The 57,671-nt window shown below is 53.1% G+C and carries 49 protein-coding genes (1 of these 49 cut by a window edge); 25 read left to right on the top strand and 24 right to left on the bottom strand.

Annotation, left to right across the window (positions count from 1 at the left end):
• The 6 genes from KGB03_RS30690 to KGB03_RS30715 form a co-directional block, all read right to left on the bottom strand.
• Positions 1 to 150 carry the beginning of an ABC transporter ATP-binding protein gene (locus KGB03_RS30690; protein WP_223530889.1) on the bottom strand. 615 nt of this gene lie to the left of the window's left edge, so 150 of the gene's 765 nt are visible here — the first part of the coding sequence; it begins with the start codon at positions 148 to 150; its stop codon lies beyond the left edge, outside the window.
• A gap of 18 nt (positions 151 to 168) precedes the next feature.
• Positions 169 to 1,281, bottom strand: a complete 1,113-nt coding sequence (locus KGB03_RS30695) for a succinylglutamate desuccinylase/aspartoacylase family protein (RefSeq protein ID WP_223530892.1) — start codon at positions 1,279 to 1,281, stop codon at positions 169 to 171.
• A gap of 9 nt (positions 1,282 to 1,290) precedes the next feature.
• Positions 1,291 to 1,989, bottom strand: coding sequence for an ABC transporter permease (locus tag KGB03_RS30700; protein WP_111451647.1), 699 nt, complete (start codon positions 1,987 to 1,989; stop codon positions 1,291 to 1,293).
• Between the two features lie 14 nt (positions 1,990 to 2,003).
• A complete protein-coding gene (locus tag KGB03_RS30705; RefSeq protein ID WP_192409382.1) occupies positions 2,004 to 2,693 on the bottom strand; it encodes an ABC transporter permease in 690 nt (229 codons plus the stop codon).
• Between the two features lie 91 nt (positions 2,694 to 2,784).
• On the bottom strand, positions 2,785 to 3,561 hold the full coding sequence (locus tag KGB03_RS30710; protein ID WP_046047038.1) for an ABC transporter substrate-binding protein: 777 nt from the start codon (positions 3,559 to 3,561) through the stop codon (positions 2,785 to 2,787).
• 214 nt (positions 3,562 to 3,775) lie between these two features.
• Positions 3,776 to 6,163 (bottom strand): DUF3772 domain-containing protein, encoded by a 2,388-nt coding sequence (locus tag KGB03_RS30715; protein WP_218534721.1) that lies wholly within the window; start codon positions 6,161 to 6,163, stop codon positions 3,776 to 3,778.
• Between the two features lie 228 nt (positions 6,164 to 6,391).
• Here KGB03_RS30715 and KGB03_RS30720 point away from each other — a divergent pair, with 228 nt between their 5' ends.
• Positions 6,392 to 6,847, top strand: coding sequence for a YMGG-like glycine zipper-containing protein (locus KGB03_RS30720; RefSeq protein ID WP_111451651.1), 456 nt, complete (start codon positions 6,392 to 6,394; stop codon positions 6,845 to 6,847).
• Here the strand turns inward: KGB03_RS30720 and KGB03_RS30725 are convergent.
• The 3 genes from KGB03_RS30725 to KGB03_RS30735 are packed head-to-tail and all read right to left on the bottom strand — an operon-like array spanning position 6,832 to position 10,551.
• Positions 6,832 to 7,857, bottom strand: coding sequence for a DUF2955 domain-containing protein (locus tag KGB03_RS30725; RefSeq protein ID WP_411740398.1), 1,026 nt, complete (start codon positions 7,855 to 7,857; stop codon positions 6,832 to 6,834). The two genes, KGB03_RS30720 and KGB03_RS30725, sit on opposite strands and share 16 nt — an antisense overlap.
• A 4-nt stretch (positions 7,858 to 7,861) precedes the next feature.
• A complete protein-coding gene (locus KGB03_RS30730) occupies positions 7,862 to 9,001 on the bottom strand; it encodes an HlyD family secretion protein (protein ID WP_218534722.1) in 1,140 nt (379 codons plus the stop codon).
• Entirely contained in the window at positions 8,998 to 10,551 is a 1,554-nt protein-coding gene (locus tag KGB03_RS30735) for an efflux transporter outer membrane subunit (protein ID WP_223530897.1), read from the bottom strand. Before KGB03_RS30735 ends, KGB03_RS30730 begins: the two co-directional genes overlap by 4 nt.
• A gap of 320 nt (positions 10,552 to 10,871) precedes the next feature.
• Between KGB03_RS30735 and KGB03_RS30740 the strand changes: the two genes are divergently transcribed.
• From KGB03_RS30740 to KGB03_RS30765, 6 genes are all read left to right on the top strand, one after another.
• Positions 10,872 to 11,396 (top strand): cupin domain-containing protein, encoded by a 525-nt coding sequence (locus KGB03_RS30740; protein WP_223530899.1) that lies wholly within the window; start codon positions 10,872 to 10,874, stop codon positions 11,394 to 11,396.
• Positions 11,397 to 12,059: 663 nt separating this feature from the next.
• The gene (locus KGB03_RS30745) at positions 12,060 to 13,964 is read left to right on the top strand and encodes a transposase family protein (protein WP_223530901.1); all 1,905 of its coding nucleotides are present in this window, start codon (positions 12,060 to 12,062) and stop codon (positions 13,962 to 13,964) included.
• 210 nt (positions 13,965 to 14,174) lie between these two features.
• A complete protein-coding gene (locus KGB03_RS30750; RefSeq protein WP_223530903.1) occupies positions 14,175 to 15,077 on the top strand; it encodes a TniB family NTP-binding protein in 903 nt (300 codons plus the stop codon).
• Complete coding sequence (locus KGB03_RS30755; RefSeq protein WP_223530906.1) at positions 15,078 to 15,890, top strand: ATP-binding protein; 813 nt, start codon at positions 15,078 to 15,080, stop codon at positions 15,888 to 15,890.
• On the top strand, positions 15,880 to 16,902 hold the full coding sequence (locus KGB03_RS30760) for a TniQ family protein (protein ID WP_223530909.1): 1,023 nt from the start codon (positions 15,880 to 15,882) through the stop codon (positions 16,900 to 16,902). The genes KGB03_RS30755 and KGB03_RS30760 overlap by 11 nt, the downstream gene beginning before the upstream one ends.
• A complete protein-coding gene (locus KGB03_RS30765) occupies positions 16,895 to 17,425 on the top strand; it encodes a hypothetical protein (protein ID WP_223530911.1) in 531 nt (176 codons plus the stop codon). The genes KGB03_RS30760 and KGB03_RS30765 overlap by 8 nt, the downstream gene beginning before the upstream one ends.
• A gap of 291 nt (positions 17,426 to 17,716) precedes the next feature.
• Here the strand turns inward: KGB03_RS30765 and KGB03_RS30770 are convergent, their stop codons facing one another.
• Positions 17,717 to 18,196: an XRE family transcriptional regulator gene (locus KGB03_RS30770; protein WP_223530913.1), complete on the bottom strand. Its 480-nt coding sequence runs from the start codon at positions 18,194 to 18,196 to the stop codon at positions 17,717 to 17,719.
• A 247-nt stretch (positions 18,197 to 18,443) separates the two neighbouring features.
• Here KGB03_RS30770 and KGB03_RS30775 point away from each other — a divergent pair, with 247 nt between their 5' ends.
• From KGB03_RS30775 to KGB03_RS30800, 5 genes are all read left to right on the top strand, one after another.
• Positions 18,444 to 18,851 carry a DUF6957 family protein gene (locus KGB03_RS30775; RefSeq protein WP_223530915.1) on the top strand — a complete coding sequence of 136 codons (408 nt, stop codon included), beginning with the start codon at positions 18,444 to 18,446 and terminating at the stop codon, positions 18,849 to 18,851.
• 41 nt (positions 18,852 to 18,892) lie between these two features.
• Positions 18,893 to 19,315 carry a hypothetical protein gene (locus tag KGB03_RS30780; RefSeq protein ID WP_218534731.1) on the top strand — a complete coding sequence of 141 codons (423 nt, stop codon included), beginning with the start codon at positions 18,893 to 18,895 and terminating at the stop codon, positions 19,313 to 19,315.
• Positions 19,316 to 20,133: 818 nt separating this feature from the next.
• Positions 20,134 to 20,631: a 3'-5' exoribonuclease gene (locus tag KGB03_RS30790; protein ID WP_218534732.1), complete on the top strand. Its 498-nt coding sequence runs from the start codon at positions 20,134 to 20,136 to the stop codon at positions 20,629 to 20,631.
• Positions 20,632 to 20,652: 21 nt separating this feature from the next.
• The gene (locus KGB03_RS30795; protein WP_218534733.1) at positions 20,653 to 20,865 is read left to right on the top strand and encodes a hypothetical protein; all 213 of its coding nucleotides are present in this window, start codon (positions 20,653 to 20,655) and stop codon (positions 20,863 to 20,865) included.
• 382 nt (positions 20,866 to 21,247) lie between these two features.
• Positions 21,248 to 21,976: a metallophosphoesterase family protein gene (locus KGB03_RS30800; protein ID WP_223530919.1), complete on the top strand. Its 729-nt coding sequence runs from the start codon at positions 21,248 to 21,250 to the stop codon at positions 21,974 to 21,976.
• A gap of 120 nt (positions 21,977 to 22,096) precedes the next feature.
• Here KGB03_RS30800 and KGB03_RS30805 read toward each other — a convergent pair whose 3' ends face one another.
• The 3 genes from KGB03_RS30805 to KGB03_RS30815 all read right to left on the bottom strand — a co-directional run bounded on the left by KGB03_RS30805 (position 22,097) and on the right by KGB03_RS30815 (position 25,247).
• Complete coding sequence (locus tag KGB03_RS30805) at positions 22,097 to 22,801, bottom strand: hypothetical protein (RefSeq protein WP_218534735.1); 705 nt, start codon at positions 22,799 to 22,801, stop codon at positions 22,097 to 22,099.
• Between the two features lie 399 nt (positions 22,802 to 23,200).
• A complete protein-coding gene (locus KGB03_RS30810; protein WP_218534736.1) occupies positions 23,201 to 24,379 on the bottom strand; it encodes a phospholipase D family protein in 1,179 nt (392 codons plus the stop codon).
• A gap of 103 nt (positions 24,380 to 24,482) precedes the next feature.
• The gene (locus tag KGB03_RS30815) at positions 24,483 to 25,247 is read right to left on the bottom strand and encodes a HEPN domain-containing protein (RefSeq protein ID WP_218534737.1); all 765 of its coding nucleotides are present in this window, start codon (positions 25,245 to 25,247) and stop codon (positions 24,483 to 24,485) included.
• A 156-nt stretch (positions 25,248 to 25,403) separates the two neighbouring features.
• Between KGB03_RS30815 and KGB03_RS30820 the strand changes: the two genes are divergently transcribed.
• Positions 25,404 to 26,648 (top strand): RES family NAD+ phosphorylase, encoded by a 1,245-nt coding sequence (locus tag KGB03_RS30820; protein WP_223530921.1) that lies wholly within the window; start codon positions 25,404 to 25,406, stop codon positions 26,646 to 26,648.
• Between the two features lie 130 nt (positions 26,649 to 26,778).
• Here KGB03_RS30820 and KGB03_RS30825 read toward each other — a convergent pair whose 3' ends face one another.
• Both KGB03_RS30825 and KGB03_RS30830 read right to left on the bottom strand, forming a co-directional pair.
• Positions 26,779 to 27,570 carry a hypothetical protein gene (locus KGB03_RS30825; protein ID WP_218534739.1) on the bottom strand — a complete coding sequence of 264 codons (792 nt, stop codon included), beginning with the start codon at positions 27,568 to 27,570 and terminating at the stop codon, positions 26,779 to 26,781.
• A gap of 125 nt (positions 27,571 to 27,695) precedes the next feature.
• Complete coding sequence (locus KGB03_RS30830; RefSeq protein WP_218534744.1) at positions 27,696 to 28,505, bottom strand: phosphodiester glycosidase family protein; 810 nt, start codon at positions 28,503 to 28,505, stop codon at positions 27,696 to 27,698.
• 463 nt (positions 28,506 to 28,968) lie between these two features.
• Between KGB03_RS30830 and KGB03_RS30835 the strand changes: the two genes are divergently transcribed.
• The 3 genes from KGB03_RS30835 (at position 28,969) to KGB03_RS30845 (ending at position 37,282) form a co-directional block, all read left to right on the top strand.
• A complete protein-coding gene (locus KGB03_RS30835; protein WP_218534746.1) occupies positions 28,969 to 29,973 on the top strand; it encodes a hypothetical protein in 1,005 nt (334 codons plus the stop codon).
• Positions 29,974 to 30,140: 167 nt separating this feature from the next.
• Positions 30,141 to 36,779 carry a DUF3320 domain-containing protein gene (locus KGB03_RS30840; protein WP_223530924.1) on the top strand — a complete coding sequence of 2,213 codons (6,639 nt, stop codon included), beginning with the start codon at positions 30,141 to 30,143 and terminating at the stop codon, positions 36,777 to 36,779.
• 137 nt (positions 36,780 to 36,916) lie between these two features.
• Entirely contained in the window at positions 36,917 to 37,282 is a 366-nt protein-coding gene (locus KGB03_RS30845; protein WP_218534752.1) for a histone-like nucleoid-structuring protein, MvaT/MvaU family, read from the top strand.
• A 93-nt stretch (positions 37,283 to 37,375) separates the two neighbouring features.
• Here the strand turns inward: KGB03_RS30845 and KGB03_RS30850 are convergent, their stop codons facing one another.
• The 4 genes from KGB03_RS30850 to KGB03_RS30865 all read right to left on the bottom strand — a co-directional run bounded on the left by KGB03_RS30850 (position 37,376) and on the right by KGB03_RS30865 (position 40,353).
• Positions 37,376 to 37,933: an NADPH-dependent FMN reductase gene (locus KGB03_RS30850; RefSeq protein ID WP_218534754.1), complete on the bottom strand. Its 558-nt coding sequence runs from the start codon at positions 37,931 to 37,933 to the stop codon at positions 37,376 to 37,378.
• Positions 37,934 to 37,966: 33 nt separating this feature from the next.
• On the bottom strand, positions 37,967 to 38,407 hold the full coding sequence (locus KGB03_RS30855; protein WP_223530927.1) for a cupin domain-containing protein: 441 nt from the start codon (positions 38,405 to 38,407) through the stop codon (positions 37,967 to 37,969).
• 179 nt (positions 38,408 to 38,586) lie between these two features.
• On the bottom strand, positions 38,587 to 39,702 hold the full coding sequence (locus KGB03_RS30860; RefSeq protein WP_218534759.1) for an alcohol dehydrogenase catalytic domain-containing protein: 1,116 nt from the start codon (positions 39,700 to 39,702) through the stop codon (positions 38,587 to 38,589).
• 69 nt (positions 39,703 to 39,771) lie between these two features.
• The gene (locus KGB03_RS30865; protein WP_218534761.1) at positions 39,772 to 40,353 is read right to left on the bottom strand and encodes an amino acid synthesis family protein; all 582 of its coding nucleotides are present in this window, start codon (positions 40,351 to 40,353) and stop codon (positions 39,772 to 39,774) included.
• A gap of 125 nt (positions 40,354 to 40,478) precedes the next feature.
• On the opposite strand from KGB03_RS30865, the gene KGB03_RS30870 reads away from it, so the two are divergent.
• The 3 genes from KGB03_RS30870 to KGB03_RS30880 all read left to right on the top strand — a co-directional run bounded on the left by KGB03_RS30870 (position 40,479) and on the right by KGB03_RS30880 (position 43,703).
• Entirely contained in the window at positions 40,479 to 41,330 is an 852-nt protein-coding gene (locus KGB03_RS30870) for a fumarylacetoacetate hydrolase family protein (RefSeq protein WP_218534762.1), read from the top strand.
• Positions 41,331 to 41,370: 40 nt separating this feature from the next.
• The gene (locus KGB03_RS30875; protein ID WP_218534764.1) at positions 41,371 to 41,931 is read left to right on the top strand and encodes a VOC family protein; all 561 of its coding nucleotides are present in this window, start codon (positions 41,371 to 41,373) and stop codon (positions 41,929 to 41,931) included.
• A gap of 125 nt (positions 41,932 to 42,056) precedes the next feature.
• A complete protein-coding gene (locus KGB03_RS30880; protein ID WP_223530928.1) occupies positions 42,057 to 43,703 on the top strand; it encodes a bifunctional 3-(3-hydroxy-phenyl)propionate/3-hydroxycinnamic acid hydroxylase in 1,647 nt (548 codons plus the stop codon).
• A gap of 146 nt (positions 43,704 to 43,849) precedes the next feature.
• On the opposite strand, the gene KGB03_RS30885 is transcribed toward KGB03_RS30880, so the two are convergent.
• A complete protein-coding gene (locus tag KGB03_RS30885) occupies positions 43,850 to 44,533 on the bottom strand; it encodes a GntR family transcriptional regulator (protein WP_218534767.1) in 684 nt (227 codons plus the stop codon).
• A gap of 332 nt (positions 44,534 to 44,865) precedes the next feature.
• Between KGB03_RS30885 and KGB03_RS30890 the strand changes: the two genes are divergently transcribed.
• From KGB03_RS30890 to KGB03_RS30915, 6 genes are all read left to right on the top strand, one after another.
• Positions 44,866 to 45,375: a GlcG/HbpS family heme-binding protein gene (locus tag KGB03_RS30890; protein WP_218534768.1), complete on the top strand. Its 510-nt coding sequence runs from the start codon at positions 44,866 to 44,868 to the stop codon at positions 45,373 to 45,375.
• Positions 45,376 to 45,483: 108 nt separating this feature from the next.
• Positions 45,484 to 47,136: a DUF1302 domain-containing protein gene (locus tag KGB03_RS30895; RefSeq protein WP_223530929.1), complete on the top strand. Its 1,653-nt coding sequence runs from the start codon at positions 45,484 to 45,486 to the stop codon at positions 47,134 to 47,136.
• A gap of 24 nt (positions 47,137 to 47,160) precedes the next feature.
• On the top strand, positions 47,161 to 48,513 hold the full coding sequence (locus KGB03_RS30900; RefSeq protein ID WP_223530931.1) for a DUF1329 domain-containing protein: 1,353 nt from the start codon (positions 47,161 to 47,163) through the stop codon (positions 48,511 to 48,513).
• 88 nt (positions 48,514 to 48,601) lie between these two features.
• A complete protein-coding gene (locus tag KGB03_RS30905) occupies positions 48,602 to 49,726 on the top strand; it encodes a WD40/YVTN/BNR-like repeat-containing protein (protein WP_218534771.1) in 1,125 nt (374 codons plus the stop codon).
• On the top strand, positions 49,723 to 52,125 hold the full coding sequence (locus KGB03_RS30910) for an efflux RND transporter permease subunit (RefSeq protein WP_218534778.1): 2,403 nt from the start codon (positions 49,723 to 49,725) through the stop codon (positions 52,123 to 52,125). The genes KGB03_RS30905 and KGB03_RS30910 overlap by 4 nt, the downstream gene beginning before the upstream one ends.
• An 80-nt stretch (positions 52,126 to 52,205) precedes the next feature.
• Positions 52,206 to 52,967: a hydroxypyruvate isomerase family protein gene (locus tag KGB03_RS30915; RefSeq protein ID WP_218534781.1), complete on the top strand. Its 762-nt coding sequence runs from the start codon at positions 52,206 to 52,208 to the stop codon at positions 52,965 to 52,967.
• 140 nt (positions 52,968 to 53,107) lie between these two features.
• Here the strand turns inward: KGB03_RS30915 and KGB03_RS30920 are convergent, their stop codons facing one another.
• The 4 genes from KGB03_RS30920 to KGB03_RS30935 form a co-directional block, all read right to left on the bottom strand.
• A complete protein-coding gene (locus KGB03_RS30920) occupies positions 53,108 to 53,317 on the bottom strand; it encodes a hypothetical protein (RefSeq protein ID WP_223530933.1) in 210 nt (69 codons plus the stop codon).
• A gap of 517 nt (positions 53,318 to 53,834) precedes the next feature.
• Positions 53,835 to 54,770: a DNA-binding transcriptional regulator DsdC gene (gene dsdC, locus KGB03_RS30925; RefSeq protein WP_218534782.1), complete on the bottom strand. Its 936-nt coding sequence runs from the start codon at positions 54,768 to 54,770 to the stop codon at positions 53,835 to 53,837.
• Positions 54,771 to 54,818: 48 nt separating this feature from the next.
• Positions 54,819 to 56,171, bottom strand: coding sequence for a D-serine ammonia-lyase (locus KGB03_RS30930; RefSeq protein WP_223530935.1), 1,353 nt, complete (start codon positions 56,169 to 56,171; stop codon positions 54,819 to 54,821).
• Positions 56,172 to 56,215: 44 nt separating this feature from the next.
• Positions 56,216 to 57,559 (bottom strand): gluconate:H+ symporter, encoded by a 1,344-nt coding sequence (locus KGB03_RS30935; protein WP_223530937.1) that lies wholly within the window; start codon positions 57,557 to 57,559, stop codon positions 56,216 to 56,218.
• Positions 57,560 to 57,671: the final 112 nt, after the last annotated feature.

Genomic DNA, 57,671 nt, shown 5'->3' on the forward strand with positions numbered 1-57,671 from the left:
GTTGATGCAGCGCAAGAAGGTGCTTTTGCCCGAGCCGCTGGAGCCGATGAGGCTGATCACATCACCGGCCTTCGCTTCCAGGGACACGCCCTTGAGCACGTGGTGGCTGCCATAGCTTTTGTGTAGATCCTGAACTTCTAGTTTGTACATGGTTTTTATTCTCTGGAATCAGTCGCTGAGCAAGCGACCCTGGCGAATAAGACGGGTGCCGGCGACTTTGGCCAGCCACAAACCGGGCTGGGCAAAGCGCAGGCGTTCTCGGGCATAGAGGGTGCCGTCGGTGCTGGCGCGCACGATACTGTGGCGATCGGTCAGCGGATCCAGCACTTCGAACAGCGGATCGCCCACCCTGACCCGGGCACCCAGCGGTTGCAGAAAACTCACCACCCCCGGGTGCGGCGCATAGGCGTACTGCGCGCCGGCGAATGGCGTCGCTTCACAACAGGTCAGTGGCGCTGCTGGCCAGTCACCACTGATCAGGTCTTGTTCGGCGAGATAGCCAAGAATGGCCTCGGCGCTATCGACACATTGTTCGCGTTCGGTGTCGGCCATGCCGCGCAACTCGATGGTGGTGGCCACGCAGGCCAGCGGAATATCGGCTTCAGGAAACAGCTCAGCCAAGCGCAACCAAGGGATCGCACAGGCCTCATCGAAGGCACTGCCGCCCGCACCCTCGGCCAGCAGCGCGGCGCCGGCACCGAGTCGAGCGGCCAACGAACGCAATCGCGGCCAATTTTGCGGCATGGCGTAAAGCAGCATGATCGACTCGAAATCGCAGTGCAGGTCCAGCACTACATCGGCGTCACAGGCATGTTGCAGCAACAGGCGGCGCAAGCCATCGAGTTCCGACATCGGTGGTGGCATGTCGGCGAGGACATCGGCCATGGCCCGACGGATCTGTGCAGTGTTGACGTCGGCATTGTCGCCCAGGTGGTCTTTCACCTGCGCCGCCACGGCTTCGGTCAGCTCCGGGAAATCCCGATTGAAATTCTTCCCGCTGGAAAACTCGAAGCGCCCCTGATGGGTCGCCTGGAACATCTGGGCGATGCCAATCGGATTGGCCATCGGCACTAACTCGATCACGCCGTTCAGGCGACCTTGTTCTTCCAGCACCCGCAGACGTCGTTTGAGTTCAACCGCCACGCGCATCCCCGGCAACTCGTCGGCATGCAGGGACGCCTGAATGTAGGCCTTGCGCGATCCGCTGCCAAAACGAAACAGCGACAGTTTCCGTTCAGTGCCCGAAGCACTCCACGGCAACAGGTATTCAATGTGCTCCATAACAGCTCCTTAGTGCTTGCGCGGTGCCAGGTACGCCAGCCAGCGACGCTCGGCCAGCTTGAACAGGCGAACCAGAATGAAGGTCAGGGCCAGGTAAATGAGGCCGGCCGTGATGAACGCCTCGAACGGCAGATAGAACCGCGCACTGACCGTACGCGCGGCCCCGGTGATGTCCACCAGGGTGACAATCGATGCCAGGCTGGTGGTTTGCAGCATCATCAGCACTTCGTTGCTGTACTGCGGCAACGCCCGGCGCAAGGCCGAGGGCAGCAGAATGCGGCGGTACAGGGTCAAGCGCGACATGCCCATGGCCTTGGCGGCTTCGATCTCACCGTGGGCCGTGGCCTTCAAACTGCCGGCCAGCAGTTCCGCGCTATAGGCACTGGTGTTGATCGCAAAGGCCAGGCAGGCACAAAAGGTTGCGCTGGACAGGTACGGCCAGAGCGCGCTTTCACGTACCGCTGCGAACTGCGCCAGGCCGTAATAGATCAGGAACAATTGCACCAGCATCGGCGTGCCGCGAATCACGTAGGTGTAGAGCCAGGCCGGGACGTTGATCAGGGGCGATCGGGACACCCGCATCAATGCCAACGGAATCGCCAGCACCAGGCCGAAGGCCAGGGAAATCAGCAGGACTTTGAGGGTCAACAAGGCGCCATTGAAATACAGCGGCAGGTTTTCCCAGATCAGGTTGTAGTCGAGAATCATGGGGTTGCTCCCAATCACAATTCGGCGGCTTTGATGCCGACCGAGTAGTGTTTTTCCAGGTAACGCAGCACCAGCAATGACACGCTGGTCAGCATCAAATAAAGCGCCGCCACCGCGAGGAAAAACGTAAACGGCTCATGGGTGGCGTCCGCCGCGTTCTTGGCTTTGAACATCATGTCCTGCAAGCCGATCACCGAAATCAGCGCGGTGGATTTGGTCAGCACCAACCAATTGTTGGTGAACCCCGGGATGGCGAACCGAATCATCTGCGGCACCAGAATCCGCCAGAACACCTGACCACCACTCATGCCATACGCCACAGCGGCCTCGGCCTGACCTTTAGGAATCGCCATGAACGCGCCGCGAAAGGTTTCCGAGAGATAGGCACCAAAAATGAAACCCATGGTGCAGACGCCAGCGATAAAGGGGTTGATGTCGATGTAGTGGGTGTAACCGAGCGCCAGGGCGATGCGGTTCACCAGATCCTGGCCGCCGTAGAAGATCAGCAGGATCAACACCAGGTCAGGAATACCGCGAATCAGAGTGGTATACCCTTCGCCCAGCATCGCCAGCCATTTGAGCGGCGACAACCGAAAGGCCGCGCCGATCAGACCCAAAGCAATCGCCATGCTCATGGAGGTCAAGGCCAGGTTAATGGTCAGCCAGGCGCCATCGAGAATGCTCGATCCGTAGCCGTGAAGCATGATGAAAGTCCTCAAACGTGCGCCAAAATGCGCGCGAGACAAGCCCAAAAGCGCCCGCAAGAGGCCGGCGCCACAGGGTTACAGGTAAGGCTTATTCGCCGTAGATATCGAACGCGAAGTACTTGGCCATCACTTGCTGGTACTTGCCGTTGGCGCGGATGGCGTCGATCGCTGTACTCAGACGTGCAACGTTCACGCTGTCGCCTTTACGCACCGCAATCCCGGCGCCTCGGCCGAAATATTTCGGGTCGCTGATGTCCGGACCCACCAGCGCGAAGCCTTTGCCCGCCGGCGTTTTGATGAAGCTCTCGTCGGTGTTGACGATGTCGGCGAGCGTCGCGTCCAGTCGACCCGACGCCAGATCGAGGAAGGCTTCATTTTGTGAGCCGTAGCGCACCACTTCGACCCCGGCTTTTTCAAGCTGCTCGGTAGCAAAACGGTCGTAGGTCGATGAGCGTTGCACCCCGACTTTTTTGCCCTTGAGATCAACCAGCGGGTCGTTGATCACGTTGCCGGCCTTCATCGCGAACTTGCCCGGCGTGTGGTAGTACTTTTTGCTGAAGTCGACCGACTTCATGCGGTCTTCAGTGATCGACATCGACGACAGCACGGCATCGATCTTGCGCACTTTCAGCGATGGGATCATGCCGTCGAATTCCTGGATGACCCACTCGCATTTGACCTTCATTTCTTCGCACAGGGCGTTGCCGATGTCGTAATCGAAACCACTGACGTTGCCCTCCGGCGTCTTGAAAGAGAAGGGTGGGTAGGCGGCTTCGATACCGATGCGCAGGCTGTCTTCGTCGGCGTGAGCCAGCAAGCTTGCGGCGCACAGTGCCAGAGCACCTAGAAGTTCTGTCTTGTTCATATTGTTGACTCCTTGGAGGGGCGTTGGGGTTGTACAGGCCATCCGATCTGGCACGGTGGATCAGTCCTGATGATTTTGTGTGGCTATAAATGACATGTTTTATTTCATAATGCAACACGGTGAAAATAAACGTATCACTCGAAGGCGCACAAATTCACAACGCTCCCGCGTGATCACGAGCACGTTCAGGCGCCAGGCAGGCTATTGATGGGTATTACGCAGGAGGAACAGGCTTGGCTAATTCAATGCCGGCCGCACCCAATCGCTTCAGGATTTCAAAGAGCAGATCGCTCTTGGTCGTACTGACAATCCTTGGGCTGCTGACATAGCCGGTGATGGTCAATGTGATGCCTTCAGGGCTCAGATTGCTGAATCGAACAACGGGGGAGGGTTTGTCGAGGATGGTTTCATGTTCGCAATAGGTGGTGTACAGCAGGGTTTTGACTTGCTCGGGGTCAATATCCAGAGGGAACACCAGTTCGAGTGTGGCCACCCCTTGGGCGCTGCCGCCCATGGTTATATTGCGCAGGTTCTGGGAAATAAGCTGCGAGTTGGGCACGATCACGATCGAGCGATCACTGAGCTGTATCTCCGTGGCCCTGACATTGATTCGCCGAATATCGCCTTCGACCCCACTGATGCTGATCAGGTCGCCGACCTTGACTGGACGCTCGGTGAGCAGGATTAACCCGGATACGAAGTTCTTGACGATCTCCTGCAAACCGAAGCCGATCCCCACTGACAACGCACTGACGATCCAGGCCAGATTGGTCCATTTGACGCCCAATGAAGACAACGCCATCAGAATGACCAATACGTACCCGATATTACTGAACAGGGTGCTCAGCGACGCTCCCATGCCGGGGTCCATATCGGTTTTCGGCAGGAACTCGTTATCCAGCCATCTGCGCAGCGATCGAATCAGGTAAATGCCGATCAACAGCGCGAGGACCGCATTCAAGAGATTGCCCGGAATGATGTTCAGCTTGCGCAAGCCATCGCCACCGAGGATCGCTGAAACCCTGTCAGTCAGTTGGCCAAAGGTCGCTCCAATCCCCCCCACAAACGTTGTAATCACAGCAATTAACAGTAAGGCCGCTCTGCCAATACCCGCCACAACAACCTCGATTTGTTCAAGCCGAACGTCGCCGATACCCAGCAGCTGTTTGATCGCTTTGCCGCTTGGTTGTTTTGGCGAAAACAGGTAATCACACAAGTCTCTGAACAACTGCGTCAGCAAATAGAAGCTGGCAATAACGATATAGAGCCAGACAACTTCGTAAGTGATGAACCGGGCCAGGGAGATGTAACCGACCAGCAGGCCAAAAATCGAGATCAACACGGCGATACTGAGGCCGGTATAAATCACCCCCGCCAGCGTAGTACCTGACTCAGGGTGTCCCCCGGCAATGACCATCGCTCGGCGGGTTCTACTGACGCGTAGCAATAGCGCACCAATAATCAGGATGACGACGAGTGACACCACGCCCCGGCTGAAAAGTACCATTTGCGTACTCATACCCGTCGCATTGGTGACTTGTATCAGCGAGATGAGTATCAGCATTGATCCGGCCAGCAGCGCCGGAAAAGGGTTTATTGCAAGTGCTACTTCATCGGCGATGCCAGGTAACCGCCATGAGGGATTGCGTTTAGACAACAGGGCCCGACTCAGACCGATAATCAGGGCGCAGGCGTAAGCGACTTTCTCGACATCGTCGAAGTAACCTTGCAGGGGCTGCGGCAATGGTTCAAGGCGGGTAGTCGCCGCGGAGATGAGCTGTATTACACAACCTGCGCTCAACATCGTGGCAACTACCGTCGCTATCGCCAATGAACTTCTGCGCAGGCGACCTTCCGGTACTCGATGGATACAGATCCATGTCAAACCACGTTCAGCCAGTCTTCGCCCCGGCGTCCAGAAGGCCAGGGCCAATAATAACAACGTGACGGTCGCGGTACGCCGGCCGGGTTGCCAGACGGACTGGATGACATTGTTGGACTGGTCAATCAAAAACCTCAGACGGTTTTTATCCTCCTCCAGTGGAGAAAACACCGGCAACCAGAACCGGGGGTTGAGGAAGCTGGCGGTGCGCTGGGCCAGTTCGGTTTCAAGTTGGGTACGCCGAATGCTGGCAATCTGAGTGATGAGGTTAGCAGCACCTTCTTTGATGGCCTGCAGTATGTTGAGATCGTTATCCACCTTGTCTTTTTGTGCGCTGAGATAGGACCTCTGTTTCACCAGATCGGACTTTTCCATGGTAACGCTGGTGGCGGATGACGTCCCGAGCACACTGAGTTGCGCTTGCAATTGCGTTTGCTCGGGAAGTAACACCGCCGCCAACTTGTCCACATCACTGAAGAGCAACTGTACGTTGTCCTGAAAGCCTATCAACTGGGTGTAGTTACTGGTCAGTGACACCTGCTGTTTAAGGTTGTCCAGCCTCAATTGCAGTGCTTCCAGATCGCTTTTTGACACGGTAGAGGTGGCGCTGGCCTCACCGTTTCTAGACGTGTTGGGTAGTTCATCCGCCGACAGCTCGCCGATGTTCGCCCCCATCAGCGCGAACACAACGAATAAGAGTAATTTCAATGCAGGACGCATAGGCATGCCTCCAGCGGCTGTAGCCATTCAGGTTAGGTCATGGCGTGTGCAGGCGCGAAAAATAGTTCTGCGAGGCGGGCCACGAATAGGGAAGGGGGGCGGTTGAGAAGGGGTGATCTACAATCTTTTATGCTGAACCACGCTCAGGATCACGAGGTGTGACGTATTGAGCGATCTGTCTACCGACCCAGTGTGCTTGCAAAGTGCCGGGCCCTGTCGGAGGTCATCATGAAAAGGCTGTCATTCATTAGCCTGTGCATCGCACTGTCGGTTTCCTGGACCCAGGGATGGGCCGAAACGGTCGTGCCGATGAAAGGGCAGAGTTCGCAACAAACCCAGGCGGATATCACCGATTGCCACAATATCGCGGCCAGTCAGAGCACTTCGACTGCACCGCCTCCTTCCGGTGGAAGATTGAAGGGGGCCGCCGCGGGCGCTGCCGCAGGGGCTGCGGGGGCGCAGGTGCGGGGACGTCAACATGACGAGTTTTATGATCAGGTCGATGAAGACCGCAAGCAGGACTATCGTCAGAATCGCGCCAAGGAAACCGCCGCCGCAGGAGCGGTCGTCGGAGGTTCGCGTCAGCGTCAGGAACGCCGGGCGCAAGAGAAAACCAGTGCGGCGACCAGTTCAACGGCCTATACCAGTTGCCTGCAAGGGAAGGGGTATCAGGTTAATCCTTGAGCGTTTTCCTGCCGTTGTTCGAGCAGATGAACCATCAGGCAGGCATACAACGTCACGAGGATGAACAAACCCATGCGGATGGCGAACGCTGTGTAAACGTCCTTGCCTGCTGCGCTGTCCTGTACCGACTGACCCAACAGGATGATCAGCGTGATCAGGGTATTGAGCCAAAACCCCGGGGTAAACCGCGTCGGGCTCAGGGCATACAGCTTGCGCGCCAGCACCAGGCCGAACAGCAACATCCACAGAAAGAACATCCACAGATGCACAAACAGACTGAGGGCGCTCCAGAAGAGGATCGCCAACAGGCCTGCGAGCAAGGTCGAGCCGAGCAGTTCGCGACCGGCGATGCGGGCGTTTGTCGTGGAGCTTTGCTGGCCCAGGCTGACGGCCTTCAAGATGATCGGCAAATAACCGGCCGGGTCGATCAACGCCAGCAGGAATGCCGGTAATACGATCAGGGTTGCACGCAGCGCAACCCGACTGACCTCTTCTGCCGGCAGGGGTGGGGCAGGCGGCGGAGAAGGGGCGTTGGGTGGATCCGGGAATAACCCATGACTGAACGCCACGACAACAACGGCGAGCAGCAAACCCTTGGCAAGTGCGTCGATGACCATCGCCGCCAGATCGAATTCGGCGATACCGGCCGAGGAAATCATGGTCAGGCCAATCACCAGGAAGGTCATGATCAAGGTGTTGCCGCCGCGTAGGCCAAAGCGGAAGGCCAGGAACAGACCGACGCTGATCAATAGCACGCCGCTGATGGGGTAATAACGCAGGACCGGGATCAATAGCAGGCCGATGCCGGTGGTCAACAGGGCGGCCAGTGCGAGAACCAGTCCGGCCTTGAACGGCAGCGGGCGATTGACCGAAGCCAGCAACAGCAGGCAAAGCACCGGCGCCAGAAAGGGAATCGGCAAGCCCAGGCCGAAACTGGCGGTGAGGCACAACGCTGTACCGGTGGCCAGGCGCAGTGCGCGTTGATCCCGCGGCGTGCGCCGAGTAGACATGCCCTTAATAGGCATAGCTCAGCCAGCTCATGAACCCCACAAACACGCGGCCGAGCGGGTTCAGCGGATTGCCCTCGGAGGGGAAGGCCATGACTTCGGCCTGCCCGCCGGCACGGATCGCCCGACTGTCACGCAACGTGTTCAATGAGTCTGGCGAAAACTCGATAATGACTGGGAAACGCTGGGCCGGACGCAACCAGTCGCGGCTGTTCTGCACGCTGGGCAAGGTGCCAGGCGCGGGTGTCTGCCCCACGCTGACACCGTAACCGACGCTGCGCACGCGCCCCTCGAAGACCTCGCCCGGCAGAGCATCCAGAACAATCGACACCGGTGTGTCGAGCTTCACCAGACCGAGGTTGTTCTCGGTCATGTCCGCACTGATCCACACATCATGAATGGCGATCAGGGTCATGACCGGGCTACCGGCAGCGGCGAATTGCCCGGCGTCAGTACGCAGATCCGTAATCAGTCCGGCCGAGCGAGCACGAATCTGCGTGTTGGACAGATCCAGTTCAGCTTTGGACAACGCCGTGGCGGCGCTGCGCAGCAAAGCGTTGTCTTCCTCGCTGCCACCTTCCTGCTCACGCGCGCGCTGCACTTCGGCGCGGGCAGCGGCCACTTGGCTGACCGCCTGTTCGCGGTTGGCGCGAGACACTTCGAGCAGTCGTACGGAAATAGTGCCGGGGTCTTCGCGATACAAACCTTCAAGACGCTGATTGTCCTGACGCGCCTTGAGTTCATTGGCCTGGGCTGCGCGCAGATTGGCTTGCGCCGAGGCAATGCCGGCGGTGCTTGCGCCGATCTGTCGGCGGGTCGATTCAAGGTCGGCGCGCGCACGGTCGACGGCAATCTGGTACGGCTGAGGGTCCACCTCGAAAAGGATTTCGCCGGCCTTGACGTCCTGGTTATTGCGCACGTTCACCCGGGTCACGCGGCCCGCCACTTCCGAGGCAACCGGAATCACAAAGGCACCCACCCGGGCCTGTTGTGTATAGGGTGTGAAACGATCCGCCAACAGGTACCAGGTCAGGCTCAGGAGGATCAGTAACAGGACCCATTTGATGCCTTTTTTCGCCGGGTCGGCAGTCGGCGCCGGTGCTTGGGCGACTGGGGGCTCGGACGAGGAAGGGGCGGTTTCACTCATTGGTCTTTTACCTTGTAAGACATTGGAATGGCAGGCTGTGCAGTGGCGGGTTCTTTCAGCAGATCGCCCCAGTCGGTGCGTTTTTCCATCTGTTGGCGGGTGGTCGGATCAACCCTCGGCTGGGCGCTGTACCAGCCACCGCCCATGGCCCTGTACAAGGCGATGACATTACTGACGGCATTGCTGCGGGCGACCAGGTAATTGTCCTGTTGTTCGAGCAAGGCACGTTGTGCATCCAGCACCCGCTGGAAGTCCGAATAACCTTCGCGATATTGCACGCTGGCCAGCACCAGCGAACGCTTGGCCGCCACTCCGGCCTCACGCAGGATGCGTTCGCGCTCCAGGGATTTGATCAGGCCATAGGCCGCATCGTCTGCCTCGCGTGCTGCCTGGCGAACCTTGTCGCGGTAAGCCTCGATCAGCTGCTGCAACCGCGCATCCTGCACGCGCACGTTGTTGCTGATCCGGCCGTGATCGAACAGATTCCAGCGCAGACTGGGGCCGCCAATTAAATCCAGATTCCGGGGTGTGCCACTGAGCGTGTCGGTTGACCAGACGATGCTGCCCAGCAAGGTCAGCGACGGATAGAAGTCGCTCTCGGCCACGCCAATCAGCGCTGACTGGGCGGCGACGTTAAGCTCGGCGGCGCGCACGTCGGGCCGACGCAGGAGCAGGTTGGCCGGTACATCTTGCAACACGGCACGATCGACCAGCGGGATCAATCCTTCGTACTCGACCAGTTGTGGCAGTGCACCGGGCGGCTGACCAATCAGCACCGCCAACGCATTGCGGGTTCGTTGCAACTGGTCTTCGAAATTGGGGATGGTGCTCAACGTGCCCAGGTACTGGGTTCTGGCTTGTTGCAGGTCGAGTTCGGCAGTCTGGCCACTGTTGAAGAGCTTTTCGGTGATCTCGAAGTTGCGTTTTTGCTGTTTGGCGTTTTCCCGGGCGACACGCAAGCGAGCTTCGGTGGTGCGCAGCGAAAAATAAGTATCGGCCACTTGCGCGCGCAGCAGTACGAGTACGTCTTCATAGTTGGCTTGGGCGGCGAAGTAGCTGGCATCGGACGACTCGATGGCGCGACTGAAGCGGCCCCAGAAGTCCAACTCCCAACCTACGTCGAACCCCGCGCTGTGTTGCCAGAAATGGCTGTCTTGCGGGTTGGTCCCGCCGGATTGCCTGCGGTTGAAGTAAAGGCTGTCGACGCTGGCCTGCTGCAGTTGCGGGTAAAGACCACTTTGAGCAATGCCGAGTTGGGCACGGGCTTCCATAACGCGCAGGCCGGCGATTTTGAGACCGGGATTGCCTGCATCCGACTGGGCAATCAAATGATTGAGGATCGGATCGGCAAAAACTTGCCACCACTGACGAATGTCCGGGTTCAGGCTCCGCTGGCTGGATTGCTCAAGGGCAGGGGTGCTCCAGTGTTTGACCCATTCTTCGCCGGGTGGCTGGAAGTCGGGCCCAAGTCGTACGCAGCCACTGAGGCCGAGTACGCCGAGCAGCACGAGCCGGCCTGGCCACTTCAGCAGGGTTGTACCTGGATGCATTACGCATGTCCCGACCAACAAAGTTCACTGGAGCATAGCCGTCCAAATGGGCACATGACTGGTACGCTTTTTAAGCGCCATCGAATCTATTTTTCTGGGAGAAAGTGCGCGCCTTGTTTATTCGCACGGCTCGGGTAGCAAACACACGTGCAGTGTGAACAACAATAGCGGGCGAGGAGTGAGTACTCGTATGCTCACGCTCTATTAGCTAGCTCTACTAAAGAGCTATTTAGCATAGTTATTATTAATTGTTTCCATAATCATAATAGAGATATCGCATTAACGGCTCGCTATTTCAAAGGCTGGAGGGCTCAATCAACATGACGACCAACACCTTTGATAAACACATTCCCAACGCTGAGGCTGTAATCGCAGCACTGAACCTGGAACCCCACATGGAAGGCGGTTTCTACCGCAGAACCTTTCAAACCGATCACCACACGATGGTTGAGACCGCTGGTGGCCGGCGCTACCTGATGACATCCATTTACTACTTGCTGACCAAGGATTCGCCGATTGGTCATTTTCATCTGAACCAATCGGACATCGTGCATTACTACCATGTGGGAGATGCAATTCGGTACAGCCTGATTTTCCCGAACGGCACATTAAAAACGGTTGTGATGGGCAGCGATATAATCGCCGGACAATGTCTGCAGCTACATGTGCCGGGCGGCGTCTGGAAAGCTTCGCAGCTTACAAATGGATTGGCGGGATACGGTTTGATCAGTGAAGCGGTTTCACCAGGGTTTGATTTTGCAGATATGGAGTTGGGCAGTCGGCAAAAGCTTAGCGAGCAATTTCCCGAACATTCGCAGCTGTTTGAGAGGCTGACGGGCATGTGACCTTCGCTATTTTTGGACACAACCTGCGGGCCACGCAATCCAAGGTCTCCAGCATTTGAGTTTGCTTTCTGGACACATTTTTTAGGATTGAGTCCAGTTTAATTGCAACTTTTCTGAGGAAAGTGTCCAGATTATTCGTTGCTTTTTCTGTTTGTGTCCAGAAAAGTTGCTGATCTGAACATGATAGGATTATGTCCTGAAATAGTGCAAATTCAGAAAATAAACTCTCGCTGCCTTAAAAATATGCGTACTTTTTTATGATGATATGCGATAAAAATCATCTGAAGCCTTGGTCTTTGATTATAAAAAACACGTCAATAAATAGTTAATTATCGCTGGTTTTATTTGATCGCACTATTCATTGTCACGCACTCATCTCTGTCAAACTCCCGTCATGTAAGGTTGGAAGCTGTTTCAGCGTGGCTTACAAGGACTTGGCAATATATGCATATTTACGTCAATATATTAATAAATAGCGTTTTCGATGTCTAGAGTGGGGCTATTGACCGGGAGGGTGTAGAAAAGTGAGACTAATACCGCTTTCGACATGACGCTCTTTAACAACCAGCAAGTGATAACCACTACCTAAAAATAACGGAAGGGTGTGAATAGGCTCGGGGTGAACCTTGACTATTGGCTGCCCGCTGGATATAGGTAGGCGGAATGAGTACCAAGACTCAATCTCCAGTAATTAATAATAAACAATCATCGTCTTCTGGTAGTTCACATTTTACCGCAAAAACTACTACAGCGGCGGAACTTAATGTTAACAGTTCAAAGCACAGTGTGACTCGATACGAAGTTGCAAGTGAGCGAATACCTACCATCAAGCTGTATCTTGCCGGCGATCTAACCGCCAAAGAAGCAGCTCAGTTCATAGGTATCAAAGTCTCCGGGTTTCACAAAATCATTCGGAGGGTGCGTGCACATGGAGGTGATCTAAGCGCGGTGACGGCTGGCGCCCCAGGGCGACGAAATACGCCGTTGGAGTTTGGTGCTGAGATGGAACAATTGATTGTGGATGCGATACGCGCCTATAGGGGAAAAGCAGCAACGATCGAGAAGGTTTGGGTTACAGCTAATGTACTCGCAGATGAAAGGGGGCTGAAAAGGCCCAGCTATCATGCTGTGCGACGAAGGCTGAGGGCTAAGGGTAAACGCTTCTTGACGCAGATGCGCCTCGGCAAAACCGAGGCGGCTGATATCCTCGAAGCACGGCCAGGCTACAAAGTTACAACGCGTCCGTTGGAATGGGTTCAGATCGACCACACACGTGTAGATCTGATCGTTGTAGACGAGAATGACCGCAAGGTGATCGATCGTCCTTGGGTGAGCTTTGCCATTTGCATACATACGCGCGCCATTGTGGGCTTCTACCTCTCCTTGCTCCCACCAAACGGGGTCACGGTAGCGATGCTGATCGAGAACATCGTCCTCCCGAAAACCAACATGTTGGCAAGCTTGGGACTGGACGAACACATTTGGCCAATGTATGGCATTCCTGATGTCATACATGCAGACAACGCGGCGGAATTTCGCTCCGAAGTGTTGAAGGCTAATCTCAAAAGATTCGGCGTCAAAGTTGAGCATCGTGATGTTGGAAAAAAACATCAGGGAGGCCACATTGAGCGTTTGATCGGCACGATGATGAGCTCCCATATTCATTTTTTAAGAGGGACTACTTATTCGAATATACAGCAACGCGGCGATGAGGACAGTGAAGGCAGGGCTTCCTTTACAATTTCAGCGCTCAGAAAGTTTTTCGTATGCGCTATACATGCGTATAACAATCGTAAACATAGCGCCATCAAAATGTTTCCTGCCACGAAATGGAAGGAGCACTTTGCACATCACGCTCTACCACGCCAGATCGACGAGTCACATTATCAAAACTTCAGGTATGTGCTCTTCCCGGAAAAGCCGAAGCTGATTCGTACAGGCGGAATTGAGATGCATAGCAGATTCTATTATGCACCCTGCCTGCAAGATAAAACTCGTGATGAGTTGATTGTTAAGTTTGATCCCAATGATTTTTCACATATTTACGTAGATCTTAATGAGGATGGAAAATATGTAAAAATTCCGGAGTATAGGAACGTGGCAGGGCGAAGCTCTGAATACGCCACCTATAGAGTAGAGAGGCAGCAGAGAGGCGAGCGGGATGGAACTTATTCTCATGAAGGTACCGCCTCGTTAGCGCTTGGTGAGGCAATTGCCCAGGAAGAATACCGAAAGACAGCAAGAAGTAAGCGGCAAGCGGCTAAAGAGGCTGGTAAACGTGACCAAAAGCAGTACACCGAATCCTTGGCTACGCAGGCTGAGTGTGTGATCCCTAGTGAAGTAGTTCTGGTCGATCAATTGGATCATCTTGGTTCAGAGGCGAAACCGGCGACTGATAAAAAGCATGCTAAGCAGAGAAAAGCACAGGAAAAATCAAGTCGACAGGGGCGCGCCCGTTTGAGAGGCATTGACGAAGCCCGAGCGATTAAGGAACAGCACTGGAGGGGATTCTCGGTGAACAATTTGGCGGAGCAAATTGATTTCGATGCGCCTCCAACAATTTACTGAGTGTTATTTATCACGCTGGTTAAATAACTGGTATGGACATTTAGCGTGACATCAGCGGTGGTTATCACTTGAGCATTTGTTTCGGAAGTCGCTGAAGGTTAAAGCTCGCATATGGACTTAGAGATTCGGCTCGTAAGTTTGTGAGCTGAGGCCTTTGTGCGTTAATAAAAGGCAATATGAAAATTATTCTAAATAATCTTGGGGACAATGATGGATTTTTCTCACGTGGACAGTAGCTGCCACCATCTTTTCGAATTGAGTAATCAGGAACGAGCACGAGCTTGCCTTAAAGATTTTTTCCTTCCACATCCGTCTGCGGAGCGCCTGTTCAAGAAGATGGACATGATAATGTCTATGCCACGGAAAGTCGTTGCACCCTGCTTGTTGTGTTTGGGGCAAGGTGGGGCAGGAAAAACATCCACGGTAGAGGAGCTTCAACGTAGGAATGCGACGTCCTTAAACCGCATCGTATTTGTTACGATGCACCAGAACGCAGACAATCTCGGCCTGAAAGAGCTGATTCTCGGGGAGATGGGATTAGATACGAGCCGCAGGGCTAGGCAGAGCAGGCGAATAAGCCCAGAGCTTCAATACATTATTAAATCCGAGAATATTAAAGCAATTGTAATTGACGAAGTGCACGATGCTCTTACGCTTTCTCCTTTCCAACGCAAGATCAATCTTTCCCTGCTGAAAAATCTTTCCGGCACAACCTATGGCTTGTCAGTGTTTGCCTTTGGTGTCCCGGATGCGGCTCGTTTTTTGAGGGAGGATCCGCAGTTGGCGAGGCGCTATGCGGTTCATAACTTGGAGTCTTGGGAAAATGGGCAAGATTTCCGGAACTTTGTTTTCAGCTATATCCATCGGCTGCCGCTAAAAAAACCAACGGATTTTCGTGATCAGAATCTGTGTTTGGCGATCATCGAAAAGTCGTTGGGTATTACCGATAACATCGTAAAGATTCTGCAAGCTTCAGCATGGGCCGCAATTGCTGATGGTTCAGAACGTATCACGTTGAACCATATCACGAAAGTGGAAGAAATTATGGCACAAGAACTGGGTTTAAGCCTGCAAGGCTTGGAACAAGTGAGGATGGACAGGGAGCGCGCATAGATGAACCCATCTCAAGCTATCCAGGTGGCTCGAGAAATACTGGAGGGCGATATTGCCCTTCATTATTTTACCGATGAGCATTTGAATCTCATGCAGCGCCTAGAGGAATCGCTCCTATCACCTAAAGGCGAGGTGATACTACTGCAAGGTAGCGCAGGTTGTGGCATTACTACATTGCTGAGGAAGCTAGAGACGCAGCACCCAACAACCACTCGTATGCTCAAGGGGGATATTTACATCGGTTACTGGGATTTCGTAAATCATCTCTGTGATGCGTTCAATGTACGCCGCGGAGACTACCAAAGAAATCTTATTCCAGCGCATTTGCTTAGAGTGCTCTCGCTTACTAAGTGCAAGGTGCTGCTGATCGACGACCTTGATATCTATATTGCTAACGAGAACGAGCTTGATCATGTGTTTAGTACAATCAGGACTCTGTCAGAAAAAATGCCAGCTTTTACAGTGGTGCTTTCAACGCGAAACGAACAACTCGTAAATCGTTTTTTTAAGTACGCGCAACCGAACTGGTGGAGCCACAGTATAAGGCAACGGATTTCGATAGAAGAATATTATGATCTCGCCAGCCGTCTATGGGATGGGCTGAATGAAATGTACTCACTGGATGGGCTGAATGAAATGTACTCACTGGATGTGGTGACAGTCAATCTTGAATCCATCGAGCCTCGCAACGGCTTGGATCTTCAAGTCGCAAACAAAGCACTTCGACTGCATTTTGTCGAGCAATTCCTGCGACAGCAAGGTGCTCTGGGCTCACTAGGTGATTTCAACGGTCTCGATGAGTATGATTCCTAAGTTCAATCAATTCTCGCTTCCTAAACCCTATCCTGACGAAGCTTTATCGTCATGGATGTATCGTGTCCGCATTACGTTCCCAGAGCCCGAAATCCGAGCTTTAAGAATAATGAATAACCATGAAAAACAATTTTCTCCTTTCGCGAATTCTTACGCAAACTTTCTTCATGGACGAGGCAAAGATCTGGATTTCAGCTTTGAACACCCAGAGATCCTTGAATTTGCGAACACCTATGATCTATCTCTTGAATGGATCAAAAGTGTCTTCTCGCCGGCTAGCACCCAGATAATCCCGATATGGTTGCGCTCAGATTATTGCCTACAATGCATGGAAGAATCGATCGCCGATGTGGATTTTCCAGTTTACCTTAAAAGTTGGCGATTGATCCTAAAGCCTTTTTGCCAGAAGCATGGATGCGTTCTTTACAGTGCTGATAATTTCTTGCATTCCTCAATTGATTTTGCCATGAGTATTTTCGAATATGATAGCGATAGGCTCTATGAGTTAGAGTGCGTGGCTGAAAGGCTAAAAAAAGATGCTGAAGTTCAGGCTCTGGGTCGAATGGTCATGAATCGTATCGACTCGATATTGAGCGAAATTAAAGATGCTATCACACATGAAAAAGCACTAAGCTTCGTGATGACTCTTTTGCGCATAACGCTTATGACCGCAAGCTGGGGCAACTACTCGTCGGTCATGAAATTTAATGTCCAGGCCAACAAAAAATTTGAGGGAGAGAATGGATTTCCAATGTTTTATCAGCTTCCGTATCGTGTCACTGGAATGGCGCGAGCTCGATCATTTTATCTGATAGGACTCTTGTTAGGTTGGATTGATGAAGAGCAAGCAAAAAATGCGAAGCAGAGGGATGACTTCTATTTGGTAACTTCGGCGCGAAATTTCTGGCGACGAGTTGAATATAAGCCTCGAGTTCGAACTCTGCTGAACTTGTATAGTACATCGTTTTTAGGGGTGTCAATGCTAGTTAGTTGGGAGTATTTTGATGTTTAAATATATTCTTCCCCTTTACTGGACTCCTAGTTTGCGAGTCCGGGTATTTAATTCCGATCACTATGCGATCACACCGATCTGCTTCGCCATGGATTGCCAGTCCGGACTGATCTTATCTCATTCATTCAGCTACGGATTGGCTCGTACTGACTTGCTGAATCTTGCCATGCTTGCGTTTCGTGAAAATCATACGCACTCTGGAGGCGGAAGTTATATGTTTCGCAGTGCTTTTGGTGATCTGAGCTTGGCAGTGAGAAAATTGAACACAGATTGCACTACGCTATCTTTGACTAATCTTAAATATACAAAATCTACGATGTATGACTGGCATAAGGCTGGAATTCTATTGGAAGATTTATTCTACGATTGGCCTAATTATTTTATCAGTGAACTTGATGATTATAGATGCGTCAGTCCCCTGTTGCTCACTCGGCTAATTGAAATTGTAATTTCTCGATTTAACTGTTTAGTTGAATCGGGTGGTATCAGTTTCAAGTTGTTCGCCGCGAATCAGTCAGCTTGAGCAGGCAACAGTAGGCGCTTACGGTGGAGGAGTTCCTGCTAAACAATCGTAAAGCTAAACCTTACAGTGAATATCAGCGGCGTGCTCATTGAAGCGGTAAACGTGTGATCATTACGCGAGCTTCAGCGTGCGGAGTCTTATGGATCGGTGGCACGCAAGCACTCCGCTGCAACCGTAGAGATTTTGTTGATCAAAAAAGCTGGAGAGATACAGAGTGGGCTGAACCGCCACAGTTTTTAACCCCCATAGGACGACCCGCTTTCCCTTCGGCTCCAAGCTCGCTATGCACCACTAAGATCTAGGTCTTTTCCAATACTCCCTCACCGACGTCAACGCCAGCCCCAACTGCGCCGCTACCTGCTGCTGCGTCGCTCCTTCTGCTTTCAGCGCAAGAACCGCTCTCTCATTATCTACGTTCAGTGGCTTGCCGCGTCCTCGCTTAATGAGGTTGCCGTCAGGATCAAACTGATCGCTGAGCACCTTCATTCCACCCTCAGCCTCAAAGGCAGCCACGTCGGTCAACGCACGGCCAATTACAGTCAGCGGTTGCTCACCCTGGCGGTGGGCAATGCAGAGGGTAAGCATCGCGATCGGATCTAGGCCAAGGGATTGCGCCAACTCGTCAAATTGCTCGACGGTGATGCTGGTCTGCGCGTTCTCGAGGGCACTGACTTTACGTCGATGAGTCGCATCCGAGACGTCAGCGTACCTGGCGCGCCGGACGAGGCGGAGCGCCCGAAGCACACCTGCAAATGCGGTTCTCAGTTCCATGACTTTCTCAAAAGTCAGGATATAGCCATAACTGAGGTTTACGGATAAACGTCAATATAGTGTATTATCCGTTTGGGCGATGTCCCAGTGAGCCACAATCAGTGGTTTGAAGGTAGCGAGGGCATCACCAGAGCTGTCTCAAGGAGCATCAAGACCACCTAACCCGTGATCGGTACTCCGGTTCCAGAGCCCTCTCTAGTGGTCATCACTCAACGAAGACAGCAGATTTATTGACGGAGGTTTGAGATTGAGCACGCATAAAAACGAAGGTGCTGAGGAGCTACTCGATGGCGATCCTGGCGTACCTCGCCAAGGTGTCGTGGATTCAGATGAGATTCTGATGGGGCTGGTGCAGGCCCTCTATCCCCGCAAACCGTATTGCTTAGTGGAGGACTGGACGATTTTTCGAGCCGAAGTCACCGAAGACGAGCTACGAAAAATTCACGCAGCCGGAAAGCTACCGCTGGTGTTGTTTGCTCACAATGTCCGCTTTGACAGCGAGCGGCGATTTGACGTCGGCGACTGGGTACGCTCCACCATGGCGATTTCATTTCAGGACGGCTTCCTTTTTGAAACCTGGAACACGACTTATGTGTTGAAGGGGCCCGGTCACGAAAAATCAGCAAGCCTCGAGGCAATCTTTTCTTTCTTTTAGATGACGCGGTGCCTAGGCAACGATTTCAGATTGAGACAAAAATGTTCCGAACCAACATCGAAGACATTGAAGGCATACCGGGAATGTTCGGGGAGGGTCTCGCGCACTGGCATGGCATTTCGCGAGCTCTAAATATTCACTGGTACCACGTATGTGTGAAAGAGAGGCTCGACGGTCGCTTCATAAACATAATTGAGATGTTGAATGACGAGACACGGCTGCTTGAGGTTCTTGAGTCGCAGAATGAAGACTATGTCATTACTGAAATTCAAGGCTTCCTTCCTCCCTGGATGACCGGTTGTAAGAGTTGGCGACTGGAAACACTGAATGCGGTCTCCATTGGCTATGACGGAAATGGCGCCGTGGTCTGCTTACTCGAGGCCGAAGACGGCGAGATTTACGCTGACACTCACGTTCGCTCTTTCGACCCTAAGTCGTTAACCAACGTCCGGAAAATCTACTGAAAAACAGCGGCAAATTCAGTAACTGAGCTCGCTCCTCGTGAGCTCTATCAATGGCATGGGAGACGGTCAGTGAGTGACAGTACAGAGGTTGAGTTACATTCCAAGCGTCTATCGGATTTTCATCTGCGCAGAATCCTACGCGCAAGCAAGCATCTGTATGGTGAACCCATCACTGCCATCCTGAGCGACGTTTTCGTATACGCAAATTCAGCGGTGGGTATCGTTTTTGGTCATGTGGATCAAGGGCCTCACGGACGCTATGCAGATGGTCACTTTTTGCGCACCAGCGATATCCGCCAAGTGCAAAAAGAAGGACGATTTTGGGTGCTGACCACTCAGAATTCCCGATACGTTGTTGCCTCTTTCAAGCGTGATAACGGCAGGGCTAGTTTTAGAACCTTTCTACTGCGAACTAAATGTAGTTTTCATTAGACGAGCTCTCACTACGAACGACGCTCAAAAAGGCTGCTGGCCGCTAGGGGTGTCTATCGGATGATCCGCGAAATTTGCGAGGATAGAAGGTGGAATTACTCATTCGAAAAGGGGAGCCTCTCAGCTTATCGTACGGCATCTTTGCGTCATACCATCGCTGCGGCCCGTTCAAAGCCCTCCGAGATTTCGACCTTCTAGAGGCGATTGAGGTATACAAAAGTCAGACCTCTGAGGCGACGGACGAATATTCCCTGCTGTCTGATTTTCCTGATTACCTAATCGCACACCGGTACATAGAATTAACGCCGTGCCGAAATATTCACCTCGGTGAGTTCAATGGGTTCGATGTGAGACAGAAGGTCGATTCTGATGAATGAGCGTCAAGGTTGAAGCTCTTTCTGGACTGCGAGTTTTCTCAGCTCAACAAAGACGCCAGGCTCGTCTCTTTTGCGCTGGTGGCTGAGTCAGGTCAAGAGTTCTACGTCGAACTCCTGGATACCTACGACGTGGCTGACTGCAGCGAGTTTGTGATCGAGCACGTACTCCCACAGCTCAACCCATCGCTGCATGGTCAAACCTTGGCGGAAGCTCAAGCAGCTTTAAGCGGTTTCCTTGCGCGTTTCGATGAGACGCTCGAAATATGCACGGACGCCCCGGACTGGGACTGGGATTTTTTCTGTGACCTCGCATACGTACACAACAGTTGGCCAGCACATGTCATTAACCGGCCGACCAATCTCATCACGCTGTTCAGCAAGGTGAGCACCAACGCTCTGCAAGATGTGGAGCTTCCTGACCTGCCACATCACGCCCTATTGGACGCACGGATCCTTGCATTGCTCTACAAGGATCTGGCTTCAGCTTTGTACCCCAACATAGATTAGAAAATATGCGGAGGATTGGCGATGTCCTTTGATGACGACACGGTGTACTGCGATGTTCAAATGCCGGTCGCGCAGGGGCGGGAGCTACTGCAGTTGGTGAATGCCTTGCGCGATTCGGGAGTTCATCCGAACCTCGATACAGTTTTTGCGCACATGCAAATTGAATTGAGGATGTCGATCGATATCGTCGAAAACCCACCAGATTGGGGAGCTGCCGAGCCTACTAAGCATTGAAGGCATAAGGCTAGGCGCTGGCGCGAAGAGGCGATTGCAGGTTGCAGGTTGCAGGTTGCAGGTTGCAGGTTGGGAATCGAAAGTCTTCCTAGGTCAGGTACGTCAACGAGGTTCGCGAGCTTGCCTGTAGTTCCGGTCGTTCCGTGAGGCGGTTGCCGCTGCAGAAGTACAGTCTTTTTTTGATCTGCGAAGTTTGTGGGCAAATCGGGATTCTAGAAGAGGGTCGTTGGCTGAGCTTACGATGCTTCGAGCACATCCATTGGTCAACCTTTCACGACAGCAAATGATGTGATCGGATGCAAGACATAGATCCGATGAAACAGCTGACCGCTCATACACCTTTTTAAGAATGTGCTGAGCACTGCTCAGGGCGGGTAATCCAATGAAGCTTCAAATCTATTCAGATCTGCACAATGAATTCGCTCGATTCGATCCTGCCCCAAGCGATGCTGATGTCATCATCCTCGCCGGCGACATCGACCTGAAAGCGCGTGGCGTGAAATGGGCGAACGAAGTTTTCCAATGCCCTGTGATCTATGTGTGCGGGATTCACGAGTACTACGGTGGTCACATCGATCACACGTTACGCAAAATGAAAGAGGCGGCATTGCCTCATGTGCATGTGTTGGAAAATCAGGCTCTGATTTTAGATCAGGTTCGTTTCCTGGTTACCACAGGTTGGACGGACTACACATCGACTGGAGATCTCCAAGCCGCAACACGTACTGCCGCAGAATGGATGAACGATTTTCGTGTGATAAGAGCGGATGCTAATTATCGACGTCTGCGCCCAACTGATTTAATAGCCAAATCTAAGGTGGCCTACTCCTGGTTAGCTCGGGAGTTAGAGGCGTCCTTTGACGGCAAAACGGTTGTGATAACGCATCACGCACCAGTGCCAGATTACCTCTCTGATGATCATGCCGGTCATTTGGCAGCTGCCTATGCGAACGATTGGTCGGATCTCCTGGGAAAGGCTGACCTTTGGGTATATGGGCACACCCACGTTGCGGCAAGCTTCATCAAATATGGGTGCCGTGTGGTGTCAAATCCACGTGGTTATCCAGGGGAAAGCACAGGATTTGACCCTGAATTACTGATCGATATTTGATGCTACTTACTGGTCATGAGCAAGAGCGCATCGATGGCGCCACTCGTTGGCGGCGCGCTTATGGTGGGGCACAAATAGTAGTGAGCTTTTTTTAAAACGCCCGCTGTGTGGGTTTGCCAGCTAAGGTAAGGCGTCAGGCTCAGGCTCGTTACCACCAAGTTCTGCTGTTGCAGGACAGGCCTTTTTTTCTGGCCACTTTCGACGGAAATCTGCAGTAGTACGGCCAAGTCGAATAGCTAGCCCTAGAGCGAAGAACAAAGGGTAAATGTGGATTTCCACAGCGGATAGGAGTCCGTCCTCAGCTTCTTTGGCTAGGTCGTTCTTTTTATCTCTAGATGCGCGCACGAGTGCGAATGAATCGCACAGATCTGTTGCAACGAGCTTCGTTGCATCGTGAATCAGACCTGCAGAAAATTTCGTACAATCAAAAAAATCCTCCATTCGATCCGGCCAATCTGGTTCTTGTAGATTACCGGTAAATCCCTGAATGCGATGGGTCAGGTTCATTATCTCAGGGCGATACTCATTGCTCCCGGTCAGGCCGTCGGCGGGGCCATACTGATGCATTATGTCGAGCGTGTTGATCTTCTGTTGTACCGTCGATTCAGCCATTTGGCGCATCTGGCTGAGGTGTGAAACGTAGTTTGGCAACTGTTGCCTAGCGTAGTCTTGCTCAGCTTTTTGGGCGTAAAAAAAGATAGTGGTGGCGGCTAAGCCAAGCCAAACGTAGTCAGTGGAAAGCCATGAGACTTCGTACTTGTAGGTTAAAAATCCAAACACCTGGAAAACTACAAAACTAACTGCGAAAAATACGAGAAATTCCATGTCTATCAGCCGGCTGCAATTCGGGCGCGCAGGGTATCAGATCTCGCGAAAGTCAATGGCTACACCCTCAGCCTTAGGGTCGTGAATGCATGAGCCATCGTCGTAGGGGGGCAGTAACTATCCATGCTGCCCACCATTCGAAATAATCCCTTCAGTCAAAAAAAACAGCCTGTATTCTTTTGATCGATTCGCTTATCGCGTAGGTCATCTCATGTTGTGCCTCGCCTCAGCCACCGCAGTTAGGGCCACGCTTCCAAAAACACAGATCGTGGGCTCGTCGGGTATCGGCGATGTATCCGGGCCTCGACGTTAACAACGTGCTGATCAGTCACCATTAGGTTGGTTGTTGGCATACGTGGGCGTGAAACATTGGAAAAAACTCGCGCCCAACGCATAAATTCAAAATTCTGCGTCGGGATTGCTTTGCAGCCATATGAGGGCATCGAGCTCGCCAATGTTTTTCGCCGGATAATCTTTCGCGCGGTTTAGCGCTATGCGAAATAGGCGTGCGGAACGAATGTAGTTCTCGCCCTCGGTCGCGCCTCCTACTCTGTCTAGGTCTGAATGTCGTAGCCAGTCTTTGACTGGTTTATCGAGCACGTGGTACTGCGTCGGGAAGAATTGACAGAGCATTTCTGAGAGGAGGGCGCCTCTGGTGTTCACGCCATTGTGGCGTAGGCGATCAATTTCTACCTTCACGACACGATCTCGGGATACTACCTGCGCGTCCAATATTCGCACCAGGCTTCTCGCCAGTTCTTGAAAATTACTACCTCGCCCTTGTCTTTCCCAACCAAGACCTTGGAACCGGCTTCCGGTATGGAGTGACCATAGCTCGTTTAGGTTGGCGTAAAAGTCTAGGCTGCGAGACGGATTCCATGCGCGGGCTCTCGCAGTCGTCCGGAATAAAGTTTCGAGGTCGGGCCTGACGCTTTTGAACAGGCGCATCTGTTGTCGTCGTCTGGCGAGAACGGCAGCGTATCGCTTGAGCGTATGAGGGTCGGGTAGTACCAGCTCAAAGACAGCTCCATCATCTTCGCCTTCCGCTTCTGATGTATCTGGCGATTTCGGCTTCTTAGGTTGGATGGCCTCTCGGTAGCGACGAATCCAATTCTCGTCGAGGGTTACACACTTGTCTGTGAGGGTTTCGATCCACTGTTCGGCCGCATTGAAAGTCTTGTCAGAAATCAGTGAATAGCCATTAGCTTCGTAATTGGTAGAGAACGCAGCTTTAGAAAGATTTGAAGAGCCGACAAGCGCGTAGCATTTGCCATTCAGTTCCTTCCAAAAAACGGCTTTCGGGTGAAACCCGTCTATCGCTTCTGCGGCGAGAAAATCATCGTGCCTGTCAGGGGGAAGCCACTCGAGTACGTCCTCGCAAGCTGCTTTTCGGGTGATCCCGAAATCTTTGCCGACTATGAACTTGAATGACTCGCACTGGCTGCCCAGCTCTTCCTCGATGTCCCAATGAGTCAGATAAGCGCTGACGATGTACAGATGAGTCGATTCGCGAAGAGCTCGACGATAGACGTCTTGAAGCTCGATGCCAGAACGTTTGGGCAGTAAAAGCAATTCCATGCATTGAACTCCATATTGTTATTGAGACGGGGGCGTTGGTTAGTTGAGGTCACTTTGCCTGCGAAGGTGGCGCAGCTAAGCAATGCGCGTGCCCCCACATTTGCTAGAAGGGAGAAGCCTCCTGCTCCAGCTGTTGAACCGCGTTGTAGATTCTGCGCTTAAGATCTGCTGCGAATTCGCGAATGGTCATGATGGCCTGCAGTACTTCGGCGCAGTCAAAATGTATGGGCTCATCGTCGACGGTTCTACCATTGCGGTGCACGATGTCGTGGCGCTTGATGCAGATTGAGCTGATTTCATCCAGCTTCAGGCCTAGCATGTGTTTGCCAAACATCGCGTCCAGCACCGTCTTGATGGTAGATGGGTTGTGAAACGACAGTTCTGTGAGCGTTTTCAAGACGATGCTTTCAACTCCCTTGGGTTGCATTGCGACCTCCTTGAGCGTGAACTTCTTCTTGCTCAGCTCCTCGTACCCGGTCGCTACGTTCATCATGACGCTTTCATAATTCACGACGAGCGTGCGGACAACCGAGCTGATCAGCGCCTCTAGCAATGTCACTGCGTGCGCATAAACGAGCTTGTAAACGGTCTGGGATTTCTGATCGTCTTGGCCAAGCTCTAAGAGGTCAGAGGCGGTGGCGAGTTCTCTAGAAAAGTCGTTGAAAAACTCATTGTGCGAATGTCGCTCCAACCAACGGTACTCAGCTTCCTCCATCTCTGCATCGTGCATCGCGGAGTATTCCGCGCTCAATAATTCCCAGGTTTCGGGATCCTCATCAGGGTCGACTTCGACACCGTATTGCCGTTTGATCCACGCCAGGCATCTTTCCTGTTCAACCTCGAACGCATATTCCTTGATGGAGCTCATGAGTGTGTCCCGCTAGGTTTGCAGTTCTGCAGTAACGGCATCAGACCGGCTGCGAAGAATAAATCGAGTTTGGTGTATTGAGGCTCATCGGAGATCATGTCCGCCTGCAAATATTTCTACTTTGCCACTACCCCGCGAAAGGACGATAGAGCCTCCATGGCTGATTCCGATGTTTGTTACAAATGTGTTCTGGATCGGTTCCTAGGTGGGCAGATCCAGCGCAACGGCGTTTCCACATGCTGCAGCTTGTGTGGTTCGAAGCGTAAGTGCCTACCGCTCTCCAAGATAGTTACCCGTGTCGAGGCGATCCTTGGGCAGTACATTTGCGAAGGCGAAGTCGATTTTCGCTTTAGTGGCCACGGCTCTGAGCAGTTTCAGAAAGGTGAGGCCATCGACATATGGGTCAGCGAAATCTTTGATTGCGACAATGTTGTACCAATCGTAAAAGCAGTTTGCAGAAAGCTAACCTCATACAGCGATGACGTTAACTATTCCAGATTACCGTTCAGTCCCGATGATATCGGTCATCAGTGGGGGGAATTTCAGGAAGGAATGAAGCACGGGAGTCGCTTCTTCAACGAAAGCGCGAAGGGTTTCTTAGACTGGCTTTTCAAAGGTTTGGACAACTACCCCGTCTCGTCGAGCGAAGAGGCTGTGGTGCGAACACTGACCCCTAAAAATGCTCCCCAGATTTACCGTGCACGCACGTGCATGACCTCCGAAAGTTTCGATCAGATTCTGACCAATCCTGCACGTAATCTTGCAGCGCCTCCAAAGGACAGAGCAGGTGAGGGGAGGATGAATCCCGCTGGCGTCCCTGCATTTTATGGAGCTTTGGAACGACTGACCTGTATAGCGGAGCTGCGTCCCCCTGTGGGAGGCACAGTCGTGAGTGGCGAGTTCAAGTTAATCAGGGAGGTTAGGGTGCTAGACTTTGCTCGGCTCGAGAGCGCCGATTTGGGCCCTGAACCGAGTTTTTTCGATCCTAAATACTTCGCGAAAGCGGGTCGAAGAGAATTCCTCAGATACCTACACGGGGAAATCACGCTCCCCGTTCTCCCCGGCCTGGAGAGCAATTATCTTACGACGCAAGTCATTGCCGAGTATCTGGCGACTCACTGTAATCCAAGGATCGATGGTGTGATCTTCAAATCGGTGCAGCAAAAATCGGGAACAAATATTGTGTTGTTCTCGCACGTGGCGTGCGCTGCAGAATCGGTAAGCTGGGGGTTCAAAGGAGGGCGGAGTATTAGGGGTGCTAAGCAATCTGACGCACCTTGTATCGAGTATGTGCCTGGCAGTCTTGTATATCACGCAATCCGCGGCGTTGTGTACGAACCAGAGGATGAACCATTAACAGAATATGAACCCAAGACCGCTACGGCTCTGAGTGAATGGTAAGTCGAACGGCGAAGACTGTTCGTTAGGATGAATTATTCAGATTTGCACCAGGGTGACTGCGAACGGTTCAAGCGGGTTACTCCACCCGCTTGAGCCGTTCGCACGCTCCGTCAGAACTTTGGACGGAGGTTTAGTAATCGCTCCCAAAATCAAAGCTCGCCGTGGCCATGAATTTTTCTGCCCGAAGCGTTTTCCAGGTCGAGAATTTTACTGCCGGGGAGCAATCAAGCCCTTGGGCGCCAGTTTCTTTTCTTTGGTCTGGCGCATTTCGCAGATAGTAGGCGCATCCGCGCATCTGAATGCTGCCAGACTCTTTCTCGATGACGTAATCACCTACGACCCAGAGACGTTCCACCGCAGATTTGGAGGGAATCAAAAAATCCATACGGAATGTGTTCCCGTCCTTGCTGCCTGAGATCTTTCCGCTTTTCCATTTGTATTGAGGGAAATCAAATGAACCGGTGAGCTTGGATTCCGACTGGACGAGCTTTAGTACGCCTGAATTTGCACCGAGTACCATCTCCCACTCACCCGCGAGAATGACTCGCTTCGTATCCGTCCGTTCAAAGTGTGGTTTCAGCGTGGGCAGTTTGGGCGTGATGCTGAAGGTGATTGGAGTCGAGTTTCGTTCCAGATCGCCGGTACGGTAACTCGCAGAGACCTGTATCGGAGCGTCGGTGAAGCTGACAGCGCGTACTTTGAATTCTTTTAGGAGACCCGAACCGCTGATTTCACCCACCACTGCATTTGCGGTCGGGATCACCTTCAAGCTGCTCGAGGACGATGTGACGGTGACCGTCCCAGGGGGTAGCTTGTGTTGTGCAGTGGGATAGATTTTGATTACTAAATCCTGCGTGTCTCCGACATTCAAGGATTTCGAGTCGGCGTCAATTCTCACCTCAGCATCTGGGCTTTGAAACATGCTAACCGCATTCTTAATCGACTCAGCATGGGCTATGCACCAAGCTAAGGCTGACCCACAAGATGCTAGCGCGCTTACGTAGATTGTTAATTTTTTGGTTAACTGCTTACTCATACCGAACATGGCTATTTCTCAGCCAAGCGGTCGATTCTGATGGCGTTCGGAAAGTACGACCTTCCAGAGTCACCGAACAGCAAGCCCTTCGATGGGATGTGTATCTGAGCACCGGCACCGCCATCTAGGGCGATGGCTCTGTGAATTTTCAGCCTACGACTGTCGGCGATTTCTTTGAATGTTTGCGCAAAATCATAGAGCGTGGATGCTTGGCTGAATGAGTGGAAAACGCCTACAACCAGCATTTCTCCCTCGAGCGTGTAACCAACGGCAACTCTGTTGAATTCAGCATCCCGCGGATTTTTGCGGATGTCGACTGCGCCTTTGTAAACGATGATCGGTTTGGATTGAACAGCTTCCGACCATGCGCCTGCCTGATTACGATTCTGGGCTGGAATGATCTTCACATTGCCTTTGCGGTCAGAGACCAGAATCCCCCCGTGATCCCACTCCATGAGCTTAACCAGGCGTTTCCCATTCGACCTGATCAAGCCAATTGGCTTCTCGGCACCATCTGATCTGAAACCAAAAAAGCCGCCGCTTGCTATCAAAATGGTGTTTTTGTTCGCGATCGCAGAATAGGCTTCCTTGGCGGTGCCTTTCTTCCGGATATCTTGGACTGACAGGGCGGAGACGTTCGCAGGGATATAGGCAGTGACGGTTTGATGCTCGCCGCAAATCCGTGTCACCACTTCTGCTCCCGCTGCCAAGAGGTAGTTTTTTTCGACGCACTCTTGAGTCGCTGGCTGCTCCTGCGCTTGGGCAGTAAACACTACGGTCAATAAACAAATCAGAAGTGCAGCGGGTGAAGTCCGTTTCATTATTTTTCTTGTCTATATATTGGTTTTTCGCCACCCAGACATTGTCTAGCTGGCACTAAAAAAGCGCGCGGAATAGTAATGTATAAGGGTACTGGCGTCTCGCCATTTTTTCCTAGGCCGGGTGCACCAATGGCGTTAAACCCAGCGCGTTATGGATACTTCGGAAGGGGATAGGTTGAGGGATTTCCGAGGTTGGGGAGAGTCGAGGTGCGCTCTAAGCCGAACTCTCTGCTCTCGCTTTTGTACTAGCGCCACAATCGCTTGTGTAGCTGGCAACATCCCGAGCAGCCAGCCCCACTCCCAATAAAATCGCGACTTTCTGACCTGTCACTCAGGTCAAACTTGCTCCGTATTTGCTGGGTTCATCTCCTTTCTAAATCGGGCCTAGGTGCTAAGATGCCATCATCCTCAAAGGCTGCCTGTCGTTCGACTTTGCTCGGCCAACACTTCAAAGGAATGAAAAATGGGTTGGAAAGGAACGTTGCGTTCGATGCAGGCGGCTTCGCGTAGAGCTGATCGTAATGCCCAGCGTAGGCAGCGTGAGCTTCAGTCCCGCCAGAAAGAATACGCCAAGATGGAAGCGCTGGAGCAGGCTGCTTACGAAGTCGAGGTCTACGAAAATCAGATCGATGTCCTGCTTTCTGTGCATAAAGAATGTGGGGAGGAGATTGACTGGCAGTCATTCGTTGATAGGGCTGAGCCCGTAAAACCTGCTTTCGCGGGTACGCGTGAAGCGCATGCGAAATCTCTCGAGCAAACCTATGCACCTGGTTTTTTCGCACGATTGTTCAAGCTCGAAGCCCGTCAGCGTAAAAACTTGGCTGCTGCCATCGAGACGGGCCGGCTTCACGATGGCAAAGAGCATGAAGCCGCTGTCGCGAATTGGCGAGTCGAGCACGACTCTTGGCACCAGGAATACACTATCGCTCAGGGTGTTTTGAGCGGTATAGGTAAGGCGAAGCTTGAAGCGATCAAGCTTGTCGATCCTTTTACAGACATTTCTCATCTCGGCACATCGATCAAATTCTCGATAGGGGACACAGGGCTCGTGGAAGCGAACCTTAGCGTTCACGGCGTTCGGGTTATTCCTGCTGAAATCAAGTCCTTGCTGCAGAGTGGAAAGCTTTCAACGAAGAAGATGCCGGCAGGGAGGTATAACGAGCTTTTGCAGGACTATGTGTGCAGCTGCGTTTTGAGAGTAGGGCGCGAACTTTTGTCGATGCTGCCTGATGATCTCGTGATTGTGACGGCGGTCGACGACGTCCTTAATTCGACGACGGGACATATAGAAGAGCTACCCATTTTGAGTGTCGCGATCTCCCGGCGCACATTGGAAACATTGAATATGGACTCGATCGACCCCTCCGATTCTATGAAAAATTTCGTGCACAACTCGTCCTTCAAAAAGACAACCGGTTTTCAACCTATTAAAGCGCTGGATGCTCGACAGTTCGTCACAAACGTCTAACAGATAGACGGTATTGGTGAACCGCTTTTGCACAGGCAAATACAGCGGACTCGCCTTTGGATCCCGTTATAAGATAGTGGCCATTTCTGGCGTCTACTTGTCGCGTTGAGCCCACTATCCACGCTCCGCGTTCATGTGCGCCTCCATTAGCAGGATAGGGGAAGCACATGGACGAGGCACCAGTGATCACGGTTGACGCTGAAGTAGAGCCAATCAAAGTTGTAAGCATTCACAGTACAGTCGTTGCAAAGCTAAATCTCGCGGATTATCAAAACGCTGTTCCTGTCATTCGGGAGCTGCGAGTAATCAATGAGACAGCGATCAAGTACAACGACCTAGTGCTGACGCTGACGGCCTATCCCGAAGTTTTTAAGTCTAAAACTTGGCGCATTGACGCGCTGACTCCAAACGCGTTCATGCCTATCCCAGGTCATGACCTTGCTTTGGATGGTGCCTTGCTAGGTCGACTAACCGAAGCAGAAAACGCCACACTCACTTTCACGTTGACCGCGGCAGATCCGTCTGCTGAATCTGGTCGAGCGGAAATAGCTCGGCTGGATTTGGCATTGGAGCTGTTGCCACGCAATCACTGGGGCGGACTCTCTCATCTCCCTGATATGACTGCAGCGTTTGTTCAACCGAATGATCTTGCGGTGGAGCGGTTGCTCAAGCAGGCGGCTGAGGTATTACGTCAAAGCGAAAAGAGCTCTGCCCTAGATGGATACACCGGTGGAGCGAAAAGAGCCTGGGAGCTGACTTCAGCCATCTGGGCTGCAGTGGCACGTATGAAACTGGATTATGCACTACCACCGGCGAGCTTTGAGCAAACCGGCCAGAAGGTGCGTAGCCCAAGCCATGTTACGGAACATGGCCTGGCGACGTGTTTCGATCTTGCATTGTTCTTTTGCGCCGCAATTGAGCAGGCAGGTCTAAACCCCGTCCTGGTGTTCACCAAGGGACACGCTTTTGCGGGCTTTTGGCTTAAACCTGAAGAGTTTTCCACGACCGTCATCGACGACATCACAGCCGTGCGCAAACGCATAAAGCTCAAGGAGCTGATGCTGTTCGAGACGACGTTTGCGACCCAGCATCCAGTACCGCCATTCACGTATGCTACAGATCGTGGCGAACAACTGATCGCAGAAGGGCAGGACGAAAACTTCCACCTGCTTTTGGATGTCCGTAGAGCACGTTTGCAACGTATCAAGCCCTTGGCTAGTGCCGACACGCAGGTTTCAAAGTTACCGACGGATAATGATCTTGCTGATGGGTCGGAGCTATTAGTCGGTATTGCGCCGGCGCTTCCTGGTGAGGCGGTTACGGTCGAGGTGGATGAGCGTCTGCTCGACCCAAAAGATCGTCTGGGACGGTGGCAACGCAAGCTACTGGACTTATCGCTTCGCAATAACTTGCTCAATTTCAAAGCCGGGAAAAAGTCGCTGAAGCTTGAGTCACCTGATCCAGCGGCGCTGGAAGATATCCTGGCCAGCGGTAAGAAGCTGAAATTGCTGACACGTCCCGACCTAATGGATGGGGCAGATCCACGTGACCAGGCGCTATACGAATTACGTGAGCGGGAAGATGTTCGTCGTCTTCACGCCCTGGATGCATTGAAACGCAATGAGGTGTTTGTCGGCCTTTCCAGCACTGAAATGGAAGCAAGGCTGATTGAACTCTATCGTGGGGCACGAACTGCATTGCAAGAAGGGGGCTCCAACACCCTTTACCTTGCCTTGGGTTTTCTCAGTTGGGAGCGAGCGGACAAAGGCGGGCAGAAGTACCGGGCACCGCTTGTCTTGATCCCTGTGACGCTCGAACGCAAGAGTGCGCGCTCCGGCTTTTCGATGGTGCTGCATGACGACGAGCCTAGGTTCAACCCAACGCTCATCGAGATGCTTCGCCAGGATTTTGAACTGAATCTTGGGCAACTTGAGACGGAGCTTCCTCGAGATGACGCGGGCCTGGATATCGGTGCCATCTGGAAGGCGGTGGGTCGCGCCGTCAAAGACATCGCGGGTTGGGAAGTCGTGGAAGATGTTGTTCTGTCCATGTTCTCTTTCGCGAAATATTTGATGTGGAAAGACCTATCTGAGAATGCCGAAGCGCTTCGCGAGAGCCCGGTCGTTCGGCATCTTTTGGATACTCCGCGAGACGCTTTCCCGTCAGACATTACGTTCCCAGAAGATCGACGCCTGGATATCGACTTCAACCCACGAGAAGTGTTCTGCCCGTTGCCATCTGACTCCTCGCAGTTATCCGCTGTGATGGCTGCGTCGAAAGGAAAGGATTTTGTACTGATTGGCCCTCCCGGTACCGGGAAGAGCCAAACCATCGCCAACCTCATTGCGCAATCGGTGGCGCAGGGCCGACGGGTGCTTTTCGTTTCTGAAAAAATTGCGGCGCTGGATGTCGTTTACCGGCGCTTGCGTGAAGTCGGCTTGGGTGAGTTTTGCCTGGAAGTCCATTCCAGCAAGGCACGCAAAACTGACGTCCTGGCTCAGCTACAGTCAGCTTGGGATGCGAAGGGGGTAGTGGATTCCGCAACATGGCATGCCGAAGCTGATCGTCTTCAGGCGTTACGCGACGGATTGAACACCTACGTAGAGCGACTGCACCAGCGTTATACGAACGGGTACAGCATCTACCACGCGATTGGAGTTGTCTGTGGCGGCGCATCTATTACGCCGATGGATATGTTGTGGTCATCGCCACATGTTCATACGCGGGAGGACATGGCAGCACTGTGGGAGTTGTCAGATCGTCTGGAAGTGAACGCCCAGGCAATCGGATATGGAGTGTTGTCAAATCACCCACTTGCTCTGGTTGGTCAGGGAGAGTGGTCGCCTTCCTGGCAGCAACAACTTATTCAAGCTGCGCGAGAGGTGCTTCCTGCCGCGCAAGCCGCTATCCGGGCCGCGGAAAAATTCAGCGCCGCCACGAGCTTGCCGATCGCCGCTCTTGTGCCTTCTGTTTGCAGCGGTCTTTCACTCCTGTCGTCAACGCTGCCGCTTGCGGTGGGCCATGATTGGCGATTCGTGTTGCGGCCAGACGGTCGCATGATCTCGCAACGACTGTCTGAAGGCAGGGAGCTAGTAGAGAAGCATCGTTTGCTCTCCGAGCAACTTTCACCGGTATGGCCTATCACGACGGTTAATGCTGCAGAGAAAGGTCTCAGCCTTTTGGAGAGACGCAGGGCTTTGCTTTCGCAGCTCAGCCCAGCCTGGCCAGTGCAGACGTTTGAGACACTGAGCCAAGCAATAGAAATGCTCGACGGTATCGCGGAACTCAAACAAGAGCTCTCCGCGACTTACACCGACATCATTGAAACACTTGATGTACGCGAATTACTCGGAGATTGGCAAAGCGCAGAGCAGTCGTTTTGGCCCAAGTCACTGATGGGGACGCGCAAAGTCACAAAGACTCTCTCAACAGCTGTCTCCGGTGGTGCAGAACCCGATGTGGCGAAAGACCTACGTGTCTGGATTCAGATCCGTGACTTGCGCGAGAAGCTCGACACAATGGAGTTGGGGGAACACTGCACGCAAATCTGGGACGGCTCACTATCGGTTACGCGGAATCTTAAGGCTGTCATTCAGTTGCGCCAAGCAACGCTCTGCGTGACAGCGGAGGAGCCTTGGACTGATGTCGGGTTCGATGTTATCGCTGAAGGTCATTGCGGTGAGCAGTTGAAATCAGACCTAGCCCATATGCGTTCTATTGTCCTGCTTGACCTGGAGCTAGCTCCCTATCTGCACTTGGGCGACCTTACAGAAGGATTATGGTCTGGGCTTAACACCGACGCGGAACCGCTGTTCGCTGCAATTGCTTTTCAAACCTCGCGTCGTCCAGTGGTCGAGCAGGGTGGGCTCGAGGGGGATCACGACCCAGTAGCAGTCGGCCGATGCGGCAAGACCATGCAGGCAGACTTGGCGGTGCTCCAGCAACGACATCTCGTTGAAAAAGCGCTGTCAGAATTTGATGATCTGAGTGCCATTACCTCGGGGCTGTGGGCGGGTCTTAAAACCAAGGTAGACAAGGTCTCGGACGCGGTCGCGTTCCAGGGAAATTTGGCGTCCGCACTTGCTCAGCTCGGTACGACACCTGAGCTTGTATCTGCGTATCGCAGTGCAATACAGGTACTGCTCGGTGACGCGAATGCACTGCTTGAACCCGAGGGCATAGTTTGCCAATCAGGTGCTGAATTGCGTCAGTGCTTTGAGTTACTCCATCAGCGGGTGGATGTTCTAGCGACGGCGGGGCGTTTTACAGAATCAGGGCAAGCGGACATCCAGCTGTTTACGCTGGATGCGCTACTGCAGCATTGCGAGTCCATGGTTCGATCTGAGCCCGGTGTTCGTGCCTGGTGCGCATGGCGCAAGGTGCGTGAAGAGGCGGTTGGCGCGGGGCTCTCGAGTCTGGTTCAGGCTATGGAGGGCAACCTCGTCAAAGCCGGCGAAGTCCGCCATTCATTTGAAACCAACTACGCTCGGTGGTGGCTGAACGCTGTCGTAGACAACGAACCTGTCATTCGTGGTTTTGTGAGTGTTGAACATGAGCAGCGAATTCGGGATTTCAGAGCCCTGGATGATCGCTTCACTGCATTGACCCGTGATTGGCTACGGGCACGTCTTTGTGCGGATCTTCCTAATCCGGAGAGCGTAACCCGTTCCTCGGAGTGGGGTGTACTCAGGTACGAGATGGGTAAGAAAACTCGTCATTTGCCGCTTCGCGAGTTGATGTCCAAGATTCCAGATGCGTTGACGAAACTGACGCCGTGCATGCTGATGAGCCCGCTTTCCATCGCCCAATACCTCACACCTGGCGCGAGTGCATTTGATCTCGTCATTTTCGACGAAGCCTCGCAAATTCCCGTGTGGGATGCAGTTGGGGCTATGGCGCGTGGTAAACAAGTTGTGATGGTCGGTGACCCCAAACAGCTACCTCCAACGTCATTCTTCGATCGCGCAGAATCAACGGCGGATGATGAAGATGTCGAAGCCGATCTTGAGAGTATTCTGGATGAGTGCATCAGCGCGAACCTTCCAGTTCGTCATCTGAATTGGCACTACCGCAGTCGCCATGAAAGCTTGATTGCGTTCTCAAACCAACGCTATTACGAGTCCAAGCTCGTTACGTTCCCATCACCTGTGACGAACGACCGTGCCGTCAAACTGCACGAGATTGCGGGTGTCTATTCCAAAGGTGGATCAAGAACAAATCTGATCGAAGCGCGCGCAGTCGTCGCTGATGTAGTTGCTCGTCTGCGTTCCCCGGGATTCCGAGAAAGCAAACTGACCATTGGCGTGGTGACGTTTAACGGTGAGCAGCAGAAGCTTATTGAGGATCTGTTAGACGAAGCACGTCGTAACGAACCATCACTTGAGGCTTACTTTGCCGACACCGAGCTTGAGCCTCTGTTCGTGAAGAATCTTGAGAGTGTTCAGGGGGATGAGCGAGATATCATCTACTTCTCGATTACTTACGGCCGCGATGCAGCGGGTACTCTGGCCATGAATTTTGGCCCTATCAATCGCCCTGGCGGCGAGCGTCGATTGAACGTAGCAATTACTAGGGCTCGGCACGAGCTGTGCGTTTTCGCTAGTTTGCAACCTGAACAAATAGATCTAACGCGAACCCAATCGATTGGTGTGCGTGACCTGAAGCACTTCCTCGAATTTGCACAGCGAGGGCCTCGAGCGCTGGCTGAAGCAGTCACCGGCAGTGTCGGCGGCTTTGATAGTCCATTCGAAGAAGCGGTCGCCGCGGCGCTCACAAGCCGAGGATGGCAGGTGCATACTCAAGTCGGTGTTTCGGCATTCAGAATCGACTTGGGAGTGGTCGATCCTGATGCGCCAGGCCGTTACCTGGCCGGTGTGGAATGTGATGGGGCAACCTACCATCGCAGCGCTACGGCGCGGGATAGAGACAAGCTGCGTGAGCATGTATTGCGTGGGCTTGGCTGGGAGATTCTGCGTATATGGTCAACTGACTGGTGGATTAACGCCGTTGGCACCGCTGATCTTATCCATGAACGACTGACCGCTTTGCTCGTGTTGAGTCGAGCTCAACGCGCCGAGCATGACGCCCGGGAGGAGGCCACCCGCTTACTGGCCGAAACTGCAATGGTTGAGGTTATTGAGGTCATCGATGAGGTCATAGGTTCCGTTACTGAGCCGCTGACAATCGAGAGTGCAAATGACGAAGCAGGTACTCTTGAGAACCAGCAGTACGCAACAGTCGCTTTGGCTCCTCAGCCTGCGAGCAGCTCCCAATCGCATTACTCTCCGGTGGAGGTTGTTTACTACAGAGAGTCCGATCCTGCTTCCAGTGTCCAAGGGGTGGATCCGGATGCGTTTTTTGAGGCGAGTTACTCAGGTGTTTTAAGCGCACTCATCGAGCATGTGATTAGCGAAGAAGGGCCTATTCTCGATGTAATTCTTGCTCGGCGAATTGCCAGGGCTCATGGTTGGGTGCGTACGGGTTCGAAGATTCGAGAAAGAGTGTCGGCGATGGCGCAGAGCACACATCGTATGACGATTGATGATGTCGGGGAGTTCTACTGGCCGAGCCATATAACTGATGCATCTGCAGTTGTCTGTCGGCGTCCAGAAGATGAGGCGAGTATCCGACCGGTTGATGAGATCTGTTGCGATGAGTTGGCATCACTCGCTCGGGAGCTTTGTGCCAAAGGCAAAGCAGGGGAGGCATTACTGCACACCATGGCCAGAGAGCTGGGACTTCAGAAGCTGACAGCATCCAGTCGGTTGAGGCTCGAGAAAACAGCCCTTTTGGTTCGAGATAACTAATAAATCGCAGCGACCCCGGTATCGATAAGTAGCTGATACTGGGGTTTTATAAGATACTGTTTGAACATTTGAGCGATGAAGATGCAGTTGGTTTAGCTCTTTCCCATGCTTATCTAGATCACTCGTAGAGGTGCTATATGTCGAAGCTTGCAGAATTCCGTCAACTCGAACAACAATTGGCCGCACAACTCGCAGAGCTTGAGTCGATGAAAAGCGATTCTGGCCTAAAAAAAGAGATGGAATTTGAGAGCAAGCTGCGTACTCTGCTAGGTGAGTACAGCTACAGCCTAAAAGATGTAATCAAGCTGCTTGATCCACAGGCCGGTCGTCGTGCTCCAGCAGTCGAATCCAAAGCTGGCACTCGCAAGCCACGCCAAGTGAAGATCTACAAGAACCCTCACACCGGCGAAGTCGTAGAGACCAAAGGCGGCAACCACAAGACTCTGAAAGAGTGGAAAGCAGAACACGGCTCCGCGACCGTCGAGTCCTGGCTGACCAAATGATCTTGGTTTGAGTACAAAAGGCCCGAGAGGGCCTTTTTTGTTAAACACGACGAGTGAATAGACTTAGGTATTGGTATCGTCCCGGATAGCCTTCTACGAGGCTGCTTTGATTTCACTAATCAAGTCATCAACGGCGGCAAGCATGAACTCAATCGTTTTTTCATCAATGAATCTGCCGTCCTGGATCTTTTCATTGACGCCCGGAATGACTATCTGAGGGCCGCGAATGACTCTGGAAAGGGTCGCTGATAGCGTCTCTCTCAATTGTGCCTGGGCGCGCACCCCGCCAAGCACGCCTGGTGAAGACGTCATGATGAGCACGGGTTTATTTTTCAACGGTGAGTTGAAGCCCGGGCGAGATGCCCAATCCAGTGCATTTTTCAGCACGCCTGAAGTGCCGTAGTTGTATTCAGGCGAGCAGATGATCAAGCCATCGGCTTGTTCGATAGCATCTTTCAGTACCGCCACCGATGCAGGCAGCATCTGCGCTTCGAGATCGGAGTTGTAAAGGGGGATCTCATTCAGTGCGAAGAGACTCATTTCTACCTGATGGCCCAACCGATTGGAGAGGGTCTTGAGTACCGCTGTATTGGTTGATTGTGAACGCAGGCTGCCTGAAATACCGAGTAGACGATAAGCGACAGTGGCCATAAAAATCCTTCAGAGAGATGGATAATCAAAAAACTACACGACCTGTTTCTCTGGAGATGACACGCCGATCATCACAAACAGTGCTCGGGCAATCCCCTCACTTTTGTTGCGCCACGCGTGTCGTGTGCCATTTTGAATAACGATGTCTCCCGCCTTTACGAGACGGCTTTGACCGTTATCCAGTTCCAGCCACATCTCGCCCTCCAGAATGATTCCGTAATCGATGGTGGCGGTGGTGTGCATACCCGGGTTTTCCGGTTCAAAACTTTCGATCAAGCCAGGCAAAGCCGCCCCCAACTCTTCATAGGCCCGCACACCATCCACGGGGTTCTGCATCACCGAGTCCGGTGGGAAATCGAACATGGCGATGCTGGTGCCGCCCTGAGGAGGAATCAGTGAAGAGTTGCCTAGCGTGGGATCACGTTCCTGTTCGAGGCGTACCGGATTTGCTGGGGTCGCCCACAACTGCGCCATGGCATGTCCAGGGATTGAGGCAAAAGATTGAGCTCTTGGGGCGTAGTCATCTGAAACGAACACGGAGTTCCCTTGTTCGTCGTGACCGGTCACGATTCTTCTTATTTTCATTTGGATTACTCAACGAGCAGTCAAAGAGGCAGCGAGGGAAGGGCGAACCGCTCCCCTCGCTGCGTGCATCAAGGACAAATGACGTAGTTGCTGAAGCCGCCATGGCGGTTTTCGATACCGGTAATCGCGTTGTTGACGTCTTCTAGCTTGAAGGCCGTATTTTCAAAAAATGAAAGATCCAGCACACCAGACTCAACCATGTCAGCCATAGCTTGTCCTTGACCAGTGGTGAACCAGGCAGATCCACTGATCTGGATGTCGTTGTCCATGATCCAATGCAGGTCGATAGGGACTTCACCAGCGATAGCGCCAATGTTCACTAAGTGTCCGCCACGATGCAGAGATTTGAGAGCTTGGGTCAGGCTTTCGTGCGGTGCGCCTGGGCCCAAGGCATCAATAACCACATCCACTCCCTCGCCATGCGTAACCTCGTGGGCCCATTCGTTGGTAGGAATAGTACCGAGCGTGTGAATTTCAATTCGCCCAGGAGCTGCGAGGTCTTTCACCTTCTGAAACAAATCTTGATTGCGGGCAGTGCCGAGAATTTTACGAGCACCTAAAGCAAGCGCCAGGACGACGGCACCGAGACCAAGCGTCCCGCTAATCCCGTTGATGAGTACGGTACTGCCAGGGCCAACATTCGCCTTGAGAAGCGCCTTGTAAGCGGTGCCCATGTAACCCAAGCGTGCAGCCGTTTCAAAACTGATATTGTCAGGCAGCTTGACCAAGCTGTATTGGGGCGCAGGGATGTACTCGCAGAGGCCGCCGTAAGGGTAATCTTCGAACATGCGGGGACTTTTTGGTGTGAAACCGAAGTAGCCGTTGAAGGTATAGGCAGTGCACGCAATGGTGTTGCCCGCACGGCATGCCCGGCAGGAACCGCAGTATCTGCCAGGGTTAACGTACACCCGGTCACCCACCTTGAAGTCGTAGACCTGAGCACCTACTGCTTCGACGACACCTGATGGGTCGAGCCCGAAAATGGCAGGAAGTTTTGGCAGCGGATTTTGAGGGAACCACTTAACCCAATTTGTCAGAATGTTGTGCAGGTTTGGGACGATCCCACATGCCTTCACCTTGACCAGCACCTCAGTAGGGCGGATTTCGGGTACAGAAACTTGCTCGATGACCATGGGTTTGCCGCCTTCGTACAGGCGTGCAGCGCGCATTTTTTTTGCAGTCATGATGTTCTCCAACACATATTGTTTTTGTAGTGGTATCTAACCTTTGGAGCACGCTTCAAATCTAAGGCACTAACGCAGTCCGTCTTCGCCCTTTACGTCGGAGGCAGCGAGACCGCCCAATCGTGCATGTATCCGTCCGCCTGTAGCCATGGCTAGGCCAAAGGCAATTTCGCCACGGCGAGGGCCATCCCATACAGTCATTTCAGCAACGCCGAAATGGCTACGAACGTATGCAGCTTGGATATGCCCTAGTGGGATCATCACTCGGCAGCCTGGGCCGCCAATAGTTTTGGCCGCAGGGACGATCGCCTTCGGGTTGCCTAGCGCTTCGCGCATTGCCCAGCCACCTGCTTCGTGCCATACGGCGCCGTGCTCTAACTCACCGTCTTCACCAACGATTGCGCCCTTGCCATATGCCTGTACGTGTTTAGCTCCGCCCAGGGTATGGATCAGTTGCTCCGAAAGCTCTGCGCCTAAAGCTCGCAGTTCCTGCATAAACGGCAGCAAGTCTTCTACATACTTACCTGCGTAAGGATTGGCGACCACCGCCGTGGCTACTGCAATCCGCAGCGGGGCTGACAAACGAGGCCCGCCCTCGTGGAATACCTCTTCAACGTCCAGCTTGACCTTTCGAACCATCACAAGCGACATGCGTAACCTCCAGAACCGAGAGCCTCATGGGCTCGCTATTTTTTTAAGCCGGCCTTTTGCATTATGCATTTAATGATGTATGGTGCAAGAAGTTAGTTTTTATGCACAAAAATAGGAGAGGCAAGATGAAGCTGATTTCGTACCGTAAAGAAGGAGAAGCCCATTTCGGTGCCGTGGCCGGTGACGGAGTGGTTGAACTGACCAACCGTTTCTCGGAAGTGCCAGATCTCGCGACTTTTCTGAGCAACCCGTCCTTGCTTCAGGAGGCGCGCAAGATTATTGATGCTGCGCAGCCTGACTACCCATTCTCGAGTATCCAGTTGGAATCAGTGATACCCAATCCTGGAAAGGTGATTTGCGTAGGCATTAACTATGTTGCTCACGCTGAAGAGGCGGGCCGAAAGGTCGGCGAGTTTCCAGTGATTTTTCAGCGTTTCGCCGAAACTCTTTTGCCCCACGGCGAACCACTGGTTAGACCTCAAGTCTCAGAGCAATTTGATTTCGAGGCCGAATTGGCGGTTGTGATCGGGAAGGGTGGTGCACATATCGATCCGGCGGACGCGATGGATCACGTTGCGGGTTACACCTGCTTCAACGATGCCAGCGTCCGCGATTGGCAGTTCCATACGCACCAGTACGGTATGGGTAAGACCTTCAGAAAAACGGGTGCTCTGGGGCCTTGGCTCGTTCCGGCATCGGAAATTTCAGACTACCGAAAGCTGGTTGTGCGGGGGGTACTTAACGGCGAGCAACTGCAGGAAGGCAGCCTTTCGGAGCTGGCATTCGACATTCCTCATTTGATTTCGTATGTATCGAAAGCGCTTCCATGGAACCCTGGAGATATTCTGGCAACTGGTACTCCGAGCGGCATTGGCTTCAAACGCAATCCACCGATTTTTCTGAAGCCTGGTGATGTTTTTGAAGTGGTGATTACTGAGATTGGCACGCTGTCGAATGGTGTTATTGACGAAGTCTAAGCGTTGCCCTCTACACAATCATAAAAATTGGAGGCTCCAAATGTCCGCATTACCTAAAATCAATTTCACCCACTCCGGTGTGTTTTGCGAAGACCTCGACCGGATGGTTGATTTTTACTGCCGCACCTTGGGTTTCATCGTAAGTGACAAGGGGGTCGCTTCTACAGGTCACCGTTTGTTCTTCATGACTCAGAACCCTGAGTTACATCATCAGGTCGTTCTCTTTGACGGAAAACCAGTCGACCTACCGTTCAACCCGATCAATCAGCTTTCGTTTCTCCTGGACTCCCTCGACGACCTGAAAACGTACTATCAATTCGCCAAGAAAAGCGGAATTGAAGGGATTGCACAGGTGGATCACGGCAACGCTTGGTCGATGTACTTCAAAGATCCTGAAGGCAATCCCATCGAAATGTATGTCGATGCGCCGTTCTACACCGCACAACCTTGCAAGGAACCGCTGGATCTCGAGATGCCGACTGAGGCTATCCTCGCCCAGACCGAGGCTATGTGTAAGCGCCGTCCCGGTTTCCAGACTCGCGAGCAATGGAAGGAATCCATACGGGCGAAGATCGAAGAGCAGCGCGTTCGTATCGGCTAATGACATTTGGAAGGGCTATATAGCCTGCTCCAATCAGTGGTCGTTGAAGCCTGGTTGATGGGGGCGCAAAAGTCTGCTCATCAACCAGAAGTCGCAGTAGAGAAAAACAAAAAGCGGAGTTGACGATGGACTACGATGTCATCATTGTTGGAATGGGGCCAGTGGGTGCTCTGTGCGCAAATCTCGCCGGCATGTGGGGGCTAAGCGCTCTCGTCGTGGATAAGTCCGAGACGGTGTACACCAACCCTAGGGCTATGGGTTTTGATCACGAAGTGATGCGTGTGTTCGGCAACATTGGGTTGGCCGATGACATTGCTGAGCATGTCATGCCGTATCGTCCTTCGGAGTACCGTACCACTGGTTCTCAGTTGATCAAACGCATTGATGCCGCCAAACCTCCCTATCCGCTGGGTTGGGCGCCTAACTATGTCTTCTCACAGCCCCCCGTCGAGCGCGCCCTACGCAGTAAAATTGCGGATATGAAGTCGGTCACCGTGGAACTCGGTTCAGAGGTTCTGTCGGTAGATTCCAAAGGTTCACAGGCGGTTGTTCGCATCCAGGCCAAGGATGGAACCGAGCGCACAGTCACTGCGGACTATGTGTTGGCGTGTGACGGAGGCACCAGTCCAATCCGTACCCGTCTAGGGTTGAAAATGGAGGATCTAGCCTTCGACGAGCCATGGCTCGTGGTTGACGTAATCCTCAACGAAGGGGCGGGCGAGCATCTACCAAAGACCAACGTGCAATTTTGCGAGTTGGCCAGGCCATGTACCTTCGTCGTCGGGCCGGGTCAGCATCGACGTTGGGAATTCATGATTAACCCTGACGAACAGCCGACGGAAATCTCACAACCCGAAGCGATCAAAAAGCTGATCGCCCGCTGGTTACCTGAGGGCGACTATCAGCTGTGGCGTGCGTCTGCCTACCGATTCCATGCACTGATTCTGGAGCAGTGGAAGTCCGACCGGGTGTTTTTCCTCGGGGACGCAGCGCACATGACGCCCCCCTTTCTGGCACAAGGCATGTGCCAAGGGATTCGCGATGCATTGAATTTGGTTTGGAAACTGGCGCTGGTTAAAGGAGGCTTGGCTGCTCCGGCGTTCCTCAATACCTACCAGACCGAACGCATTCCTCATGTCCGCCAAACCACGATGGCGGCAAAAGAATTCGGCGGGGTGATTTGCGAGCGTGACAGCGAGAAAGCAGCGATCCGCGATGCGCGCTTGATCCAGCAAATGACGGAAAATCCGGGAGGCACCATCAGGCAATCGCTGATTCCTGGTTTGAACCAAGGCTTTATCGCCCATGTTCCGCCTGCCGGTGAGCTGTTTCCGCAACCGATGGTCATCAACCATGCCGGCAAGAAGGCACTGCTGGATGAGTTTACCGGACAGTCCTTTCGAGTGGTCATTGCGCCAGGGTTCGACGCCAGCGCGCTATTAAGATGTCTGCGAAGTAGCCAATCGCTGAAAGGTCTGCCTATCCAGGTCGTTCGGTTAGTCAGTTCCCAACAGTCTGGCACACGCGCTGTTGATGATTACGAAGAGGTTGACGGCGTGCTGGCCGAATGGCTGGAGCGTCGTGGCTGCAATGTGGTCATCGTGCGGCCGGATCACTACGTTTACGGCGGGGCAGTCACTGTCGCCTGGGCGATGGAGATGCTTGAGGGCATGGAGCTTGCGTTGTGGTGCAAAGAACCTGAACAGGCTCTGCAGAATAGTGGCGGCGCTTGCGATAAGACGATCAGGTTTGCGCAAGCGATAACCTTGTAAGGAGCAGTACGCCCTTTGCTTCGTACTGCCCACGAAAGCAGTTGCGAGGTGAAGGGTTTTTTTGTGGGATACGTTAAATGCAGCTGTCGATGACGCGTGACAACGTCATCGAGCCGGAAACCCGAAACCCGTGGCAGGTCGATGATTTACTGAAGCGTAGCTTGTTGACGCTCGATGGCTTCTACGGTTCGACCCAAGGTGTTTTGGATGTGATCGCGTAAGAGCGTCACAGCTTTTGAGTCTCGTGCCAGAGCAGCATCCATCAACTCTTGATGCTCATTTCCTTTATGTCTTGGAGTGATCCGCTGCTTGGCGGAAAAGCGCCTGTAGCGCTCTGCTCTGTCGAATAGAGAGTCGATCATCTTTAGCATCAGCGGTGATGGACATGCCGCAAACAACGCGAAGTGGAAGGCCTTATGCCGGGTAGACCACTCATCGTCGAGTGCGAGTACGCCACTTCCCAGTTTTTTCTCAATCAGATTCAAACGGTGAAACGCACCCAGTACATCGGCTTCCCAGGCATCGTCGCCAAACTGGATGGCATCACTTAGCGCTTCGCACTCAAGCAGGCAGCGCATCCGCGTAATGTCGCGGAAGTCGGTAGTGGAGATCGGTGCGACCCTGAACCCCTTGTTGTCGCTGGCTTCTACGACACCGTCCTGGGTCAGTCGATTAAGCGCTTCACGAATGGGGGAGCTGCTAAGCCCATAGGTTTTGGACAGTTCGGCAACCTTGAGTTTTTCGCCCGGGGCCAGTTCGCAGCAAACAATCGCTTTTTTCATCTTCGTCAGCGCGACATCGATTAGCGGACTGCCGGGGGAGGTGATCATGGTCGGAGCTTCCTGGAATTTGCATTAAACGGATTTTATGCGCAAAACACCATTTGGTGCAAATGGCTAGTGCCCGAATTGCGCATAAATTTCCCCGCGCTGCAAGCGTAAAATAGTAAGCGACTCTGCCGAACGCTCTAATTTGCTTTCTACCTCTGCAGCGTCCACCTGTATCCCTTCCCGATTCTTTCCTTACCTCCTGAACGTGCCGTCGTTTGAGCCCCCAACCGGGTGGCACCGTATGCCTTCTTCAAATCTCGCCCGTATCTGCGCAACGGAATACTTGCCCTCGAGAATCTTCTTGACTTTAAATTTGCTCAGGATTACGTTTTGTGCACAAAGATATGTCGAGTGCATCAAATGTACTTTTACGCATTGTTGTATTGGCTTACATCGATCCCGAACTCAAGGTTCAGAGGCGTGTGATGAAAACGAAGCAGGTTCTCGAGTTGGCAGACGCTGAATTGATGCTCATGGCGGCCATGGAAAAAGCCACCAAGGAGAGCTGGAAGGTATCCATGGCCGTGGTCGATGAGGCGGGTTGCTTAATGACGTTCAGAAGGCTTGATGGCGCATCCGTCTCGTCTGTCCAAACGGCCATTGATAAAGCCCGCAGCGCCGCGCTCACTCGCCGGCCCACCAAGTTTTTCGAGGAGATGGTCGCGGCTGGCCGGGTAGGCGCTTGGATGATTCACGGCGTCTTTCCGATCGAAGGCGGGCTTCCGATTCTTGTCGAGGGTGAGGTCGTAGGTGGGGTCGCCGTAAGCGGGTTGAAGTCGCAACTGGACATCGTCCTTGTGGAGGCCGGCTTACAAGCGTTGGCCGTCCATCAAGAACGATAAGGCGGGTAAGAAAGGAGCTCAGAGCGTTACGCAGCACCCTGATGTATTCGCAGCCAATGCTGTGAGTGGATGACCTTTTTACAAAAACAAAAAAACAGGAACATCTTCATGAAAATAGCCAACCAACGGCTCTGCCCGTTGCCGGTTTCCAGCATTGCCTGCGCGGTCAGCGCAATGGTATTGCTGAGCCTCTCAACGTCATCGCAAGCCTTTCAGATCGACACAGGTAACCCCGATCTTTCGGCGACTTGGGACAACACGATCAAGTACAGCAACGCCTGGCGTGTAAACAAACTTGATCACAAGGTCGCGGTTGGCCCAGGCACTTCCAACAGTAATCCCAACCTGGACGACGGCGACCGAAATTTTGATCGCGGGCTCATCTCCAATCGCCTGGATGTCTTGTCCGAATTTGACATCAAGTACAAGGACGTCGGCGCGCGTCTCAGTGCTGCTTCTTGGTACGACACTGTTTACAGCCACGACAATGATAACGACTCGCCTAGTACCGCCAACTCCGTGAGCGTCGATCACGATGAGTTCACCAGCGACACCCGCCGCATCCATGAACAGAATACCGAAATCCTCGATGCGTTTGTCTACGGCTCTAAGGAGATCGGCAGCACTTCGTTGTCTGGGCGGTTGGGGCAGTTCACGCAAATCTATGGCGAAAGTCTATTTTTCGGGGCCAACGGTATCGCTAACGCGCAGTCCACTGTCGATCTGGTGAAGCTTCAGTCCGTCCCCGGTTCCCAGTTCAAGGAGATCCTGATGCCCACCAAACAGGTGTCAGGTAACTGGCAGCTGAACGATACAGTCAGTGTCGGCGCTTACTACCAATTTGAGTGGAACAAAACTCGTCTTCCTGCGGCGGGCAGCTACTTCAGCGGCGCGGATTTTGTCGGCGAAGGAGGCGAGCGTGTATTTTTCCCCACGGGTGCGCTACTTCACGGCAAGGACATTGAAGCCAAGGATTCAGGCCAGTTTGGCGCTCAACTGAAATTTGCTATCGAAGACTGGGAGTTTGGTCTCTACGCGGCTAAGTACCACGAAAAAACTCCGGTGTTTTACTTCCGACCAGCAGCTTTGGTGCCTGGAGCAGATGACACTTTCGTCAACGTTTATCCCGAGGATATTAAGGTCTTTGGCGCAAGTTTCAGTACCTTGGTCGGTGAAGCGAACATTGCGGGTGAGACGTCAATCCGGGTCGATACACCGCTGGCAGGTGTTGGTGGAACGATTATTACCGGCTTGGAATCTGACAACGATTCCAAGCCGGCTTACCCCATTGGTCGCTCGTGGCATGCCCAAGTGTCGATGGTCAATGTGTATGGCGGATCGGCACTTTGGGATGGTGCCTCACTCATCGGCGAGCTTGCATTCAACCGTCGGTTGAGTGTGACAAAGAATGCCGATCAGCTGGATCCCAACACAACGCGTGATGCCTTCGCACTGCGGTTCACCTTTGAGCCTCAGTACTTCCAAGTCTTTCCTGGGATCGACGTTCAAGCCCCAATCACCATTGGCTACAACCCGTCCGGGCGCTCTTCAGTCACACCTCAAGCATTTGGCCCTGAGCATGGTGGGGATCTGACACTAGGTCTCAAGGCTGATTACAAGAAGCAATGGTATGCGTCCCTGAGCTACACCAATTTCTTTGGCGAAGCGGGGCCTGTCATCAACTCCTCCAACTCATTCACCTACCAGCAAAACATGAAAGACAGAGACTTCGTGGCGTTCTCGATCCAGCGAACCTTTTAAGCAAAGTAAAGGCGGGCCCTGATAATGACAAAAATTAAATTGCTGCTGCTTTCCACCCTGTCTATCTCAATGTGTGCCAGCACCGCATTCGCGGCAGTGAGCCCTGAAGAGGCGGCGAAGCTCAAGACCACATTGACCCCCATGGGCGCCGAAAAAGCAGGAAATGCTGACGGCTCCATCCCCGCCTGGACAGGCGGGTTGACCAAGGAAGTGGCAGGGGCAAAGTTGGGCGATATGCCGGCGGATCCGTTCCCAGGCGAGAAGCCGGTGCTGCAGATAACTGCCAAAAACGCTGGGCAATACGCGGACAAGTTGAGCGAAGGCACGAAAGCCTTACTGGCCAAATATCCCGATACTTTCCATTTGGATGTATACCCGACCCACCGTACTGCCGCAGCACCTGATAGCGTTTATCAGAACACGTTCGCCAACGCGACTCGTTGCAAAACGACCAGCAACGGTTTGTCAGTAGAGGGCTGTTACGGCGGAATTCCGTTTCCTATTCCGAAAACAGGTAATGAGGTCATCTGGAATTTTCTGCTGCGTGTAGAGGCAGAATCCATTCAGATGGGGTATGCCAACGTCATTGGTAATGCTGACGGAACCCGCACGCTCACAAGCCGTGGCGTCGAAAATTGGCAATATCCGTATTACTACAAAGACGGCAGTGCAGATAAATGGTCGGGACAATATGCGCTGTTGCGCTTTTTGACCAACGAGCCACCCTTTAAGGCTGGTGAGTCGCTGGTGACTCACGACAGTATCAATGTGCAAGAACCACGTGAGGCCTGGCAGTATTTGGTAGGCCAGCGCCGAGTGCGCCGTGCTCCCACTGTCGGCTATGACACACCCGATTTTGTAGCGTCGGGAGCTAACTACTTTGATGAAGTGCATGGCTTCATCGGCCATCCGGATCGCTATGACTGGAAGCTCGTTGGCAAAAAAGAAATGTACATCCCGTACAACGACAACAAGTTCAATGCCGAAAAACGTGACGACGCTTTCGTGGCTAACCACCTCAATCCAGACAAGGTGCGCTGGGAACTCCATCGTGTCTGGGAGCTTGAGGCCACTGTTGCACCAGGCAAGCGCCATGCAGTACCTAAACGCAAATTCTTCATCGATGAAGATAGTTGGACGGTCTCTCTGGCGGATGGTTACGACGCCGAGGGCAAACTGTGGCGCGTCTCCCAGGTGCTTCCCTTTGTTGTCCCTTCGATCCCAGCAGTAGTAGTAAAACCGGTGGTGATCTACAACCTGCAAGCCAAGACGTACAGCGTCGTGCAAAGCCTCAACGGCGAAACCTATAGCGTAATTCCGCGCAAGCCCGAGAACTTCTTTACCGGTAACTCGGTAGCGTCAGGGTCAGTGCGCTGAGCCTCGAAACAGCTAATTCACACATGGGTTACTTGGACGCTGGGTCACTGACGCGGTGTCCAAGGAAACGCATCATCGAGGCTCACAAATGAGTAATCAAACACTAAGGTTAAACTCAGGTCTTCCGCTCAAGGCACTGTTGTTGGGCGCGTCGGTCGTGGCGGCGTTCCTGAGCACTTCAGCATCCGCACAAACCGATGGCTTGCCAATGCAGCCATCGATAATCAGTTCAATGGCGGCTCAATCGGTCATGCTCAGCGTTGCGCGGGCGGGGCATCGCTTGGTAGCTGTGGGCGAGCGCGGGTTCATTATTGTTTCCGATGACAATGGCGTTAGCTGGTCACAAGTTGGTTCCCCTGTCAGCGTGACGCTGGTCAAGGTTCGGTTCATCGACGATGTCGAAGGATGGGCCGTCGGGCATGCTGGCGTCGTTCTACACACTCGAGATGGCGGACTGAGCTGGAACAAGCAACTGGATGGCGTCCAAGCGGCCGAAATCGAACTCCAGGAAGCCAAGCAGGCAACTGAAGGTTCCGACGACGCTGAAAAGATGCAAGAGCGTTTAGCTCAAGCACAGCAACTCGTGGACGATGGCCCCGACAAACCGCTGCTCGATACGCTCTTTCTGGACGCCAAAAACGGACTGGTGGTGGGCGCTTACGGTCTGGCGTTTGTCACCCATGATGGCGGGCTCAGCTGGCAGTCGATCCGTTCTCGTATCGATAACCCAAACGGATTGCATCTCTACAGCATCGAACGGGTGGGAGGGGATCTCTTCATTGCCGGCGAACAGGGCACTCTGTTTCGGTCAAGTGACGAGGGAAAAACCTTCGAGCCGCTGACATCACCTTACGAGGGAACGACCTTCGGGCTCCAAGCGACAAACAGCAATTCCATTGTGGCATTTGGGCTTCGCGGCAAAGCATTTGAGTCTAAGGATCGCGGCGATACTTGGCAGCCCCTCGACACCTTACAGCCCGTCACTTTGACCAGTGGGTTGCGTCTTGCCGATGGATCGGTGCTGCTCACCGATGAGTCGGGAAGAGTGTTGCGATTCGCAGATGGCAATGCCAAAGCAGCTGTCCTCCAAATTGCTCAACCCAGTTATTTCACAGGCATGGCACAAGCCGCGAACGGCAACCTGATCATCAGTAGTGCGCGCGGCATGCTTTCGTCCGCAGTTGCAGTGGACTTGCCGGAGCACGATCAATGAATAGCTATACACGTTCTGCGGAGCATCACACCATCCCTCAGCCAGATGCTTTCGATCCTTCGTCTGGCACCTTGGTTGAAAGGCTTCTATTCAATAATCGCAGCATCATTTTGGGCATTTGCGTGTTGCTCAGTTTGATACTGGGTTATCAGGCATTGAGCCTGAAGCTTAATGCCGCCTTCGAAAAAATGATCCCAACAGATCACCCATATGTGCAGAACTACCTGAAAAACCGGGGACAGTTGGGGGAGGGTGGCAACACTTTGAGGATTGCGGTTGAGGCCAAACAAGGCAGTATTTTTGATGCTGCCTACCTCGAGACGGTCAAGAAAATCAACGATGAGGTGTTTCTACTCCCCGGCGTCGACCGCTCATACATGAAGTCTTTGTGGACTCCGGCAACTCGTTGGATCGGCGTGACTGAAGAGGGTTTCGATGGCGGGCCAGTCATACCTGACGATTACGATGGCTCTGCCAAGAGTCTTGATCAGGTTCGGCAAAACGTTGATCGGTCGGGCGAAGTAGGTAGGCTTGTAGCCTCCAATTTCAAATCCAGCATCGTACTGTTACCTCTGCAGGACATTACGTCGGACGACGGCAAACCTCTGGACTACAACGCTCTTTCTGGCCAGCTCGAACAGATCCGAGCCAAGTACGAAACCGATAACATCAAAATCCACATCACTGGCTTTGCCAAAGTGGTGGGCGATCTGATTGACGGCATGCGGCAGATGCAGCTGTTCTTCGCCGCGACATTGATAATTTGCGGCATCGTGCTGTTCTGGTACACCCGTTGCGTACGCAGCACATTGTTGGTGTTGCTGTGCTCGATTGTCGCGGTTGTTTGGTTACTGGGATTACTGCCCACCTTGGGGTTTGATCTCGATCCATACTCGATCCTCGTCCCGTTCCTGGTGTTTGCGATCGGATTGAGTCATGGCGCCCAGAAAATGAATGGCATCATGCAGGACATTGGGCGCGGAGCCGACAAGCTCGTGGCCGCACGTTTCACCTTTCGCCGTTTGTTTTTGACTGGGCTGATGGCACTGGTGGCGGACGCCGTAGGTTTTGCCGTGTTGATGATCATCAAAATTCCAGTCATTCAGGATCTAGCTGTTGCCGCGACGATTGGCGTTCTGACGCTGATCTTCACAAACTTGATTCTGCTACCGATTCTGTTGTCATACACAGGTGTCAGCAAAGCCGCTGCACAGCGTGAAGCGGCGAACGACAAGTTCTCGCAGCTAGATACTCATCACACCCGCCATCCATTTTGGGCTTTTCTGGATCGATTCACCGAACGCAAGTGGGCTAGCGGAGCAATCATTGTCGCCGTGATTCTAGGAGTGGCAGGCTTTGCGGTGAGCCTTCATGTGAAGATCGGCGATTTGAATCCCGGGGCACCGGAACTGCGTCCTGAATCGCGTTACAACAGCGATAACCGCTTCATGGTCAGTAACTTTTCCGCCAGTAGCGACAAGTATGTTGTGATGGTAAAAACGCCCCAATACTATTGCGCCAATTACCAAACCTTGGTGTCAGTCGATGCGCTGGAAGCGCAGCTTCAGCAGTTGCCGGGTGTGGTATCCACGACGTCTTTAGCAGCGCTGAGTAAGCAGGCAGCTGCCGGCATGAATGAAGGCAGCATGACCTGGTACGAGATACCCCGTAACCAGGGATTGTTGAATGCAATCATCACCCGAGCGCCGCGAGAGCTGTTCAACCAGAATTGCGATCTGCTGACGGTGTATGTCTATCTGAAGGATCACAAGGCAGACACGCTCACCAGCGTGGTTCAAACCGTCGAACAGTTCGCGGCGACCCATAACTCGGATCAGATCCAGTTCCTCAATGCGGCAGGCAATGCCGGCATCGAAGCGGCTACCAATATCGTGGTGAAGCGTTCGAACGTGCAGATGCTGTTCATGGTGTACGCCGCTGTCATCGCGCTTTGCTTCATTACGTTCAGATCCTGGCGTGCGGTCGTGTGTACGGTTCTGCCGCTGATGCTGACCTCCATATTGTGCGAAGCATTAATGGTGGGGCTGAACATCGGAGTGAAGGTCGCGACGTTGCCCGTGATCGCCTTGGGGGTGGGTATTGGTGTGGACTACGCGTTGTACATCCTCAGCGTAACACTCACCAATCTGCGAAATGGCTCAAGCCTGTCGGATGCTTACTACCTGGCCCTGCTTTCCACGGGGAAAGTGGTGGTGATGACTGGGATCACGCTGGGCATTGCTGTCCTCACCTGGGTGCTGTCACCTATCAAGTTCCAAGCTGATATGGGCATCTTGCTCGGGTTCATGTTCATCTGGAACATGGTGGGCGCGCTGGTATTGGTTCCGGCATTGGCGCACTTTCTGCTCAAGCCAAAATCCCTTCCTGAAACAGCGTAATTTCCAAATACGAGTGCGGATTCAGTAGCGCTGAATCCGCACTCGTTGTGCATCTAAAACACGATGGCTTGATTAACTCAATGATCAAATATGCAGCGAACCTCACCTTGCTCTTCACCGAATGGTCTTTCGAGGATCGATTTAGCGCCGCACGGGACGCTGGCTTTGAGGCTGTTGAGTTCAGTTTTCCTCGCGACATGGCGGCAGCAGAAATAGCTGGAACTTTACGTCGCACAGGCCTTCAACAAGTATTGGCAACAGTTCCTCTACGACCTGGTAGTAAAGGGCTAGCTGCTCAGTCCGGAATGGCTAGGGACTTTCGTGAGGATTTTGACCGGGGACTTGAATATGCCGTCGAAGGAGGAAGTCCACTGCTTCACGTGCTATCTGGAGTGGTTGAGCAGAAAAATTACGCTGTATCAGGGGGGCAGTTTGACGACAACATGCGCTGGGCCATCGAGGAGGCTGGACGTCATGGCGTAAAGGTTGTGATTGAAGCCATCAATCAAAATTCAGTGCCAGGCTATTTCATTCGGACACTGGCGGGAGCCGTCAGCTGGACGCAGAGACTTGAAGGGCTAGGCCTGATCTTGGATCTTTATCATGCAGCGATGGAACGGTTGGATCCTCTTGCTTGCCTCGATCTCCTTCTTCCTCAATCCGACCATTTACAGATTGCCGGATACCCAGGACGGCATGAGCCAAATATCGGTAATTTGAACCTAGCTAGAGTTCTTGATTTGATAAATTCACATTCTTATACAGGGTGGGTTGGGTGTGAGTATCAACCTGCTATCGGCACACTCGAAGGTATAAGCTGGCGTGATCGTGTCGTCGTTTGATAATGAGACCCGGCCATGGTTTCGCAAGGCCGGGTACTGATGGGCGTGCCCATAGTTAAGCTGCGGTATGAAGTGGCGTCAACGAGGAGCTCGATCCTTCGGGCCGATGGGCCCTGCTGATCTATACGCTGGTGAGCTTCTCACTCAGGCGTCATCAGCACCGCAAGCGTCATATTGATGAACTCTTCGTTCTTGCTGATTGTGTCCAAAGCACCACGAACGTTGTCGGCGACCTCCGCTGATCCGTGCTGTTCAACCCAAAGCGTTAGCTCCATGATTGCTGCTTCGAGAGCCAGCTGATTTTGATTGATCTTGAAGAGTAGGGAAGGGAGCAGGTCTGCGTTGGACATCGCGATTCCTCCGTGGAAGCGTACAGCGTAGCAGCACGAGATCGGATAGAACGGACGGACACCGTCGAGTTTTGGCTGACGAAGTGATTTTGATTTGAGTACAAAAGGGCCCGTGAGGGCCCTTTTTTATGGGTGCGCCAGGCATGGCGCGTTGCGCGCAAGCGCAACCAGCTTGGCTGTGGTGGCCTCGCTGGTGACTTGGAGGTGAAAGTCCTCTACACACCCGGCAAGGGGAAGTTGTTGGCGCCGACGCCAAATTGATCCAGTTACCGAGATGCCACTGACCCAGTCTGATTCCTCGCAAACCGTTTCCTGTGCTGGAATTTTGCTGATTGGAGTTGGGTCAGGCTAGCGTCGGCACGTAGGTCAACTCAGCGTTGGTGCCAACACACTCGTAGAATTGTGCTCAGCAAAGCCTCACGAGTTCCTGATAGAACTAATGAGTTGATCGAGTGTTGGAGCGACAAGCGTTCAAAGAGCGGGACTCAGATGTTCAGCTACACGCAGTCTCAACGTTTCAATTATCCGTTTGCTCGATGAGCCAATCGATCAGCACCTGAAGCCTTTTGGGCATCGTTTCGTGAGTAGGATGAACTAGGTAGTAGCCATAGTTAACTGCTTCTCTAAATCCACCGAACGGAAGTACGAGTTCGCCATCCTGAATTCGTTTGCGAACCAGTTGCTCCCGGCCAATCGCCACACCTGCATGATTGATTGCGGCCAGGGTGCTCAAATCCGAGCGGTCAAACGTCATGAAGCGACTGGGGAGTTCGGTGGGCTCGCCAACCGCGTCAAGCCATAGACGCCATTCCGCATCGAACGAAATGTTGTCCCACGCCGCGACATCATGCAGTGCAGTGCATTGCGACAGGCGCTCGGGATGTCCTACCAGACCATGTGCCTCGGCGTATTCTGGGCTGCACACTGGCGCAATTCGCTCTGGCATCAGTCGAACGCTTTCAAGGCCAGGGTGCTCACCGTTCGAATAGCAAAGCACCAAGTCAATACGTCGGGTTCGATAGTCGATCGGTTCATTGCCAACCCGAACATCCAGTTGAATCCCTGGATAGCGTGCAGTGAAATCGGATAGCCTCGGAACCAGCCAGCACTGTGCTACCGAAGGTCTGGCATAGAAGCACAGTTGCCCTTCAATCTGAGCGTGCGAACGCTCCTGCACAGCCTCGGATAACTTATCCATGGTTTGCTGCATGACCTTGAAAATCCGCTCACCATCATCGGTCAGCTCGACCTTTCTAGGCAAACGGTGGAAAAGTTTGAGCGATAGCTCCTCCTCCAGACGAGCTATCCGGTGACTTACTGCGCTAGCGGTCAGGCACAGTTCCTGCGCTGCGCGGGCGAAACTGAGATGGCGGGCGGCGACGAGAAAAGTATGCAGGTTGGACAGATGGGCTCCGTTAAGCTTCGAAGCTTTCGTAAGACCAAGTTCTGGCATTGCTGTACCCCTTCAAGTCAACCGCCGTCGACGAACGATGCGTTGTCGTTACTGCGGAGGATGTTGCAGAGCGCGGCCCTTATCAAGGTAGGTAGTGAACTCTGCGGCGGGTACCATGCTTCCGCCTGTTCCCCAAATCAAATGCGTTGCGTTGGCTAACTTAGCGGTAGAGACACCGATGCGCTCCAGATACTTCTTATTTTTGAGTACCCGCACAACGCCTGGCGCACCTGCCAAAGCCGATGGTTCCAGTTTTACATTTTCAAGCTCGTGGGCCAGGAACATCAGGCGATAAAGCTCTTCATCCGTGACGGTATAGTAACCATCGATAAGTCGCTGCATCGCCTTTCCTACGAAGCCGGAGGGGCGGCCAACAGCCAACCCGTCAGCTGCGGTGACGTTGTCGATGCCAAAGTCCTGAACACTCACCTCGTCATGCAGTCCGGTATAAACCCCGAGCATCATGCATGGGGAGTGGGTCGGTTCTGCGAAAACACAGTGCACTGCATCGCCAAAGGCAAGTTTCAATCCAAACGCAACGCCTCCAGGGCCTCCGCCAACACCGCAGGGCAGATAAACGAAGAGAGGATGATCGGCGTCCACTCGTACATCCGCCAATTCGAACTGTCGAGCCAGGCGCTCGGCTGCAACCGCATAGCCCAGGAACAGATGTGGCGAGTTTTCATCGTCTATGAAGTAGCAGGCAGGATCTTTTTCGGCTTGCAGGCGCCCGTTTTCGACCGCAACGCTATAGTCGGACTCGTACTCGACCACAGTCACACCACTGGCCCGTAGCTTATCCTTCTTCCATTGGCGGGCATCCGACGACATGTGGACAGTTGCCTGAAAGCCTAGCTTGGCGCTCATGATGCCGATGGATAGTCCAAGATTGCCCGTGGAGCCGACCGCAATCTTGTAGCGGCTGAAGAACTCAAGTGCGGAGTCGCTGGCCAATGCCTCGTAGTTATCGTCCAGCTTGATCAACCCTGCTTGCAGGGCGAGGTCTTCAGCGTGTTTGAGCACTTCATGGATACCCCCTCGCGCCTTTATAGAGCCAGAGATAGGCAAATCGCTGTCTTTCTTGAGCCACAGAGAACCGACGTCCGGAAGGCCGGCTTCACTCAGAAGCCTTTGCTGAAATTTTCTCAGTGGCTGGATACCGGACTCGATGATCCCGTCCGCCGCTGCCGTTTCTGGAAACACCTTGGCGATGTAGGGTGCGAAGCGGCGGAGGCGTTCACTGGCATCTTTGACGTCGTTATGGTTCAGGCCTACATCCCCAAGTGCGGTGGACACCGATGCAATAGCTGGATTGAACCAGGTGATTTCCTGAAGTGAGACCAGCTCCTTGATAATGGGATGGCTTTCATACCAGGCGTCTAGTGTTTTACCTTGAATCATAGGAACTTCCTTTCGATAAGTTGTAGGTGAAGAGGGAAGGTTCATCACACAAATCTGGAAAGTATTAGCGTAAATACCAGCGCGGTAGAGGAGGCGAGCACGGTGGCGCCAGTGAATTTTTTGATGGCCTCAGACAAGGGAATACCCAGGTATTCTTTTACGACCCAGAACGCAGAGTCAGTGACATGCGTCCAGCCGATTGCGCCTGCACCGATGGCGATAACAAGTATCTCAGGGCTGTATTCAGGGTGCTGACCCAAGATGGGCAGAACCATGCCAGCGGTGCTAATCATGGCGACCGTGGCGGAACCAACAGCGAAGTGCATTAACCCAGCGATCAGCCATGCCAAAATGATCGGATTGATTTGGGACTGCCCTAGCACGTCCGCCAGAACCTTCCCAATACCGCTGCCTACCAACATGTCGTTGAACGCGCCGCCGGCTCCGATAATCAAGAGAATGCCAGCTAGCGGCGGGAAGCAGCGGTTGGTTAGATTGAGCAAGGCGCCCATGCCAAGTCCACGTCGCAGGCCAAGCGACCAGTACGCGAAGCAAATCGACAGCGCGAGAGCAATCAGCGGGTTGCCAATGAACGAAACCCACTCAAGCGTCATTGAACCTTTCATTAGCAAAGGTGCAGCAAGTGTCTTGCCTACCATCAGTGCCAACGGCAGAAGCACCGTCACCATCGCCATACCGAAGCTTGGTGCCTTACTGTCGTCGATGAGCGCTTCGCTACGGGCAGCCAGAAACTGAGCTTGCCCCTCAGGGGACTCCCGAGTGCAGGTCAGCTTCACCCAGATGGGCCCGGCAATAACCGCCGTTGGCAAACCGACGATAAGTCCGTACAGAATCACCTTACCGATGTCGGCATTTAGCATGCCTGTAATCGCAGTGGCGGCTGGATGCGGAGGGAGAATGCAGTGGACAACCATCAGTGAGATGGCCAACGGTACTCCCAAATACAGCACGTTGATCCTGGTCTGACGGGCGACGACATAGATCAGTGGAATGAGGAGGACAAATCCGACCTCGAAGAAAACTGGAATACCTGCAATGAAGCCGACCAGCATCATCGCCCAAGAGGCATTCTTCTCACCCAGCACTCTCAAGAGCGTGGTAGCAATGCGTTTGGCGCCGCCAGACTCCTCAAGCAGCTTGCCGAGAATGCTGCCTAAACCGATGATGCCGGCAAGGAAACCTAGCGTGCTGCCCATGCCTTTCTCAAAAGCCGAGACGATTGCTGTTGGGGCCATTCCTGTCCCAATCCCCACTAGCAGGCTTGCTGCGATGAGGGATAGGAACGGATGGACACGGAATTTACCGATCAGGACTACGATCAGTAGGATTGACGCTCCTAGGGTCAATAGGGAATACGTAGGGGTCATGTTTGGATCTGCTCCATCGCAGTTCACATCCTTGCGAGTTATTGTTAGTTGTTTGCGATGGATTAAATTTCAGAGCTATAGCTGGTACAAACGATGATTCCTCAGGCTGTAG

The sequence above is a fragment of the Pseudomonas sp. BF-B-26 genome, assembly GCF_019956495.1.
GTDB lineage: Bacteria > Pseudomonadota > Gammaproteobacteria > Pseudomonadales > Pseudomonadaceae > Aquipseudomonas.

What these genes read in the sequence shown, in the direction of transcription:
- KGB03_RS30695 (WP_223530892.1), bottom strand. Translation starts at nt 1,281, where the DNA reads ATGGAGCACATTGAATACCTGTTGCCGTGGAGTGCTTCGGGCACTGAA.
- KGB03_RS30700 (WP_111451647.1), bottom strand. Translation starts at nt 1,989, where the DNA reads ATGATTCTCGACTACAACCTGATCTGGGAAAACCTGCCGCTGTATTTC.
- KGB03_RS30705 (WP_192409382.1), bottom strand. Translation starts at nt 2,693, where the DNA reads ATGCTTCACGGCTACGGATCGAGCATTCTCGATGGCGCCTGGCTGACC.
- KGB03_RS30710 (WP_046047038.1), bottom strand. Translation starts at nt 3,561, where the DNA reads ATGAACAAGACAGAACTTCTAGGTGCTCTGGCACTGTGCGCCGCAAGC.
- KGB03_RS30715 (WP_218534721.1), bottom strand. Translation starts at nt 6,163, where the DNA reads ATGCGTCCTGCATTGAAATTACTCTTATTCGTTGTGTTCGCGCTGATG.
- KGB03_RS30720 (WP_111451651.1), top strand. Translation starts at nt 6,392, where the DNA reads ATGAAAAGGCTGTCATTCATTAGCCTGTGCATCGCACTGTCGGTTTCC.
- KGB03_RS30725 (WP_411740398.1), bottom strand. Translation starts at nt 7,857, where the DNA reads ATGTCTACTCGGCGCACGCCGCGGGATCAACGCGCACTGCGCCTGGCC.
- KGB03_RS30730 (WP_218534722.1), bottom strand. Translation starts at nt 9,001, where the DNA reads ATGAGTGAAACCGCCCCTTCCTCGTCCGAGCCCCCAGTCGCCCAAGCA.
- KGB03_RS30735 (WP_223530897.1), bottom strand. Translation starts at nt 10,551, where the DNA reads ATGCATCCAGGTACAACCCTGCTGAAGTGGCCAGGCCGGCTCGTGCTG.
- KGB03_RS30740 (WP_223530899.1), top strand. Translation starts at nt 10,872, where the DNA reads ATGACGACCAACACCTTTGATAAACACATTCCCAACGCTGAGGCTGTA.
- KGB03_RS30745 (WP_223530901.1), top strand. Translation starts at nt 12,060, where the DNA reads ATGAGTACCAAGACTCAATCTCCAGTAATTAATAATAAACAATCATCG.
- KGB03_RS30750 (WP_223530903.1), top strand. Translation starts at nt 14,175, where the DNA reads ATGGATTTTTCTCACGTGGACAGTAGCTGCCACCATCTTTTCGAATTG.
- KGB03_RS30755 (WP_223530906.1), top strand. Translation starts at nt 15,078, where the DNA reads ATGAACCCATCTCAAGCTATCCAGGTGGCTCGAGAAATACTGGAGGGC.
- KGB03_RS30760 (WP_223530909.1), top strand. Translation starts at nt 15,880, where the DNA reads ATGATTCCTAAGTTCAATCAATTCTCGCTTCCTAAACCCTATCCTGAC.
- KGB03_RS30765 (WP_223530911.1), top strand. Translation starts at nt 16,895, where the DNA reads ATGTTTAAATATATTCTTCCCCTTTACTGGACTCCTAGTTTGCGAGTC.
- KGB03_RS30770 (WP_223530913.1), bottom strand. Translation starts at nt 18,196, where the DNA reads ATGGAACTGAGAACCGCATTTGCAGGTGTGCTTCGGGCGCTCCGCCTC.
- KGB03_RS30780 (WP_218534731.1), top strand. Translation starts at nt 18,893, where the DNA reads ATGTTCCGAACCAACATCGAAGACATTGAAGGCATACCGGGAATGTTC.
- KGB03_RS30795 (WP_218534733.1), top strand. Translation starts at nt 20,653, where the DNA reads ATGTCCTTTGATGACGACACGGTGTACTGCGATGTTCAAATGCCGGTC.
- KGB03_RS30800 (WP_223530919.1), top strand. Translation starts at nt 21,248, where the DNA reads ATGAAGCTTCAAATCTATTCAGATCTGCACAATGAATTCGCTCGATTC.
- KGB03_RS30805 (WP_218534735.1), bottom strand. Translation starts at nt 22,801, where the DNA reads ATGGAATTTCTCGTATTTTTCGCAGTTAGTTTTGTAGTTTTCCAGGTG.
- KGB03_RS30810 (WP_218534736.1), bottom strand. Translation starts at nt 24,379, where the DNA reads ATGGAATTGCTTTTACTGCCCAAACGTTCTGGCATCGAGCTTCAAGAC.
- KGB03_RS30815 (WP_218534737.1), bottom strand. Translation starts at nt 25,247, where the DNA reads ATGAGCTCCATCAAGGAATATGCGTTCGAGGTTGAACAGGAAAGATGC.
- KGB03_RS30820 (WP_223530921.1), top strand. Translation starts at nt 25,404, where the DNA reads ATGGCTGATTCCGATGTTTGTTACAAATGTGTTCTGGATCGGTTCCTA.
- KGB03_RS30825 (WP_218534739.1), bottom strand. Translation starts at nt 27,570, where the DNA reads ATGTTTCAAAGCCCAGATGCTGAGGTGAGAATTGACGCCGACTCGAAA.
- KGB03_RS30830 (WP_218534744.1), bottom strand. Translation starts at nt 28,505, where the DNA reads ATGAAACGGACTTCACCCGCTGCACTTCTGATTTGTTTATTGACCGTA.
- KGB03_RS30835 (WP_218534746.1), top strand. Translation starts at nt 28,969, where the DNA reads ATGGGTTGGAAAGGAACGTTGCGTTCGATGCAGGCGGCTTCGCGTAGA.
- KGB03_RS30840 (WP_223530924.1), top strand. Translation starts at nt 30,141, where the DNA reads ATGGACGAGGCACCAGTGATCACGGTTGACGCTGAAGTAGAGCCAATC.
- KGB03_RS30845 (WP_218534752.1), top strand. Translation starts at nt 36,917, where the DNA reads ATGTCGAAGCTTGCAGAATTCCGTCAACTCGAACAACAATTGGCCGCA.
- KGB03_RS30850 (WP_218534754.1), bottom strand. Translation starts at nt 37,933, where the DNA reads ATGGCCACTGTCGCTTATCGTCTACTCGGTATTTCAGGCAGCCTGCGT.
- KGB03_RS30855 (WP_223530927.1), bottom strand. Translation starts at nt 38,407, where the DNA reads ATGGCGCAGTTGTGGGCGACCCCAGCAAATCCGGTACGCCTCGAACAG.
- KGB03_RS30860 (WP_218534759.1), bottom strand. Translation starts at nt 39,702, where the DNA reads ATGACTGCAAAAAAAATGCGCGCTGCACGCCTGTACGAAGGCGGCAAA.
- KGB03_RS30865 (WP_218534761.1), bottom strand. Translation starts at nt 40,353, where the DNA reads ATGTCGCTTGTGATGGTTCGAAAGGTCAAGCTGGACGTTGAAGAGGTA.
- KGB03_RS30870 (WP_218534762.1), top strand. Translation starts at nt 40,479, where the DNA reads ATGAAGCTGATTTCGTACCGTAAAGAAGGAGAAGCCCATTTCGGTGCC.
- KGB03_RS30875 (WP_218534764.1), top strand. Translation starts at nt 41,371, where the DNA reads ATGTCCGCATTACCTAAAATCAATTTCACCCACTCCGGTGTGTTTTGC.
- KGB03_RS30880 (WP_223530928.1), top strand. Translation starts at nt 42,057, where the DNA reads ATGGACTACGATGTCATCATTGTTGGAATGGGGCCAGTGGGTGCTCTG.
- KGB03_RS30885 (WP_218534767.1), bottom strand. Translation starts at nt 44,533, where the DNA reads ATGATCACCTCCCCCGGCAGTCCGCTAATCGATGTCGCGCTGACGAAG.
- KGB03_RS30895 (WP_223530929.1), top strand. Translation starts at nt 45,484, where the DNA reads ATGAAAATAGCCAACCAACGGCTCTGCCCGTTGCCGGTTTCCAGCATT.
- KGB03_RS30900 (WP_223530931.1), top strand. Translation starts at nt 47,161, where the DNA reads ATGACAAAAATTAAATTGCTGCTGCTTTCCACCCTGTCTATCTCAATG.
- KGB03_RS30905 (WP_218534771.1), top strand. Translation starts at nt 48,602, where the DNA reads ATGAGTAATCAAACACTAAGGTTAAACTCAGGTCTTCCGCTCAAGGCA.
- KGB03_RS30910 (WP_218534778.1), top strand. Translation starts at nt 49,723, where the DNA reads ATGAATAGCTATACACGTTCTGCGGAGCATCACACCATCCCTCAGCCA.
- KGB03_RS30915 (WP_218534781.1), top strand. Translation starts at nt 52,206, where the DNA reads ATGATCAAATATGCAGCGAACCTCACCTTGCTCTTCACCGAATGGTCT.
- KGB03_RS30920 (WP_223530933.1), bottom strand. Translation starts at nt 53,317, where the DNA reads ATGTCCAACGCAGACCTGCTCCCTTCCCTACTCTTCAAGATCAATCAA.
- dsdC (WP_218534782.1), bottom strand. Translation starts at nt 54,770, where the DNA reads ATGCCAGAACTTGGTCTTACGAAAGCTTCGAAGCTTAACGGAGCCCAT.
- KGB03_RS30930 (WP_223530935.1), bottom strand. Translation starts at nt 56,171, where the DNA reads ATGATTCAAGGTAAAACACTAGACGCCTGGTATGAAAGCCATCCCATT.
- KGB03_RS30935 (WP_223530937.1), bottom strand. Translation starts at nt 57,559, where the DNA reads ATGACCCCTACGTATTCCCTATTGACCCTAGGAGCGTCAATCCTACTG.